Annotated in this window: 48 protein-coding genes and 2 tRNA genes (2 of these 50 running past the window's edge); 40 read left to right on the forward strand and 10 right to left on the reverse strand. The window is 31.7% G+C overall.

The window, feature by feature from the left end; all coding sequences use genetic code 11:
* The 6 genes from G9F71_RS07770 to G9F71_RS07795 all read left to right on the forward strand — a co-directional run.
* Positions 1 to 515 carry the end of a hypothetical protein gene (locus tag G9F71_RS07770; RefSeq protein WP_164951401.1) on the forward strand. The gene continues 577 nt to the left of window position 1, outside the view, so only the last 515 of its 1,092 coding nucleotides appear in the window; the start codon falls outside the window, past its left edge; it ends in the stop codon at positions 513 to 515.
* A 1-nt stretch (position 516) separates the two neighbouring features.
* Positions 517 to 783: a hypothetical protein gene (locus G9F71_RS07775; RefSeq protein ID WP_164951402.1), complete on the forward strand. Its 267-nt coding sequence runs from the start codon at positions 517 to 519 to the stop codon at positions 781 to 783.
* Between the two features lie 392 nt (positions 784 to 1,175).
* The gene (locus G9F71_RS07780) at positions 1,176 to 3,263 is read left to right on the forward strand and encodes a methyl-accepting chemotaxis protein (RefSeq protein ID WP_164951403.1); all 2,088 of its coding nucleotides are present in this window, start codon (positions 1,176 to 1,178) and stop codon (positions 3,261 to 3,263) included.
* 200 nt (positions 3,264 to 3,463) lie between these two features.
* Entirely contained in the window at positions 3,464 to 3,847 is a 384-nt protein-coding gene (locus G9F71_RS07785; protein ID WP_164951404.1) for a hypothetical protein, read from the forward strand.
* Positions 3,840 to 4,454, forward strand: coding sequence for a DedA family protein (locus G9F71_RS07790; protein WP_164951405.1), 615 nt, complete (start codon positions 3,840 to 3,842; stop codon positions 4,452 to 4,454). The genes G9F71_RS07785 and G9F71_RS07790 overlap by 8 nt, the downstream gene beginning before the upstream one ends.
* A 106-nt stretch (positions 4,455 to 4,560) precedes the next feature.
* Positions 4,561 to 4,652: transfer RNA gene (locus G9F71_RS07795), tRNA-Ser, on the forward strand.
* Between the two features lie 241 nt (positions 4,653 to 4,893).
* On the opposite strand, the gene G9F71_RS07800 is transcribed toward G9F71_RS07795, so the two are convergent.
* Positions 4,894 to 6,171, reverse strand: coding sequence for a sensor histidine kinase (locus G9F71_RS07800; RefSeq protein ID WP_164951406.1), 1,278 nt, complete (start codon positions 6,169 to 6,171; stop codon positions 4,894 to 4,896).
* An 8-nt stretch (positions 6,172 to 6,179) separates the two neighbouring features.
* The gene (locus tag G9F71_RS07805; RefSeq protein ID WP_164951407.1) at positions 6,180 to 6,893 is read right to left on the reverse strand and encodes a LytR/AlgR family response regulator transcription factor; all 714 of its coding nucleotides are present in this window, start codon (positions 6,891 to 6,893) and stop codon (positions 6,180 to 6,182) included.
* A gap of 336 nt (positions 6,894 to 7,229) precedes the next feature.
* Here G9F71_RS07805 and G9F71_RS07810 point away from each other — a divergent pair, with 336 nt between their 5' ends.
* On the forward strand, positions 7,230 to 7,982 hold the full coding sequence (locus G9F71_RS07810) for an ABC transporter ATP-binding protein (protein WP_164951408.1): 753 nt from the start codon (positions 7,230 to 7,232) through the stop codon (positions 7,980 to 7,982).
* Positions 7,972 to 10,020, forward strand: a complete 2,049-nt coding sequence (locus tag G9F71_RS07815; RefSeq protein WP_164951409.1) for an FtsX-like permease family protein — start codon at positions 7,972 to 7,974, stop codon at positions 10,018 to 10,020. Before G9F71_RS07810 ends, G9F71_RS07815 begins: the two co-directional genes overlap by 11 nt.
* A 544-nt stretch (positions 10,021 to 10,564) precedes the next feature.
* Here the strand turns inward: G9F71_RS07815 and G9F71_RS07820 are convergent.
* Positions 10,565 to 12,058: a hypothetical protein gene (locus G9F71_RS07820; protein WP_164952553.1), complete on the reverse strand. Its 1,494-nt coding sequence runs from the start codon at positions 12,056 to 12,058 to the stop codon at positions 10,565 to 10,567.
* Between the two features lie 178 nt (positions 12,059 to 12,236).
* Between G9F71_RS07820 and G9F71_RS07825 the strand changes: the two genes are divergently transcribed.
* The 4 genes from G9F71_RS07825 to G9F71_RS07840 all read left to right on the forward strand — a co-directional run bounded on the left by G9F71_RS07825 (position 12,237) and on the right by G9F71_RS07840 (position 17,263).
* A complete protein-coding gene (locus G9F71_RS07825; RefSeq protein WP_164948707.1) occupies positions 12,237 to 13,751 on the forward strand; it encodes an alanine/glycine:cation symporter family protein in 1,515 nt (504 codons plus the stop codon).
* A 205-nt stretch (positions 13,752 to 13,956) separates the two neighbouring features.
* Positions 13,957 to 14,730: an MBL fold metallo-hydrolase gene (locus G9F71_RS07830; protein WP_164948708.1), complete on the forward strand. Its 774-nt coding sequence runs from the start codon at positions 13,957 to 13,959 to the stop codon at positions 14,728 to 14,730.
* 86 nt (positions 14,731 to 14,816) lie between these two features.
* Positions 14,817 to 15,707, forward strand: a complete 891-nt coding sequence (locus G9F71_RS07835) for an AraC family transcriptional regulator (RefSeq protein ID WP_164948709.1) — start codon at positions 14,817 to 14,819, stop codon at positions 15,705 to 15,707.
* A 257-nt stretch (positions 15,708 to 15,964) separates the two neighbouring features.
* Positions 15,965 to 17,263, forward strand: a complete 1,299-nt coding sequence (locus tag G9F71_RS07840) for a hemolysin family protein (RefSeq protein WP_164944919.1) — start codon at positions 15,965 to 15,967, stop codon at positions 17,261 to 17,263.
* A 74-nt stretch (positions 17,264 to 17,337) separates the two neighbouring features.
* Here G9F71_RS07840 and G9F71_RS07845 read toward each other — a convergent pair whose 3' ends face one another.
* On the reverse strand, positions 17,338 to 17,757 hold the full coding sequence (locus G9F71_RS07845; RefSeq protein ID WP_164944918.1) for a lipopolysaccharide assembly LapA domain-containing protein: 420 nt from the start codon (positions 17,755 to 17,757) through the stop codon (positions 17,338 to 17,340).
* Between the two features lie 372 nt (positions 17,758 to 18,129).
* Here G9F71_RS07845 and zwf point away from each other — a divergent pair, with 372 nt between their 5' ends.
* The 5 genes from zwf to amrS all read left to right on the forward strand — a co-directional run bounded on the left by zwf (position 18,130) and on the right by amrS (position 24,777).
* Positions 18,130 to 19,635, forward strand: coding sequence for a glucose-6-phosphate dehydrogenase (gene zwf, locus G9F71_RS07850; RefSeq protein ID WP_202017913.1), 1,506 nt, complete (start codon positions 18,130 to 18,132; stop codon positions 19,633 to 19,635).
* A gap of 11 nt (positions 19,636 to 19,646) precedes the next feature.
* Positions 19,647 to 20,273: a cyclase family protein gene (locus G9F71_RS07855; RefSeq protein ID WP_164948710.1), complete on the forward strand. Its 627-nt coding sequence runs from the start codon at positions 19,647 to 19,649 to the stop codon at positions 20,271 to 20,273.
* A gap of 110 nt (positions 20,274 to 20,383) precedes the next feature.
* Complete coding sequence (locus tag G9F71_RS07860; RefSeq protein WP_164948711.1) at positions 20,384 to 22,156, forward strand: aminopeptidase P family protein; 1,773 nt, start codon at positions 20,384 to 20,386, stop codon at positions 22,154 to 22,156.
* A gap of 222 nt (positions 22,157 to 22,378) precedes the next feature.
* Positions 22,379 to 23,779, forward strand: coding sequence for an AmmeMemoRadiSam system protein A (gene amrA / locus G9F71_RS07865; protein WP_164949013.1), 1,401 nt, complete (start codon positions 22,379 to 22,381; stop codon positions 23,777 to 23,779).
* Between the two features lie 11 nt (positions 23,780 to 23,790).
* Complete coding sequence (amrS, locus tag G9F71_RS07870; RefSeq protein ID WP_164948712.1) at positions 23,791 to 24,777, forward strand: AmmeMemoRadiSam system radical SAM enzyme; 987 nt, start codon at positions 23,791 to 23,793, stop codon at positions 24,775 to 24,777.
* Between the two features lie 161 nt (positions 24,778 to 24,938).
* Here amrS and G9F71_RS07875 read toward each other — a convergent pair whose 3' ends face one another.
* A complete protein-coding gene (locus tag G9F71_RS07875) occupies positions 24,939 to 27,335 on the reverse strand; it encodes a YcdB/YcdC domain-containing protein (RefSeq protein WP_164948713.1) in 2,397 nt (798 codons plus the stop codon).
* Between the two features lie 201 nt (positions 27,336 to 27,536).
* Here G9F71_RS07875 and G9F71_RS07880 point away from each other — a divergent pair, with 201 nt between their 5' ends.
* The 9 genes from G9F71_RS07880 to nadE all read left to right on the forward strand — a co-directional run bounded on the left by G9F71_RS07880 (position 27,537) and on the right by nadE (position 36,159).
* On the forward strand, positions 27,537 to 29,231 hold the full coding sequence (locus G9F71_RS07880; RefSeq protein WP_164948714.1) for a M3 family oligoendopeptidase: 1,695 nt from the start codon (positions 27,537 to 27,539) through the stop codon (positions 29,229 to 29,231).
* Positions 29,232 to 29,805: 574 nt separating this feature from the next.
* On the forward strand, positions 29,806 to 30,225 hold the full coding sequence (locus G9F71_RS07885) for a SoxR reducing system RseC family protein (RefSeq protein ID WP_164948715.1): 420 nt from the start codon (positions 29,806 to 29,808) through the stop codon (positions 30,223 to 30,225).
* Positions 30,226 to 30,293: 68 nt separating this feature from the next.
* On the forward strand, positions 30,294 to 31,637 hold the full coding sequence (gene rsxC / locus G9F71_RS07890; protein ID WP_164944909.1) for an electron transport complex subunit RsxC: 1,344 nt from the start codon (positions 30,294 to 30,296) through the stop codon (positions 31,635 to 31,637).
* 13 nt (positions 31,638 to 31,650) lie between these two features.
* Positions 31,651 to 32,643: an RnfABCDGE type electron transport complex subunit D gene (locus tag G9F71_RS07895; RefSeq protein WP_164944908.1), complete on the forward strand. Its 993-nt coding sequence runs from the start codon at positions 31,651 to 31,653 to the stop codon at positions 32,641 to 32,643.
* Positions 32,644 to 32,649: 6 nt separating this feature from the next.
* Positions 32,650 to 33,234: an RnfABCDGE type electron transport complex subunit G gene (locus G9F71_RS07900; protein WP_164948716.1), complete on the forward strand. Its 585-nt coding sequence runs from the start codon at positions 32,650 to 32,652 to the stop codon at positions 33,232 to 33,234.
* A 1-nt stretch (position 33,235) separates the two neighbouring features.
* The gene (rsxE, locus tag G9F71_RS07905; RefSeq protein ID WP_164948717.1) at positions 33,236 to 33,859 is read left to right on the forward strand and encodes an electron transport complex subunit RsxE; all 624 of its coding nucleotides are present in this window, start codon (positions 33,236 to 33,238) and stop codon (positions 33,857 to 33,859) included.
* Positions 33,859 to 34,440, forward strand: a complete 582-nt coding sequence (locus G9F71_RS07910) for an electron transport complex protein RnfA (protein ID WP_164948718.1) — start codon at positions 33,859 to 33,861, stop codon at positions 34,438 to 34,440. The genes rsxE and G9F71_RS07910 overlap by 1 nt, the downstream gene beginning before the upstream one ends.
* A 29-nt stretch (positions 34,441 to 34,469) precedes the next feature.
* The gene (gene rnfB, locus G9F71_RS07915; RefSeq protein WP_164949014.1) at positions 34,470 to 35,279 is read left to right on the forward strand and encodes an RnfABCDGE type electron transport complex subunit B; all 810 of its coding nucleotides are present in this window, start codon (positions 34,470 to 34,472) and stop codon (positions 35,277 to 35,279) included.
* A gap of 76 nt (positions 35,280 to 35,355) precedes the next feature.
* Complete coding sequence (gene nadE / locus G9F71_RS07920) at positions 35,356 to 36,159, forward strand: NAD(+) synthase (RefSeq protein ID WP_164948719.1); 804 nt, start codon at positions 35,356 to 35,358, stop codon at positions 36,157 to 36,159.
* A 70-nt stretch (positions 36,160 to 36,229) separates the two neighbouring features.
* Here nadE and G9F71_RS07925 read toward each other — a convergent pair whose 3' ends face one another.
* The gene (locus tag G9F71_RS07925) at positions 36,230 to 37,864 is read right to left on the reverse strand and encodes a HEAT repeat domain-containing protein (protein ID WP_164948720.1); all 1,635 of its coding nucleotides are present in this window, start codon (positions 37,862 to 37,864) and stop codon (positions 36,230 to 36,232) included.
* A 499-nt stretch (positions 37,865 to 38,363) separates the two neighbouring features.
* Here G9F71_RS07925 and G9F71_RS07930 point away from each other — a divergent pair, with 499 nt between their 5' ends.
* The 8 genes from G9F71_RS07930 to G9F71_RS07965 all read left to right on the forward strand — a co-directional run bounded on the left by G9F71_RS07930 (position 38,364) and on the right by G9F71_RS07965 (position 46,575).
* Complete coding sequence (locus G9F71_RS07930; protein ID WP_164948721.1) at positions 38,364 to 38,924, forward strand: nitroreductase family protein; 561 nt, start codon at positions 38,364 to 38,366, stop codon at positions 38,922 to 38,924.
* Between the two features lie 188 nt (positions 38,925 to 39,112).
* Positions 39,113 to 39,189, forward strand: a tRNA-Lys gene (locus G9F71_RS07935).
* A gap of 348 nt (positions 39,190 to 39,537) precedes the next feature.
* Positions 39,538 to 39,726 (forward strand): hypothetical protein, encoded by a 189-nt coding sequence (locus G9F71_RS07940; protein ID WP_164948722.1) that lies wholly within the window; start codon positions 39,538 to 39,540, stop codon positions 39,724 to 39,726.
* A gap of 119 nt (positions 39,727 to 39,845) precedes the next feature.
* Positions 39,846 to 42,077: a flotillin family protein gene (locus G9F71_RS07945; protein ID WP_164948723.1), complete on the forward strand. Its 2,232-nt coding sequence runs from the start codon at positions 39,846 to 39,848 to the stop codon at positions 42,075 to 42,077.
* Between the two features lie 189 nt (positions 42,078 to 42,266).
* The gene (locus tag G9F71_RS07950; protein ID WP_164948724.1) at positions 42,267 to 42,743 is read left to right on the forward strand and encodes a complex I 24 kDa subunit family protein; all 477 of its coding nucleotides are present in this window, start codon (positions 42,267 to 42,269) and stop codon (positions 42,741 to 42,743) included.
* A gap of 1 nt (position 42,744) precedes the next feature.
* Positions 42,745 to 44,619, forward strand: a complete 1,875-nt coding sequence (gene nuoF / locus G9F71_RS07955; RefSeq protein ID WP_164948725.1) for an NADH-quinone oxidoreductase subunit NuoF — start codon at positions 42,745 to 42,747, stop codon at positions 44,617 to 44,619.
* Between the two features lie 4 nt (positions 44,620 to 44,623).
* A complete protein-coding gene (locus G9F71_RS07960) occupies positions 44,624 to 46,312 on the forward strand; it encodes a [FeFe] hydrogenase, group A (RefSeq protein WP_164948726.1) in 1,689 nt (562 codons plus the stop codon).
* Between the two features lie 5 nt (positions 46,313 to 46,317).
* Positions 46,318 to 46,575 carry a (2Fe-2S) ferredoxin domain-containing protein gene (locus G9F71_RS07965; protein ID WP_187353453.1) on the forward strand — a complete coding sequence of 86 codons (258 nt, stop codon included), beginning with the start codon at positions 46,318 to 46,320 and terminating at the stop codon, positions 46,573 to 46,575.
* A gap of 108 nt (positions 46,576 to 46,683) precedes the next feature.
* Here G9F71_RS07965 and G9F71_RS07970 read toward each other — a convergent pair whose 3' ends face one another.
* Together G9F71_RS07970 and G9F71_RS07975 are read right to left on the reverse strand one after the other, a co-directional pair.
* Entirely contained in the window at positions 46,684 to 47,298 is a 615-nt protein-coding gene (locus G9F71_RS07970) for an NUDIX hydrolase (protein ID WP_164948727.1), read from the reverse strand.
* Positions 47,299 to 47,332: 34 nt separating this feature from the next.
* A complete protein-coding gene (locus tag G9F71_RS07975) occupies positions 47,333 to 47,617 on the reverse strand; it encodes a hypothetical protein (protein WP_124997774.1) in 285 nt (94 codons plus the stop codon).
* Positions 47,618 to 47,821: 204 nt separating this feature from the next.
* Here G9F71_RS07975 and G9F71_RS07980 point away from each other — a divergent pair, with 204 nt between their 5' ends.
* The gene (locus G9F71_RS07980) at positions 47,822 to 48,214 is read left to right on the forward strand and encodes a hypothetical protein (RefSeq protein WP_164948728.1); all 393 of its coding nucleotides are present in this window, start codon (positions 47,822 to 47,824) and stop codon (positions 48,212 to 48,214) included.
* A gap of 183 nt (positions 48,215 to 48,397) precedes the next feature.
* On the opposite strand, the gene G9F71_RS07985 is transcribed toward G9F71_RS07980, so the two are convergent.
* Positions 48,398 to 48,631 carry a Spo0E family sporulation regulatory protein-aspartic acid phosphatase gene (locus tag G9F71_RS07985; protein WP_164948729.1) on the reverse strand — a complete coding sequence of 78 codons (234 nt, stop codon included), beginning with the start codon at positions 48,629 to 48,631 and terminating at the stop codon, positions 48,398 to 48,400.
* A 152-nt stretch (positions 48,632 to 48,783) separates the two neighbouring features.
* On the reverse strand, positions 48,784 to 49,116 hold the full coding sequence (locus G9F71_RS07990) for a helix-turn-helix domain-containing protein (protein WP_224626258.1): 333 nt from the start codon (positions 49,114 to 49,116) through the stop codon (positions 48,784 to 48,786).
* A 317-nt stretch (positions 49,117 to 49,433) separates the two neighbouring features.
* On the opposite strand from G9F71_RS07990, the gene G9F71_RS07995 reads away from it, so the two are divergent.
* The 5 genes from G9F71_RS07995 to G9F71_RS08015 form a co-directional block, all read left to right on the forward strand.
* Complete coding sequence (locus G9F71_RS07995) at positions 49,434 to 50,378, forward strand: chitosanase (RefSeq protein ID WP_164948730.1); 945 nt, start codon at positions 49,434 to 49,436, stop codon at positions 50,376 to 50,378.
* Between the two features lie 256 nt (positions 50,379 to 50,634).
* Positions 50,635 to 52,647: a methyl-accepting chemotaxis protein gene (locus tag G9F71_RS08000; RefSeq protein WP_164948731.1), complete on the forward strand. Its 2,013-nt coding sequence runs from the start codon at positions 50,635 to 50,637 to the stop codon at positions 52,645 to 52,647.
* 77 nt (positions 52,648 to 52,724) lie between these two features.
* A complete protein-coding gene (locus tag G9F71_RS08005) occupies positions 52,725 to 53,351 on the forward strand; it encodes an HD domain-containing protein (protein WP_164948732.1) in 627 nt (208 codons plus the stop codon).
* A gap of 212 nt (positions 53,352 to 53,563) precedes the next feature.
* The gene (locus tag G9F71_RS08010) at positions 53,564 to 56,608 is read left to right on the forward strand and encodes an insulinase family protein (protein WP_164948733.1); all 3,045 of its coding nucleotides are present in this window, start codon (positions 53,564 to 53,566) and stop codon (positions 56,606 to 56,608) included.
* A gap of 256 nt (positions 56,609 to 56,864) precedes the next feature.
* Positions 56,865 to 57,671, forward strand: partial view of a diguanylate cyclase gene (locus G9F71_RS08015; protein WP_164948734.1) — the 5' end (the start) only. It continues 4,635 nt past the right edge of the window; only the first 807 of its 5,442 coding nucleotides appear in the window; the start codon lies at positions 56,865 to 56,867; its stop codon lies beyond the right edge, outside the window.

Consider the following 57,671-nt stretch of genomic DNA (forward strand, 5'->3'; position numbering starts at 1 on the left):
AAGGTAGGTTCTTGGGTGTTTGTATTGCTTTCATCGCTGCTCTTGGTTGGGGCTTTGAGGGTTGCGTAGCTGGTTACGGTACATCTATGATTGACTCTGAGATTGGTATTACTATCCGTCAGACAATATCAGGTCTTTCAAACTTAATTATTTTAATTCCTATTTTTGGTATAATGGCAGGTGGCGTTAAGATTTCAAATGGACTTGTTGTTCAGGCGTTTACAAGTGGTCCTGCTATGATTTGGTTTGCTGTAAGTGGTCTTTGCGCATTCGTTTCGTATATGAGTTGGTATAGGGGTAACAGTATGTGTGGTGCCGCTCTCGGTATGGCGTGTAATGGTACATACTCATTCTGGGGACCGTTCTGTTGTTGGATTATACTTGGCGTATTTAGCGGTATGAAAGGTTGGTCATTACCTCCTATCGCTTGGATGGCTGCTGTATTAATGATGGTTGGTATCTTAGTAATTTCTATGAATCCAATGGACTTGTTTAGAAAAAAGGAGGTAAATTAGTATGAAAGCTCTTAACTATGCTATTTTAAAACATTTCACAAAAGTTAAAGAAGCTTGCGCTGAAGACGTTATTGAAGCTCTAAAAGGCGAATATGCTAATTTCAAAGCGTTTAAAAGAAATGATGTAATCGCAGCTTTAATGACAGCTGAAGCTAATGGCCTTCTTGAAGAAACAAGATTTAATATGGATAAGGCAGGTGCCTTAAGAGTTTACTATCATGCAAACGAAGAAGGTGCAGCTACAATTAATAAATACATTAAAGATTAATAATCAGGTAAAGAGCTAGGGGTAAATTGGATATAAAACCAATTTGCCCCTAGCTCTTTTTAGTTCAACGTATGTAAATTCTAATGCTAGATTTTCAACCTCTATTACTAGCTTAACTTATGATTCGCTAATTTTACCTATAGATTCCTTTTTTTCTATTGACTTTGCTAAAATTTTTATTCCATTTTTATCCTCCGATGTAGTATAATTTTACATGACATAGAATCATTCCCTCTCCGTATATTTTTATCCATAGAACTATATCGGCGAAATGGTTCTATTCTTTTACATTATTTTGTAAGGGTAGTTTGAAACACGTAATATAATCAAGCATTGTATTTTGTCGAACTATATTCAAAGGATAATTTAATTATTTTAAGGAGGGGATTTTAGTGAAAAATAAAATTAGCACTAAAATAGTTATTGCAATAGTGAGTTGTTCAATTTTAGTATCAGCAATTGTGGGAATTACAAGTATTTTTAAATCCACAAGCATAATTAAACATGAAGCCACAGAGAAACTATTAGACATAGCTTCTAGTAAAGGGAATGAATACACAATACAAACTACAAAGGTAGAAAACACTGTAAAGGAGTTATCTGGACTAGTTTTAGGCACAATAGAAGTTTCTAAGGTTAAAGACCCAAGCTACATGAATACATACGAAAAACAGTTAAGTCGTTTAATGAAGAGTTTAGGGGCCAGCAATAATGGGCTTGTAGGGATGTATATGACTTTTGATTCTAAATTTACAGATGGAAGTAAAATTTACGAGGTATTTTATGAATACGACGAGCAGAAAAAACAAAGCGAGATGGCTATTGATGATGAGAGTTTAGATGACTTTAAGGAAAGCAATGTGGATATGAATTGGTATTACAGCCCAATTAAGGCTAAACTAGGAGTATGGTCAAAACCTTATATAGACTCAATAAGTAAGATAAATATGATATCCTATACCATGCCTGTATATGCTAATAATGAATTAGTTGGAGTTGTAGGTATTGATATTTCTTTTGAAAGTTTGAGAAAGATGATTTTAAATACAAAGATATATGACACTGGTTCTGCATTTTTGCTAGATAAGGATTATAGTTTTATAGTTGATGTAAGCAAAAAAGCTACTGAAAAATTAGATACCTTAGAAAATGGAAAATATAAATTTATAACTGCTGAATTAAGTAATAAGAAATCAATGGCGTTAGAGACAACCTTTGAAGGACGTAAACAGATGATGGGTTATTACACTTTGAATAATGGCCAAATTATGGGAGTGAAGGTTCCTAGCTCAGAGGTGTTCAAGAATTTAAAAAATTTAATAGGTCTTATTATTTTAATTATAGCTCTAGGAATTATAATTTCAATAATTATTGCATTAGTTATCGGAAGAAGAATATCTAGACCAATAGAAGTTGCAACAAGTTTTATAGGTAAACTAGCTAAGCTAGACTTAACCTATAATGACAAGAATCTTAATCAAATGCTATCAAGCAAAGATGAAATAGGCGTTATGGCAAATAGCTTAATGAAACTAAGGGAAGAATTAATAAAGGTTATTGATGAACTAAAGAAGGATTCTGCTGATGTATTACAATATTCAAATACTATTTCTGTAAGCGCGGAGGAAACAACATCTTCTATTACTGTTGTGGCGCAAACTGTTGAAGCGTTAGCTAGGGGAGCTGTTAACCAAGCAAGAGAGGCTCAGGATGGTTCATATAAATTAAATGTACTTGCCGGTGAGATAGACGAAGTTGTGTTTAGTATTACTAGTCTTAAAGAATATTCAATAGAAATGGAAAAAATGCAAGAGAAGGGTAGTAAAGCAATTAAAGAACTTAATGTAAAGCTCGGATTAAATGTACAAGCTACTGAAAAGGTTGCGAGTAATATAGATGGATTATCAAACAAATCAAGCTTGATAGGGGAAATTATAAGTACCATTCAAGCTATTGCAAGGCAGACAAATCTATTAGCTTTAAATGCGGCAATTGAATCAGCAAGGGCAGGTGAGAGCGGGAAAGGTTTTGCAGTGGTAGCAGAGGAAATTAGAAAGCTTGCAGAAAAAACAGCCACATCTACACATGAAATAGATAACATAGTAAAACAAATTCAAGATGAAATAAGTTTAGGCAAATGCAATATGGATGAAGCTAAAAATACTGTTAAAGAAGCAAATTTTGTAATGGTAACATCTACAGATGCCTTTGAGGTCATCGGGGAGGCAATATATAATACAAAGTCAAAAATACAAAGCATAGCAGCAAGCATCAATACCGTAGATAGTGGAAAAGAGGATATAGTTCGCGCTATTAAAGGAATAACTGCAATAACCGAACAAGCTGCAGCGTCAACGCAGGAAGTAGCCGCAAGTATGGAACAAGAAGAAGTTGCAATTAAAACTGTATCAGAAACCGTAGAACAATTAAAAGAATTAGTAGTTGTATTAGATAAAATTGTAGGTAAATTTACTTTGTAAATTATGTTAGTAAGTTTGCTACGTTCACAAAGCCACCCGGCATACCGATATACTTATTTGTAATTTATGGTTATTGTAACCTTAAGGTTAAAGCGTCACCTGCGGTGTTGCAATATTAACGATTTAGTTATCATTTATTGAATCTAATGGTATATTCTATTATAATATATAATACAGTATTATTAGAGTGAGGGGATTTAATGGGAAAAGATGCAAAAACGGCTATATTATCAGTTTTGATTATTATAACTACATTTATAATAATAAGACGTTTTACGGTACTATATTTTGAATTTAAAAATATTGACTTACCTACCAAAGCAAGTAGACAAATTGGAGATATGAGTACTCATAAATGGATAACAGTAAAAAAAATGTCTAAAAAATATAATATAAGTGAAGAAGAAATCTTTAAAACTCTTGAGATTGTTCCGCAGCAGGGTGATGAAAATTTATATATCAAAGACCTGGGAAAAAAATATAATAAGCCTTTAAAAGATATGAAGGATAATTTAAAGAAGATAATAGAAAGCGATAAAAACATACAAGGTAATAGAGATATAGAAGGTAAAAAACATGAGTGAATTTGGTAATTTACTAATAGAATGTTTTCGAAACTATAACATTTGGTTTTTAAGTATTATCATTGTACTTCAGTGTATAGGAATTCCAACAGGAGCATCCTTACTTGTAATGGCATCTGGAGCGTTCGCTTATGCTGGTGAATTTAATGTGGTGAGTCTCTTACTAGAAATTTGGTTTTTTTCATGGGTTGGGGATAATATTGCTTATATTATATGGAGATTTATTGGGGATAAAGTTTTAAATAGGCATTCCAGAATAAAATTTTACATTCAACCCAAAATATTTAAAGCTAAAAATTATTTAAGTAAACACGGAAGAAGCTCAGTTTTTTTTAGCAGATTTATAATATCAGCTATGGGACCGTTTATAAATGCTACAGCAGGTCTTTCGCGATATAAATTCTGGACATTTAGTTTGTTTGTCGCTTTAGGCGAATTGTTTTGGACTTGTATATACTTGGGACTAGGATATTGGTTTGGGGATTCATTTGAAACTATAATTCCTATAGTAACAGGATTTGGGCAATTCATAACTTACATAGCAATTTTAATTATTGCTCTATACTTTTTTATTAAAGTGATTAGAAACAAGAATAGTAAACACTAGTCATTATGGTTCTTGTCTTCAAAATGAATATCCTTAGCTATAATTTGAAAAATATACTTTAAATAAAATTTAAATATGTTATACTGTAAAAGGTAACTTATTATATGGAGAGATGTCCGAGTGGTCGAAGGTACCTGCCTCGAAAACAGGCGAACGGGTTATTCCGTTCCGAGAGTTCAAATCTCTCTCTCTCCGCCAAAATCAAGGGCTCCACAGATATTCTGTGGAGTTTTTTTGTGGCAAATGATGCGAATATTTAAGAAATGATAACATTCTAACTTTTATACCTTATAAAAGATAAGGATATATATATATGTAAATTATTTAGAGAGTAGCGAAAATAAAACTTGGCACATTGCACGCTATAGTTCTTGGCAAAGGCATTTTGTGCAAGAATTCACACAAGAGCAGATGGTTATTTAAATATTAGTAAAAATTCTTACAACTTTATAAAAAGTGTTATTTTAAAAGTATTATCTGTATATTCTAAATCTATATCCCCAGTATATTTGGCGACTATAGTCCTAATGATATCTATTCCATATCCATGTATTAGGTTGTTTTTTTTATTAGTGATAAATCTTAGGCCATTTACTTTTATCTGATTTATCTTTGAGTTTTCAACCTCATAAACAAAATAGCCTTTATCTGTATTTGACTTAATATTTATAAACCTAGAGTTTTTATCTTGTATTTTTGAACATGCATCTATTGCGTTATCAATAGTATTAGAGAATATGCTACATAAATCCGGTTGAGAAATATTTAATTGCTCAGGAACGCAAATATTTATGTTAACATTTATACCTAAATTAATAAACTTTTTGTGTTTGTTGTTCAAAATTGAATTTACTACTTTATTCTCACAAAATGTATGAAGTGACATAGAGCTTATACTTTCTGTCACATTGCCTAGGTAATGCCTTGCCTCTTCAATGTTCCCCTCATATAAAAATGAATTTATAACTCCTAAGTGATTTCTCATATCATGCAATATTTTCTTTGTGATATTCTGATTTTCTTCTATATCAGTATAATGTTCCATCTGCATTACTAATTGTTTATTTAATGAGTCAGCTTTGGCACCTAAAGCAATTTCCTTAATAACATAAAACGTAGCAATAATACCTAAAATATATAAAGTCATTATCAAAATGACAATGAGGTTGTAAAAGGTGGTTATCTTAAATATAAAAGGAATAATGCTAAGAACAATGGATGTAAAGGTAGCTAAAGACATAATACATATGAGTGCCCATATTTTGCTAGATAAAATTTCTTTAGCCCATAATACAACCTTATAAAGTGCAAAATATATTAAAATAAAAATCAGAACTCTTAAAGAAGTTTCAATTATGTCATTAAATTTATATTCGTAGATGGGGAAAAGAAAAGCTATTCTAGCAGCCAACATTTTCACACTTACAGATATGGTGGAAACCATGGACACGGCACAAATCTTTTTTATTTTTACGTCTTTATAAAAGATTAATCCTATAATCAAGTAGATAACAAATGCATATATAATATTTTCAATATCTCCTGACTGAAGAGGTATCATACACATAATAAATAAGCCCCAAAAGTTTAATGCAGAAAATATTTTCGAGTCTCTTTTTGTTAAAAATGCATTAAGTAATTTAAATAAAATTATTGTTTCTATAAACGAAATAATAATTAAAATAATGATTGGAATAATAACTGTAATTATCTCCATAAAGCACCCTACCTCAGTATTTGTTTTGCAAACGTTATTAAAGTCTTTTTATATCTATTTCTACTTATTGGAACGTTGTATCCAAGTGTAGTAATAGCATGATTTTGTTCAATGCTATTTATATTAGTTAGGTTTATTAAATATCTTTGGTGACAGCGTATAAAATTTCTATTAATAAGCTCTTTTTCTACATCATCAAGCTTTGAATAAAATTCATATTCCCCCTGCTTACATATTAGTCTAATAATCCTCTTATCACTAAAAAAATACACTATATCCAAAAAGTTAATTTTATAAGTTTTATCTTTAAAATTTATTATATACACATCACTCTTTATCATATCCAAACTATCAAGAGCTTCTTTAAATACCTTAGCTATTTTGTCAATTTTAAAAGGTTTTAGTATATAATTGAAGGCTCTTACGTTATAGCCTTCGAATACATATTCCATAAGTCCTGTTACAAAAATAATTATAGCAATTTTATTTGTTTTTCTGATTATTTTGGCAGTATCTATTCCAGATATCTTTTTCATTTGAATATCTAAAAATATTATATCAAATCTATATGAATTGTTGTTTATGCTATTTATAAGCTGTTCTCCGCTTTCATAATCGTTTATTTTAGCATCAAGGTTGTTTTCTTTAATCTGGCCTGTGAGAATATTTTTCAGCATATTTCTTTGTTTAAATTCGTCTTCACATATAGCAATTTGTAACATAAATGTTGTTCCTCCAATCTTTTAAGAAAAATTTTTTAAATTTCTTATATTTTCAAAAAAGCTCTTGATAAAGCTTATAAAATTTCAAAACTTCCTAATATGATGTTGATTACCAAATGACTTGTAAGGTGTTTCCAAATTTACTCTAATAATATTATAACATGATTTAACAGTAGTATTTTACAATTTATACAGTGTTGATTATGAAATTTGCACAAACATTACCAAACGTTACAAAATAACTACCAAGCGTTACAACACCTAAATTTATGAAATTGAACTTCGCATTTAAGCATGCTAATATTTCCTTATAATATAGAATGAGGAGGAGAAAAAATGTTAGAAGTAAAGAGTTTAAAGAAGACTTATGTATCAAAGGGTGGTGAATATATTGCTCTTAGGGATATTGATTTGAATGTTAATGAAGGCGAATTTGTGGCTGTTATGGGGCCGTCTGGTAGTGGTAAAACCACACTACTTAATTGTATATCAGGATTTATACATGCAGAATCGGGTCAAATTCTTTTGGATGGAGTAAATATTTTAAATATTAATGAGGATAGGCTTGCAGATGTGAGACAGAATAAATTAGGATTTGTATTTCAGGATTATATGCTGGTTAATGGACTTACAGTAATTGAAAACATATTTCTGCCACAAATTATTGCTAGTAAGGATATGAAGGAAATGATGAAAAGAACAGAAGAGCTTATGGAAAATTTCGGAATAGAAACGATAAAAACCAAATATCCTAATGAAATATCTGGTGGAGAGAAACAACGAGTAGCAATAGCGAGAGCACTTTCAAACAATCCATCCATTCTATTAGCAGATGAACCAACAGGAAACTTGGATTCTAAGTCGAGTTCATCAGTAATAGAAGCTTTTATAGATGCAAACAAAAATCTAGGAGCAACAATATTTATGGTTACTCATGATGCTTTTGCAGCATCCCGTTCAGATAGAGTAGTGGCACTAAAGGATGGACAAATTGTCAAAGAACTAGTTAGAAACACACCTCCTAGAGAGTTTTTAAATGATATTTTAAATTTCATGAAAGGAATAAATGGTGAGACTTATGACGCTTAACACTATTGTTAAAAAATTATTTAAAAATAACATAAAGGAATATGCTTTGTTTATTTCATCAATCATATTTGCAGTTGCAATGATTGGAGGATATGGAATTCTCCAATTTAGTCCAACAGTTACCAAAGTACTCATGGATGGTGGCGCAACGCAACAAATTACATTAAGCATGTTTGCCTTTACATTAATAGGAACATTTGTATTTGTAATATATGCTTATTCGCTATTTATAAGATATAGGTCAAGGGAAATAGGTGTTTTCATTTCTCTTGGAATCAGACGTAAAAATGTATGCAAAATTGTTATGAAAGAGCTGAATATAATTTTCTTAATAGCTACATTATTGGGATTACTCTTTTCAATATTAATTTCGTGGCTAAGCTGGACTATTTTAACCGTTTTTCTAAAAACAGAAGAAACAGCGTTTTCTATTGGATGGACTGGAATGGCTATTGCAATTTTATTTTCAGCCTTATGCATGATTATTACTAGAGTACTGGCTTCAAGGTATATCAAAAAGATAGATATAATAAAGATACTTAAGGCTGAAGAACAGGTTGAAAATGTTAAAGGGGATAGTTTCGTTTTGGGTTTAATTGGCGCAGTAATGATACCTGTAGGAATCATTCTATTTACTTCAAGCACTAAGCTATATTTTTTAATAACATCTTTAGTGGGGTTGTATTTATTAATAGTACAGATTACATCCATAGGTGCATTGTTTAAAAAAATTAGTCCTAGCTATTATTATAAAAACATTGTGTTTTTTAATTTGATAAAGTCAAAGGGAAAACAATATACTTTACCATTACTTGTCTCGACTATTCTAATTGGAGTTGGAATTTTCGGTGTTGCCTTTACTTCTGTTCCAATGATATCGGGTATTTTAAGTACAATTTATGTTGATCCTTATGATTATATGGTTAAAGTAGGATTTCAACAAGGAGGTTTTAATGAAAGTGATATAAAAAAATTAGCAATAGATAATAATGTTAAAATTAAGGACTTCAAGAAGTTTGATACGGTCATTTTGGGTGAGTTCTTTAAAAAATATAATGAATGGGGTCCTATTAATTTTGTAAGTGAAGAAACTGTATATAAACTTACTGGCAAAAAAATCGATATTGAGCCAGGTTCTTATATTAATATTATATCTGGTGACGAAAATAGTGATTCAAGTAAATATAGGTTACAATCTAAAGGGCCTATAACTCTACTAAATCCTACTACCAAGAAAGAATTCACTCTTAATAATAAAGGAATAAAATTTATTGATAAAATTATGAATCAAGATACACTATTTGAACGAAAAAGTTTTTACGTTATAGATACAGCTTTGTTTAATAAGTTGCGAAGCGAAATGAAAAAGGAATACATATTTACAACTTATGTATTCAATACACCAAATTGGAGGGAAACAGGTGTTTTTAGTAATGCATTATTTAATTCAATAGTTAAATCTAGCGGGGGGAAATGGTGCCCAAACTATAGTACTGGGGTTATATTTGATAGAATAAGAAAACAAATGCCAAACGAACCAGTAAATTATGAATATAAGGAGTATAAAGAAAATAACTTTAAGGCAAATAGATTGTGGGGATTTACACCATATTCAAGATATCACATACTTAATAGTGACATTTCTGATTTTGCTGTTTATTTATTGCTTACTATATATATTTCTACAATTGCCTTTGTTTCAGGAGTTATGACAATCGGCCTTAAAATATTAAATACAATGTGGCAGGATAAGTTAGTATATAAAAATATTACATTCCTCGGAGTAAGAAAAGCTAAGATAAAGTCAATCATATCAATGCAAGTTGCTTTAATATACTTTGTTCCAGTAACACTAGGAACTATTATCACTTTATTTTTATTTAAGTCAATAATGACTACTAATGCTTGGGCGTTTTCAAATGTATCATTTTTACTTGCTTGTGGATTATCATTAGTAGTAGTTTTAATCCAAGTTGGATTATTTTTTGTAATTAGAAAGCAGGCTATTAAAGAGTGTATTAATTTCATAGATGTGTAAATTAGAAAAAATGTAACAAAAATAGCTTAAACAAACAAAACACAACTAAGAAGAGGGAGAATGAGCTAGGAGATTAAAAAAATAGAATATTGCACGGTGGAGCGTATTATAGACTATTATTCGCAATATTCACAATAATTAATACAATGAATGGGTTTTGAATATTTTATTCATACCATTCTTTTTTTAATTTATTATAAAAACACTCTAAAATGTTGAGTTTATTGATGAAGTAAAACTTTAATTAGATTTAAATATAATGACATATTTAATGGAAAATTGTAATAATAGAATTAAACAAAGAATAATGTTGCAAAAAAACATTGAAATATGACGAAAAAGGTGATAATATTGGTTTATGTTATTTTAACCTGAAAATATTTAGAGTAGTCACGGAAACTAATATGTAAAACTTGAATTTGTATAGAGCCATATAGGACTATAAGTTTTATGCTAAGAGAGCAGTTAGTGATAAAAATAGTCATAGCAAACAAGCCTGCACGATGCAGGAATTTTCAGAAAAAAGCATTTGATTGTTAAACAGCTACACTAATAAATTTAAAATACTAAAACCTGAAATTTTAAGTCTTGCATCTAGATGAATATTAATTCCAGCAATCATAGTCATAAATGAATAACGTTTTTTACCATATATTCGTAAAGAATGAATCCTATAATCATTTAGAATACGATTATTTATACGTTCTGAGCAGGTTCTAGTTTTATAAATAGTTGTCCATTGTTTTGAGCCGCGAGGCACAGGAGTAAACAACCGCAAATCCCATGATGGTTTAGTGTAGATTACTCGCCCATAAGGTGAAGGTGAGCATTGTTCACGGCAAGAGCAACTAGCAACCTTTTTTAAAACTAAAGGGCAACGCCATTTAAGGCGTGAACGACTTTTTTCATAACCGTTATAGACCATTTCATGGACACCAATGCAGATAGGAAATCCTTTTTCATTAATATCTAGAGCAACTGGATATTTAGAATTTCCTTTGTTTTTGGAGTTCATGTCAATAAAAGGATTAATGTTCCATTTAGAGCATAATTCATATGTAGCATAGTTATCGTTAGCTGAGTCAAGAACATAATTTGATATAGAGAACTGCGGTAACAGTTCTCTAAATTCAGCTAATGCGACTATTCCAGTGACACTGTCGTGTCTGCTTGCTTCTACAAATCGTAGATAAATAGGTAGATCAATCTTGTATTTCTTGTTATAAGCAGATAAAGCATAGAGCGTGTAGCCGTAAAACCAACGATTTTCATGACTGTCCCAACCCCAGGTAGCATTTATGTCAGAAAGTCTACGAGGGCATTTGCAATCGTAAATTCCATTTTGACGGCAGTCACAAACTTTAGAACCATAGTAAGAAGATTTACAGTGAACGCAAGTACCATCACCAGCAACTGTGAGTTTATCTTTTTCTATTAGGTTAAGATTAAAAGATGGCTCTACAGCAACTAATGAGAATATTTTTTGAAGCAGCCTTTCGGCTCTTAGTGAAAATGAGCGACCAGCTTCAAAAAAATCTGAAATTCTTTTAACAACACCTGGTTTTTTATTAGGAAGCTTTTTATTTTTACCGGGTTCTTTGGTTTTAGCGGGTTTCTTCTTATACGGATATGTATTTTTTAGTTTTATTCTGTCGATAGACAGACTTGAGAGCCATAATCTAGAGATAAAATCATAATGAGCACCAATTGATGGGACATTATTTTCAGTGCAGCCAATACAGGTTGCAAGTAACTCACTTGCATGAAGCTTTTTAACCCAGTTGGTAATGCTTGTTTCCTTTTGAAAAAGCATTAAAGAAAATGAACGAAATATTTCAGGTTGAAGAGAAGCGGGTCTACCAATATTAGAATAATAAGGTTTTAATATCTCTCTAAGAATATCTAAGTCTAAGCAATACAACTTAGATATAGAAGGTTCAAGTTGTATAATTTTTTTAGGAAAAACTTTGTAGAAACATGAGAGATTTGAAATAATAAATTGCTGATAATCAGCATGAGAGCTCCAATTTTTAAGCATAAAATAATCCTCCTATTAAAACATGTCTTTAAGAGGAGGACCGCAAAATTTTACAGACTTGTCAAGTGTTTTATGCAAAAAAAGTGGGGGAATCAACAAAAATTAATGATACTAAAAATGAGTAATCACAGGAGCTAAGGAGTTTCCGTGAAAGCTCATTTATACAAAGGGGGACATTATGGATTTATTAAAACTATCAAGTAGTTTAGACAACTTCTTCTGGGGAAAAGTAATTATTTTCCTATGTATTGGTGCTGGTATTTTCTTTTCGGTTATTATGAAATTCCCACAAGTAAGACTAATAAAAGACATGGTTCGTCAGTTAATCGGTGGTAAAAGCTCAGAAACTGGAGTATCTTCTTTCCAAGGTTTTGCAATGGCTTTGGGCGGACGTGTTGGTACTGGTAACATTACTGGTGTTGCTAGTGCAATTTACTTTGGCGGCCCTGGTGCGGTTTTCTGGATGTGGGCAATCGCATTCTTAGGTGCAGGTTCAGCTTTCATCGAATCATCTTTAGCTCAGGTATGGAAGGAAGAGGTTCACGGTGAGTATCGTGGTGGTCCTGCATACTATATCGAAAAAGGATTACACAGCAAATTCTTCGGTAGGGCATTTGCTATACTTGCAATTCTTGCTTGTGGAGTATTGCTTCCAGGTATACAATCCAACTCATTCGTTGTAGCTGCTGGTACAGCATTTCCTGTATCGCCCTTGGTTTGGGGTATAGTTTATACAGTAATAACTGTAGCGGTAATTTTTGGCGGTGGTAAGAGAATTGCAAAAACTGCTGAATTTGTAGTTCCATTTATGGCTATAGCGTACATTATATTAGCACTAGTAATTCTTGGTGTTAATTTCTCGAAAATAGGTGATGTATTCGGTTTGATATTTAGCTCAGCATTCGGTGCTAATGCTATGTTTGGTGGTGTTTTTGGTAGCGCAGTAGCATGGGGTGTTAAAAGAGGAATATTCTCAAACGAAGCAGGGCAAGGTACTGGAGCTCAAGCTGCAGGTGCTGCTGAGGTTTCACACCCAGCTAAGCAAGGACTTGTTCAAGCCTTCTCAGTATATGTTGACACATTATTCGTATGTACTGCAACAGCTATAATGATCCTTGTAACAGGTTCATATAACGTTATATCTGCTAGCGGTGGATTTATAACTGAACTAGTTCCTGGAATAAACAAGGGTAACTTTACACAAACAGCTGTAAGTTCATTTATTCCTGGATTCGGTGGCGCTTTCGTTGCAATAGCGTTATTCTTCTTCACTCTTACAACTGTTTTTGCATATGCATTCTATACAGACTCCAACGTAGGTTATCTATTTAAGGACAGCAAAAATGTTAAGGCTTATAAGATAACTCTTAACTGCTTTAGAGCTATACTAGCTGCTGGTGTATTTGTTGGTGCTATAGCACAAGCAGATATTATGTGGAACTTCGGTTCGGCAGGTGTTGGTGCCATGGCTTGGTTCAATGTAATTGCAATATTATTACTATATAAGCCAGGGATTGCTACACTTAAGGACTATGAAGCTCAAAAGAAGCTTGGCATTGACCCTGTATTTATACCATCAAATTTAGGTATTAAGGGTGCTGAGTTATGGGAGACCATAATTCCAAAGACTTACGCAAAAGAGCTTGAGGCTTATAAGGCAGCAACAGAAGGTAAGAAAAAAACTGATAGTTAATAATTAAATATCAAATAGAAGCAGGGGACTCTAAATTATTAGGGCTTCCTGCTTCTATTTCTATGTATCCATTGTGTTGCAACTTATTATATTTATTGACAATACGCAGATAATCATTGTAGATACTCTATGTTTTAAATGGCAAATCATTGATAAAATAAAATTATAAAGTAAAGCCAAGGGCTTAAGTAAAGGAGGAGTTAAAATGAAAAAAAATTATAAGAGAGGTTATGTATACGTTTTAAGCTTTATATTAACTATTTGCATGATGAGTGGGGTTGCATTTGCGAGAGACATAAATAGTCCTTTAGAAAAAAAATCTTCTTCTATTAAATGGAATGGGCATGCTTCTTTTACAATTACTAATGGGAAAGGAACTAGAATTGTAACAGATCCTTTTGGAGATGGTATTGGATATAAGGTTCCAGAATTATATGCTGAAATAGCTACTGTTAGTCATGATCATTTTGATCATAATAATTTAGGCGCGATTAAAAGCAATTTTACAGCTATAAGAGAAAGAGGCAAATTTAAAATTAATGGTATAAAAATTAAAGGGACAAAAACATATCATGATACTGAAGGTGGAGCTCAAAGAGGTGAGAATACAGTATATAACTATAATATTGATGGTGTAAACCTATGTCATTTAGGTGATTTAGGACATGAATTATCAAAGGAGCAAATTGAAAGTATTGGCAAAGTAGATATATTAATGATTCCAGTAGGAGGATTATATACAATAGATGGGGAAGTAGCTGCTAAAGTTGTTAGTCAATTAAATCCTAAGGTTGTTATACCAATGCATTATCAAACAGAAGTGCTTGTTCCTGAATTTGGAAAATTATCAAAGGTAGATAACTTTATAGAGAAAATGAATAATTGGCAAGTAGTTAAAGCAGACACCTTTACTTTTAATAAATCAGAAATAACAAAATCAAAGGATAAAAAAATAATTATATTAAACTTCAATAAGTAAAATATTTATAAAATTAAAGGTTAATTTCCAATCACCTAGAATATAGTAATTAGTAATTGAGTTCTAGATGATTGGAGTTTTTAATTATGGAATTGTTTACTATTGATGAGAGCAGGGAGATAAAGCTACCAGTATATATTGAAACTAAGGAGCCATTTTCTTCAGAAAATTATTTGATGTTTAGATTAATCCTTGTTGAAAAAGGGGGAGGAATTGTAAGTCTTAATAAGAACACTATTATTTTTACAGCACCTACAATTTTTTGCTTCAATGCTAATGATAGGATTAATCTTGATAAGTGCAGTAAATTAAGTGCAAGAGCAATTTATTTTAGTCCTACTTTGGTAAATAATGTTTTAACCTTAGAAAAAATGAATAATTTAGAAGCAGATATATCTGAATCAGAATATCGTGATTATTGTTCCTTACTACCATTTGTTTATAGGGAAGAGTTGAGTTTTGGACAATTTGAAGTTGGGCCTGCAACTGCTAATCGAATAGCGAAATTATTTGATTCTTTAGAAGAGGAATTAACATTATTAAATAATAATTTTTGGAGATGTCGCAGTAGATCTTTCTTTTTAGAGATTCTATTTTTGATTCAGTATATATATACTGATATGGAAAATGCTACTAAGTTTGAAGTGATAAAGTGTTCAGATGAAATTAATGAAATTATTTTATATTTGCATACACATTATGAAAGAAAAATTTTCATTGAAGAGTTAACAGAAGAATTTCATATTAACAGAACAACACTTACAGATAAATTTGCTAGGTCTACTGGGATGTCTGTTATGGGATATTTAATTAGATTAAGAGTTAAGATGGCTGCTATAATGTTAAGAGATACTATGTTATCTGTATCAGAAATAGCCTATAGAGTGGGTTTTAACGATATAACTCATTTTGGTAGAATGTTTCGAAAGCACATGGGATATTCAGCATCTGAATATAGAAAAAAGAAAATGGAATAAAAACTGTATGATAACAGTAAGACTCATTTATATTCAAATAACTCAGGTACTGGTAGCAAGTGTTTCTTTTCGAGGGTAAACACTTCTGCTGGTATCTTTTTGTTATTTCATGTTTTTTTACCATTACCTTTCCTAGCAAGGCCCTTGAACGAGTCCTCATTAAATGAATCAATATTAAATCTGATATTATATAAATTAGAAAAGTATGTTATGATAATAAAAAAACATATGTACTGTCTTGGAAGGGGCTATTAAAATTGATTATTTTTATAAATATTCTTATTGTATTTTTGCTTGTATTTATGAATGGTTTTTTCGTTGCTACGGAATTTGCTATGGTAAAAGTTAGAAAATCTAGAATAGAAACTTTAGTACTTGAAGGAGCTAGAAATGCAAAATATACTTCAAAGGTTGTTAATAATTTAAATTCATACTTATCTGCATGTCAGCTAGGAATAACTTTAGCATCACTCGGACTCGGATGGATAGGAGAACCTGCTGTTGCAGATATGCTAACTCCGATATTTAATTTGTTTCATTTGCAAGAAAGTGCTGTACACTCAATTTCATTTATCTTGGGGTTTTCAATTATAACGGGCTTTCATATTGTACTAGGAGAGTTAGTTCCTAAATCATTGGCAATTATAAGTGCAGAAAAGATAGCGATGTACACCGCACTGCCACTCATAATGTTTTTTAACGTAACTTATCCTATAATGTGGGCTTTTAATCATAGTACTAGTATAGTTTTAAAGGCTTTTGGTGTGACCCTTATAGATGAACATGAAGCAGCGCATACTGATGAGGAAATAAAATTATTGGTTGAAGAGAGCTATAATCATGGATTAATAGATAAAACTGAATTAACCTTTATAGATAATATATTTGATTTTACTGAGAAAACCGTAAAAGAAATAATGATACCTCGTACTGATATGGCATGTATTTACATTGAGGATTCTTTTGAGGATATTATAGCATCTGCTTTAGATGAACAGCATACTAGATATCCAATCTGCAGGGATAATAAGGATAATATTATTGGTTTTGTACACATCAAGGATCTATATAAGCAGAAAATTCAGGGTAATAATCAAAATATAGAAGACATTATTCGTGAGATTAAATTTGTTCCAGAATCATTGTCAATAAGTGAATTATTAAAAGTATTTAAGAAACAAAAGGTACAAATGGCTATAATTATTGATGAATACGGGGGAACATTTGGATTAGTAACTATCCAGGATATTTTAGAAGAAATTGTTGGGGAAATTCAAGATGAGTTTGATGAAGAAGGTAACGAGATTATTAAAACTGAAGATGGTAATTATCTTGTAGATGGAAAAGTTCTTATTGAAGATATCATTGAACTGTTAGATAAAGACTTTGAAGTTGAAAACATTGATACCATAGGAGGTTGGATTTATTCACAGTTAAAGTCATACCCACAAGTTAATGATAAAATTTTATATGAGGATTATGATTTTATCATATTGGAATGTGACAGTAAAAGAATAAGCAAGGTGCTAATTAAAAAATCATCTGTAGAAGAGTAGTATTGTTTGGAAGAATTTAAATGAGCATTAGTGGCTACAAAAATAGCTACTAATGCTCATTATGTTTAATTACCTTACATAAAAGTATCAGTTTTATTTGAAGAAATAGTATTAAGATGTTTAATTTCAATGTTTTGCGTATTTATTTCATCATTGAGTATGTTGCTTTTAGCGTTTAAAGCTATTGTAGTTTCTAAAGTTACTATTTGAGTTTCTAGGACTTCTATTCTATTTTTAAAAGTTTCATTTTCAATTTTAAAATTTTTAGCTTTTTTTGTTAGTCTTTTATTACCACGCCTTAGTGTGATTTCTTTTTGTAGCCCTAATAAAGTAACCATTATAGCACCTGTAATTGCAGAGATAAAAATTATAAGAGCCAAGGAAATATTGAATTTTGTGAAAAAGAAATTAATAGATATTACTGAAGAATTTTGGATTCCGAATAAGGCTACTAAAATAGCAAAAAGCAAAGAAATTATAAAACCGAATCTCATAGGAAATGACCTCCTTTATTTACTAAATTCATTAAATTATAGCATATTACTTTGTTTGTGAATAGGATATCCTAATATCTTCCTTATTATAGCTAAAAACAGCAAAATATCTGTAGAAAATTGCAATAATGATAAAAATGGAATATTATTAATTTACTAAGATAAAGTTCTCAATTGGAGATGCTAATATTATATTTTTAATAATCCTATGAATTTTATTACGGTAGAATATAAATTAAATAAAATTGAAATTAATAAGATAATGGACAATTTGTATTTGCTAATATTCATTAGTTTATGTTATATTAATCATATGATTAAAGCTTACTAAATACGGCGTTAAGAAAAGAATATTAGGAAGGGGCACTTTTAATGGAAACAAATATGGATAAAGAACTTTCTAGTATATTTGTAATTTTTGGTGGAACTGGTGATTTGACAAAAAGAAAACTTATTCCAGCTATTTTTAGTTTGATGTACGAAGAAAAACTGCCCGAAAATTTTACAATTGTAGCTATAGGAAGACGTGAAAAGACAAATGAGGAATATAGAGAAGAAATGCGTTCATCTGTAGAAAAATTCTCTAGATTTTCACTAAATGATGAGTTATGGCTTAAATTTAGTAAGAGAATATTTTATAAAAACTTTGATTTTACTTCTGATAATCAAGGCTATGCGGATTTGGATTTGTTTTTGGAAAAAATGGAGATAAGATATTTAACAGGTGGCAAAAGGTTATATTATTTAGCTGTTGCGCCAGAATTTTTTGAAGGTATAATTAGAAATTTAAAAAATAATGGTATGGTGTCAAAAGCCATTGGCTGGCAGCGAATAATGATTGAAAAGCCTTTTGGATCAAGTCTTAAAACAGCTAGGATATTAAATCATAATATATCAAAACTTGTACCAGAAGAAGATTTATTTAGAATAGATCATTATTTGGGAAAAGAAATGATTCAAAATATATTGGCCATTAGATTTGGAAACTCATTATTTGAACCATTATGGAATGCAAATCATATAGATAATATTCAAATTACCTCCAATGAACTTTTAGGCGTAGAGAGTAGAGGCGCATATTATGAGAATGCTGGTATATTAAAAGATATGCTTCAAAATCATATATTACAAATGCTAACTATGATTGCAATGGAACCTCCAATAGACTTTGAACCTGAATCCATAAGGGATGAAAAAGTGAAGGTATTACGCTCACTCAGACCTTTCACTGCTGAGACTTTTAAAGAAAACATTGTTCGTGGCCAATACGGTGCGGGAGAAGTTGAAAATGCGAAAGTGATTGCTTATAGAGAAGAAAATAGAGTATCCAAAGCGTCAAATACGGATACTTTTATAGCACTTAAGACGTATATTGATAATTTTAGATGGGGTGGAGTACCCATATATATAAGAGCAGGAAAAAGGATGAATAATAAAAGTACTGAGATCGTAATTCAGTTTAAAAAACTTCCTGGAATTAATTATTATAAGGAGTTTGATAATATTTCTCATAATCTTTTAGTTTTAAAAATTCAGCCAGAAGAGGGTTTTTTCTTTCAGATAAATGCGAAACAGCCTGGTAGTGAATTTAAAATGGAAAAGGTTCAACTAGATTATTGTCAAAGTTGTAGGGCTTTAAATGATTCACCTGAGGCTTACGAAAGATTAATACTTGAAGCAATTAGGAATAACTCATCATTATTTACTAGATGGGATGAACTCCAATATTCTTGGCAATTTGTTGAAAGTATTGAAAAGCAATATGAGAATAATATACCTACATGTCCTAATTATTCAGCAGGGACATCGGGTCCTAAGGAAGCAATAGATTTAATTGAAAATGATGGCAGACAGTGGTGGAATACTGCGTCTGATTAAGGAGGGTAAATATGGTTATATATGATATTTCTATGACTATTGAAAAAAACATGGGAGTGTACAAGAATATAGAGGAAAAAAGGCCTATAATTAAATTCGAAAGAAAAATTCCAAAGGATAGCATTAATGAATCCAGCATGTATATGAACTTGCATACTGGAACTCATATTGATGCCCCATATCATGTAGATGATATGGGTGAAACCATTGAATCTATTGATTTAAATAAATTAATTACAAAGTGTAGAGTAATTGACTTAACAAAGATAGTAGATGGTATAACAAAAGAGGATCTTATGGATAAAAATATTCAACAGGGAGAATTTTTATTGCTAAAAACTAGAAATTCATTCACTGAAGAATTTGAACCCAATTTTGTCTTTGTTGAAAAAAGTGGAGCGGAGTATCTAGCAGAAAAAGGTATAATTGGAATAGCAATAGATTCCTTTGGTATAGAGAGAGCTCAACCAGAACATGAAACTCATAAGATTCTTTTTAATAGGGGAATAACTATAATAGAGGGTGTTAGACTAAAAGAAATAAAAGAGGATGAATATTTTATGTGTGCCTTGCCACTTAAAATTAAAGGTGTAGATGGTGCTCCAGCTAGGGTAGTTTTAATAAAAAACTTAATGTAATAACCATATCTTTCATGTTATAATAATATCTGTAATATAAAACATTGTAAGTAAACGCTTGCGACATAAAACATTGCAAGTAAAGCTTGCAATTTAATGGGGTGAATGTAATGAACGTAAAAGAAAGAATTGAAGAGTTAAGGCATGAGATGAGAGAAAGAGGCATAGAGGCATATATAGTACCTAGTTCAGATCCACATCAAAGTGAATATGTAGCAGAGCACTATACTGCTAGGACATTTATAACAGGATTCACAGGTTCTGCTGGAACTGCAATTATAACTTTAGCAGATGCAGGTTTATGGACAGATGGAAGATATTTCATACAAGCAGAAAGTCAATTGAAAGATACAGGTGTAACCTTATTTAGAATGGGAGAGACTGGAGTTCCAACTGTTGAGGAATTTTTAAAGCAAAACCTTAATAAGGGAGCGAAAGTTGCTTTTGATGGCAAGGTTATTTCAGTAGAGTATTTTAGAGGACTCAAAAAATCTCTAGAAAGTAATGAATTTTCCTATGAAGTTAGTGAAGATTTAATAGATAAAATATGGAAAGATAGACCTCAGAGACCTTGTAGTCAGGTAGTTTTGCATGATGTAGCCTATGCAGGAGAGTCAAGAGAATCAAAACTTGCGAAGGTAGTTCTTGAAATGAGAACTATGGGAGCGGACTACTATGTTATATCGGGTCTTGATGACATAGCATGGCTATTAAACATTAGAGCAAGAGATGTAAAATGTAATCCACTAACTATAGCTTATGCTGTGGTTTCAGAGAAAAAATATTATCTATTTATAGATGATAGAAAAATTGATTCTGTTGTTCGTGCTGAACTTGAAAAGGCTAATGTAGAAATAATGTCTTATGATAGTATAGGGGAATTTTTAGAGAAAATTAAAGTGGGAACAATATTATTTGACGCAGCAAGAACTAGTACTTGGATATATAGCGCCATAAAGATTAAAGTTATAGAGGCCATGGATATAACTACAAGATTTAAGGCTATAAAGAATGATATTCAAATTGAGAACACTAGAAATGCAATGGTACGCGATGGTGTGGCTATGGTTAAATTTATTAGCTGGCTAAAGAAAACCATAAAGACGCGTAATATTACAGAAATAGAAGCATCAGATAAAATTGAAGCAATAAGAAGTTTAGGAGAAAATTATTATGACTTAAGCTTTGCATCTATTTCAGCTTATAGAGCAAATGCATCTATGCCTCACTACTCTGCTACGCAAAAAGATCAGGCCACTATTGTGCAAGAGAGTCTTTACTTATTGGATTCAGGCGCTCAATACTTGGATGGAACAACAGATATTACAAGAACACTAGCTGTAGGCCCCTTAACTATCGAAGAAAAAACAGATTTCACCTTAGTATTAAGAGGGATGATTAACTTAACTATGCAAAGATTTTTATATGGAACTACAGGTTCAAATTTAGATATTATAGCTAGAATTCCACTTTGGAATGCAGGTATGGATTATAAACATGGAACAGGACATGGAGTAGGTTTCTTCTTAAATGTTCATGAAGGTCCACATAGAATATCCGTGGCTGCAAATACTGTTAAACTTGAAAAAGGAATGGTAGTATCCAACGAACCAGGAGTTTATAAGGCAGGAAAGCATGGTATAAGAATAGAAAATTTAGTTGTTGTGGAGGAAATTGAAAACACTTTATATGGTGGACAATTTATGAAGTTTGAGACTTTAACACTATGCCCTATAGACTTAGAAGCTATAGATGTTTCACTATTAACAGTTGAAGAAAAGACGTGGCTAAATAATTATCATAAAACTGTATTTGAAAAACTTTCTACCTATTTAAAGGGAGAAGAATTAGAATACTTAAAGCAAGCAACGGTAGCAATATAAATACAAGAACAATAAATTAACAAAGGTTAAAGAGATGCAATTGCATCTCTTTTTTATTTTTTCATTATAAAGTGACTTACTTAAAGCTAATATTACACAAGTCTTATGGATATGAAGTATAGGTAGTGGGTAAAATATTTAGGTATATTAAAATAGATTATCATAGGGAATTGTTATTTGTTTAACTGAGATTTAAAGTAATTAATAGGAGAGGTGATTATGATGGGTAAAATAATAGCTTTTTATACAATGCCACATCCACCTATAATAATTCCAGAGGTGGGACGTGGAGAGGGAAAAAAGATAAAAAACACATACGATGCTTGCGCGCGCATTGGAGGGGAAATAGCAGAGTTAAAACCAGAGGTAATAATAGTAGTCACGCCACATGGAACTATGTTTTCAGATGCAATAGCTCTTTCTTTTGAAAGTTCTATTTCAGGAAATTTAAAGCAATTTGGAGCTTCAAAAGTTTCTATGAATTTTGAAATAGACATGGATTTGACAGGAAAGATTATGATTAAGGCACGCGAAAATAATATTCCAACAGTAGAAGTAAGCACAAGTTTTCTTAAAAAATACGGTAGAGAATATGAATTGGATCATGGTAGCATAGTTCCTCTGTATTTTGTTGTTGATAAATATAATTCTTTTAAGCTTGTTCATATTACCTATGGGGGACTTAGTCCTATACAGTTATATAAATTTGGTAAACTCATTAAAGAGGCAATAGAGGAGAGCGATGAAAATGCTGTGTTTATTGGAAGTGGTGATCTTTCTCATCACCTTAAAGATGAAGGACCTTATGATTATAATCCCTATGGAGAAGTGTTTGATGCCGAAATAATAAGTCTATTAAAAAAGGGTGATGTAGCAGGAGTATTTAATATAAATCCAGAAATGGTTGAAAACGCTGGAGAATGTGGCTTAAGGTCTTATTATATAATGCTTGGAGCAATGGAAGGTAATGAAATAAAGGGAGAACTTCTTTCCTATGAAGGCACCTTCGGAGTGGGTTATGCGGTAATGAAATTTGACCTTAAAAACAGTAATAGAGATATATTATCAGAAATTACTAATGAAAAAAGAAAAAAATATGAGGAAAGAGTAAATAAGGAAGATGTTTATGTTAGGCTTGCAAGAGAAAGTCTTACTCATTATTTAATAGAGGGTAATTTTATGGATAAACCAAACTATGTAACAGAGGAAATGATAAATAATAAAAGAGGGGTATTTGTGTCTCTTAAAAAATTTGGGCAGCTAAGAGGCTGTATAGGTACAATTTTTCCCGTAACAGAAAGTGTAGCAAGTGAAATAATGCGAAATGCCATTGAAGCAGGAGAAGGGGACCCAAGGTTTAGTCACGTATCGGAAGGAGAGCTTGAGGATATTGTGTTTTCCGTAGATGTTTTAACGGAGCCTACACCGGCTTTAAAAGAACAACTAGATCCTAAAAAATACGGAATTATTGTAAGAAGCGATAGAAAGAGTGGACTACTATTACCAGATCTTGCCGGTGTTAATACTATAGCGGAGCAGATAAGTATAGTATTAAATAAAGCATCGATTTCTCCAAATGAAAAATATTCTATAGAAAAGTTTGAGGTTATAAGGCATAAATAGGAGTGGTAATTATGGAAAAAGAAGCTTTGTTTTATGAAAAACAAGGAGAGGTAGTTAATTGCAAACTTTGCCCTCATAATTGCCATATTCCATCAGGCGATCATGGCATATGTAATGTACGGGTAAATAGCAAGGGAAAACTTTATACGATGAATTATGGAGAAATAACTTCTATGGCCCAAGATCCCATAGAAAAAAAACCACTATATCATTTTAAACCAGGAAGCAATATACTTTCTGTAGGAAGTTTTGGATGCAATTTTAGCTGTGGGTTTTGCCAAAATTACTCCATTTCCCAAGGGAGAGCAAAAAGCGAGTATGTAGCACCAGAAAAATTAGTGGAAATATGCAAAAGCCTGGAAGGTAATATTGGGATAGCATTTACATATAATGAACCTTCTATTTGGTATGAATATGTATACAATTCATCAAAACTATTAAAAGAAAGGATTAAAGATATAAATATAGTGGTGGTTACAAATGGCTATATCAAAGAAGAGCCTCTAAAGATACTTCTTCCCTATGTGGATGCTATGAATATTGATTTAAAAGCTTTGAATAACAAGTATTATAAGGATATATGTGGAGGCAGTGTCACACCTGTTACGGATACTATTAAAATAGCATCCAAACAGTGTCATGTAGAGGTAACTACTCTACTGGTAAATGGAGAAAATGATTCTGCTGAAGAAATTGAGGCAGTTGCAGGATTTATTGCCTCGTTAAATAAAGATATTCCACTTCATTTATCAAGATATTTTCCAAACTATAAGATGAATAACCCTGCTACAAAGGTTGAGGTAATGTTTAAAGATAGGGATATAGCAAAAAAATATCTTAACTACGTATATTTAGGTAATATAGCGGATAGTGATAACTCCACATATTGTCCAAAGTGCGACTATAAGATTATTGAAAGAGATGGAAAGCATATTAATGTTAATACTAGCGATAGTGTATGTCCGAAATGTGGTTATAAAATAAATATTATACTTTAAATATATTCTTCCCTCACTATGATATGGGAATTTTAAAAATTAAAAGCCATTTAAATATTGGTATAAATAACAAAGAGCCAGTAGAATAATATTCTGCTGGCTCTTTGTGTTTACGGAAAGGATATAGGAATTGGGTTGTACCTAGTTTAGTTATTCTTATATTAACGATATATAGGATAATTATTAAATCTGATTTTGTTAAGTGATTTGTATATACCAAGTGTTAATTCTTCCATAGTTGAAATGTTTTTAGGGTTAAAATTGCCATTGTCTAGTTGTACTAAGCCAAAACCTTCGGCAAGGGCAACGTAACCTAAATAGCCTTTAGACAATTTGTCTGTATCTTTAAAATTAGCTTTAAATATATCACCACATTCCACTACTTTGTGGTAGTTTATAAATCTTACAAGGATTTTTGCCATTTCTTCTCTTGTAACCTTTGTATCTCCCTTAAATTCAACTTCTTCATTATCTATTATTCCATAAGAAACTGCCATTTGAAGATATTTATAGTCCTCCGTGCCTTTAGTGACTCCTTTTATTTTTAATTCTTCAACTGGTGCTGAATTATTAGCTTTAACATTCGAATCCTTTGATGATTCACTCACCATTACATAAGGTCTAAAACCTTTAGCATCTACTAGTGATTTAATTAGGTCTATTTGAGTTACTTGTTTATTTAACTTAAAATCTTTTGTGTTTAACAGTCCTTTATATGCTAATATACTTAATTCTTTTTCGTATTTACTATTTTTTATATCATTCATAAAGGTTTGAATATTTTCATTAACTTCTTCACCATCATAGCTTACGAAATTACCAGTAAAAGCATCCACATCTAATACTTGCCTAGCTTTATAATAATCTATAGCATATATAAGCTTTGCTTCAAGTTTTGGGTTCTTAAGGTCACTACTTGTATTTACTAAATTATAGGCTAGTTTTGTCTTATATTTCTGTGAAAACTTACTTAAAGCATCCTTCTCCGAGATTTTCTTATCTAAGGATGGAAAATTTAATCCATCTTCCCATCTGTAATTTATAGTGTTTATTTCCCCAGTTTTTAAATCTACTACTAAATTTATATTATTTTCATAATAAGCTATGCCATTTTCAGTTCTCGCAAAATTAAAATAAATCTGTCTTTCTTTATTGTTATTTTCTTTAGGTTCATTTGACTTATCAAAATGAGTTTGCTGAGTTTTAATATTTTTTATTTGAGAAGGATAATATTTAGATAGAGTATTAATTGCTTTATTATAAGCTTCATCCCAAGTTAAATTTGCTTTAAAATCTTTTTCTTCTTCGTATTTATTATTTTTGGAGCAGGATATTACACCTTGGGTTAAAGCATCTATTCTTATTGAACCGCCTTCTTCATATTTTTTATTTTCATCTTTATAAAATTGTACTGACCAAGTTTTTTCGTTTTTACCATTTAAGTTAGAACTTTCATCGTAAGCAAGTGGATCTAATTTATAGCCATCACCATAAAGATCTTTAATGATTTCTTTAATTGTAGATTTGGCTTTTTCCTCGCTTATAGGTTCCTTAGCCACATTAACTTCACTATATTTTTTATAGAAATCAATTTTTTCTTTTTCATTTAAATCTTTAAGGATTAAATTAGAAGAATTATTTGAATTATCCTCCATAAAAATACCGCTGCTAGCATCTATACTATTTCCTTTTTTAAATGATGGTGAATATACAACTTTAATTTCTTTTTTCTTGTGAGTATCGTCATATCTATCATAATAATTTACATATTTTAAGTCCATGCTTATATTATTTTTCAAAATATCCTGTGCTTTTTCATTGCTAATAACACTCTTCGCATCTTGAAATGTGTATTTATCATCCCAATTTATATCATAATAAGTTACGTTTCCACGAGTTCCATCTACATTTACTTCTATTTTATTGTCAGTAAATTCAACGCCATTAACTTTCCTTATATAAGAAAAAGAATAAGAACCTGAACCATTTCTGTAATATTGAGAAAAGTCATTATTTATTCTAGTTACTTCAGAAAACTTGTCTGCATCAATCTTTTTAACAAAATTATCTGCAACTTCGCTGGCCTCTTTTAAGGAAATAGTTGGTATAGAATTATTGTCATCACTATTATATTCTGAATTGTCAATGGATTTTATTTTTCCAGTATTTGCAATTACAGAAACGCTATAATTTACATTTTTTAAAACATTATTTTTGCTCCAAGATATATTCCAAATGTAATCTTCGGCTCCACCATTGTTATAATTATCAAGACTTATTCTAACTGAAAACTTAGAGTCATCAATATTAGTATTAAAATATTTTTTGAAGGTAGCTCTCCCTATATCTAGCGCTTCCTGCTTAGAAATTTTAACTTTTTTCTCGATTTCTGGCGATACATTAGTAACATAGGTTAAATCTTGCTTTTGAGGATTAACCTCAGTTTTATACATGATTTTTTCAAGTTTAGGCTGTACTTGTACTGCTAATGCGGTTGAAAATGATGTAAATATAAATACTGAACATAGTAGTAATGAAAATATTTTTTTTCTGTTCATAATTTAATACTCCCCCTTTAAACGGAAATAGTTTCTCGTTACAATATAGACGACTCAGCTTTTATTAATGTTACAATAATATTGGTAAATTTTTATGTTCCATATTTATTTTTTTTGTTTTTGAAGGAAATAACTAGTTTTTAGAGAATATAATATAAATACTATAAAAATATACCATTTTAACTCAGGAAGGGGAATATTATGAAATTTACAGAAATGCAGTATAAAAGACCGGATATGAAAGAGCTGGTCGTAGGGTTCACGCAGTTATTAACTGAATTTAATACTTGTGCTAGTTTTGATGATGCAAATTCAATTATGGTTAAAATCAATGACTTAAGAGGTGATTTAGAGTCAATGGAAGAGCTTGTGGGAATACGTCATACTATTGACACAACTGATGCTTTTTATGAAGGAGAACAGGATTTCATTGACGAAAACATGCCTATATACCAAGGCCTAGTTGCCAAGTATTATGGAGCTCTTATTAATTCGAAATTTAGACCTGAACTCGAAGAAAAATGGGGCAAGCAACTTTTTAATATGGCTACTTTAAATATTAAAACTTTTTCCCCAGAGATAATTGAAGATTTACAGATGGAAAATAAGTTATCTAGTGAATATACTAAATTAATTGCTTCTGCCAAAATAATGTTTGAAGGTGAAGAAAGAACACTATCTCAATTAACACCCTTCAGATTATCTACTGATAGGGATATGAGAAAAAGAGCAAATGAAGCTAAATATGATTTCTTTTCTGAAAATGAAACAAAATTAGATGAAATTTATGATGGTCTAGTAAAAGTAAGAACTAAAATTGCTAAAAAATTAGGATATGAAAATTTCGTACAACTTGGATACGATCGCATGCTTCGTTCAGATTATAATGCTGAAATGGTTGCAAATTACAGAAAACAAGTTGAAGAAGTTATTGTTCCTATGGCTACTAAATTAAGAGAAAGACAATGTAAACGTCTAGACCTTGCTCATTTATATTATTATGATGAGGGAATAAGTTTTAAAAGTGGAAATGCAAAACCACACGGTAATCCTGGGTGGATAGTTAACAATGGTAAAAAAATGTATGAAGAATTGTCTAAGGAAACTGGAGAATTTTTTAATTTCATGATTAATAATGAGCTTATGAATCTCGAGAGTAAAAAAGGTAAAGCTGGCGGTGGTTATTGTACATTTATAGGGAAGTACAAATCACCATTTATATTCTCAAACTTCAATGGTACGTCTGGTGATGTAGATGTGTTAACCCATGAAGCAGGACACGCTTTCCAAGCTTATTGCAGTAGAAATTATGCAGTGCCTGAGTATAATTTTCCAACTAATGAAGCTGCTGAAATTCACTCTATGAGCATGGAGTTCTTAACTTGGCCATGGATGAATTTGTTTTTTGAAGAAGAAGAATTAAAATATAAATTTAATCATTTAAGTGAAGCTCTCCTATTCTTACCTTATGGAGTAACTGTTGATGAGTTCCAACACTTTGTTTATAATAATCCTGAAGCATCGCCAACTGAAAGAAAATTAGCTTGGAGAGAAATTGAAAAGAAATATTTACCACATAGAGATTACGCTGGAAATGATTATTTAGAAAGAGGGGGCTTCTGGTATCAACAAGGACATATTTTTGGTTCACCTTTCTATTATATAGATTATACACTAGCTCAAGTTTGTGCATTTCAATTCTTTAAAAAAGCTAATGATAATAGAGAAAATGCTATGGCAGATTATATGAACCTTTGCGCGGCTGGTGGCAGCAAATCATTTTTAGGATTAGTAGAACTTGCTAATTTAAAGTCACCATTTGATGATGGTTGTATTAAATCAGTTATAAATGATATTAAAATTTGGCTTGATAGTGTTGATGATATAAAACTATAAACAAAAAAATCCAGTAGAATGATATTCTATTGGATTTTTTTTTGATTTCATATTACATATTTAAATGAGGTTTTTAAGGGTGGATTACATGATAACCGATAGCCTTTACATGGCTAAAACACAAGCTTAACACCATAAACATAGGCAGTTGTCGAATAGTTATTATTTTAACAATTATATCAATAATATTTAAAAAACATGAAATATTTTTTTTGTTTTTGGTACAAACTGTTATAGTACTGATAAAAAGGAATACTACAGAATGCACTAACGCATAAAAGTATTAATAGATTAATATTTTCAAATACTGTTGAAAACATTAGTAAGTTGAATAGAAAATATAAATATAAAATATGCTGTATACATTTTCAAAGACATATTTTTTTGTTTCAAATATTTATAACATTATAGAAGTATATGTTAAAAATATAATTATTATTGACTTTCATTCCATTTAAAACTATCTTAAGTAATGGAAGTTCAACAAATGCATAATTCGACAGAAGGTAGGCACGAGAATTGAGTAGCATTATAAACATAATTAATATTGCAGTAATAGGGGGTAAATGTATCTGTGGTAAAAGAAGAAGAAGGAATTATAATTGAAATATTGGAAGGCAATATGGCTAAAGTCAAAGTAGGTAGGCATGGTGAATGTAAAAATTGTGGTGCATGCCCGGGTGATAGTGCACTTATCATAGAAGCTCAAAACCTAATTGGAGCCAAAGCTGGACAAAGAGTTGCCTTTGAAATGAAAGAGACAAATATGCTAATGGCGGCTTTTGTTGTATATATAGTACCTCTTATTGCTATTTTATTAGGTGTTATTGCTGGACAGGCAATAGCAATGAAATTTGGTTATTCTGTGAGAGGTTTTCAAATTGTAGGCGGAACACTAACATTTATATTGTCAATATTAAATATAAAAATTTTCGACAAATTTGCTCATAATAATAAGAAAATGCAACCTGTTATTACTCGGAGCTTATCTTAATTTTTTTTAGAGTTAGTATGTATATATAACTAAATATATTTTAAATATGTTAAAAGAGGTGTAAAAAATTGATAAAAAGTTTTCGTGGAGGAATACATCCAAATGGTAATAAAAGTTATACCGCCGATAAGCTTATAGAAATAGCAGCACTTCCAAGTGTGGTTATTATTCCGGTGAGGCAGCATATAGGGGCTCCTTGCTTACCAATTGTAGCTAAAGGCGAATTTGTAAAGAAGGGACAAGTTATAGCAAGTAGTGATGCTTTTGTTTCTAGTCCTGTCCATGCATCAATATCAGGAATGGTTAAAGATGTGGCAGAATACCCTCATGTAGTATTTGGTAAGTGTCTTTCTATTGTAATTGAAAATGATGGCAAAGACGAGTGGGTAGAAGGAATTCCCTGTGAAAGAGATTGGGAGAAGTTAAATGGCAATGAAATAGGAAATATCATTAAAGATGCAGGTATCGTCGGAATGGGAGGCGCCACTTTTCCTACTCATGTAAAATTATCCCCACCAAAAGAAAAGAAAATTGATACTTTTATTTTGAATGCAGCAGAATGTGAGCCTTATTTAACAGCAGATCATAGAATGATGCTAGAATATTCGCAGCAAATTTGCACTGGTGTAAAAATAGTGATGAAGGTTCTTGGGGTTCAAAAAGCATATGTGGGAATTGAAGATAATAAACCTGATGCAGTAATTGCAATGAAAAGAGCATTTGAAGGAACTGCAGTGCAGGTGAAGGAAATCCCAACTAAATATCCACAAGGTTCGGAAAAAATGCTTATTAAAGTGCTGGCAGACCGCGAGGTTCCTTCTGGTAATTTGCCAATGGATGTAGGGGTAGTAGTTCAAAATGTAGGCACGATTATTGCAATTTATGATGCAGTGGTAAGAGGAATTCCACTTATCCAAAGAGTAACAACTATAAGTGGAAGTGCTGTAAAAGAACCTAAAAATCTTTTGCTTAGAATTGGAACAACATTCGAAGAGGCTATTGATAATTGTGGTGGATTTATAGAAAAGCCAGCTAAGGTTATTATGGGTGGTCCTATGATGGGATTTGCTCAATCAAATTTAAAGGTTTCTATTATTAAAGGAGTTTCTGGAATTTTAGGTTTAACTAAAAAAGATGTGAATAACGGCACGGAATCGCCTTGCATTCGTTGTGGAAAATGTGTAAGTGTTTGTCCTTGTGGACTTAATCCAGGTATGCTCAGTATTTTGGGGCAGAAAAACCTTTATCAAGAAGCAAAGGAAGAACAAAATCTTTTAGACTGTGCGGAATGTGGGAGCTGTGTTTATGTATGCCCTGCTAAACGAAATATCGTACAATACATTAGATATTGTAAGATGCAAAATGCAGCGCAGACTGCAAAATTAAATGCAGCGTATGCAGCAAAAAAATAGGGGTGCAATTTATATGAATAGTGAAGTAAAATTAGAAGATAATCTCTTTACAATTTCAACATCTCCACATATACGTGGAAAAGAATCTATTTCTAAAATAATGTGGACTGTGAATTTGGCTCTAGCGCCAGCTGCGCTTTTTGCAATTTATAATTTTGGGATTCCTGCACTAATTACATTGCTTGTGGGAAGTTTATCAGCAGTAGGACTAGAGTATCTAGTACAAAAACTTAGAAAAAAGCCAATAACTATTTCTGATGGAAGTGCTTTTTTAACAGGACTATTGCTTGCAATGTGTTTACCGCCTACCATTCCACCGTATATGGCGATAGTTGGTTCATTTATTGCTATAGTTATAGCAAAGCATTCTATGGGAGGACTTGGGTATAATATTTTTAACCCAGCTCATATTGGTAGGGCTGCTATTATGGTGTCATGGCCTGTGGCAATGACAACCTGGTCAAAACTTAGTACAAGTGTAGATGTAGTAACTACTGCAACACCTTTAAATATTTTAAAACAACAAGGATATGGAAAGCTTATCGATACATTTGGAAGCGTACCTCAAATGTATAAGGCAATGTTCATTGGTACTCGGAATGGGAGTATTGGTGAAACCTCTACGGTTTTATTACTTCTTGGAGGCATCTATTTAATTTATAAAGGGTATGTAAATTGGCATGTTCCTGTATTTATGATTGGAACAGTAGGTATTTTAACTTGGGTATTTGGACCAGTAGGTCTATTTACTGGAGATCCGGTTTTCCATATGATGGCTGGAGGCTTGATTATTGGAGCATTCTTTATGGCAACAGATATGGTTACCATTCCAATTACAAAAAAAGGACAGGTGATTTTTGCTATAGGAGCTGGTGCGCTTACTGTCTTAATTAGGCTTAAAGGTGGATATCCAGAAGGGGTTTGTTACTCTATTTTATTAATGAATGCAGTTACGCCGCTTATTGATCGATTAGTAAGGCCAGTTAAATTTGGAGCAAGGAGGTAGTGAAAAATGTCGGATGAGAATAATGTTGAACATAAGGTTTTGCATAATAAAGAATATAGTATTTTTCAAATTGCTATAAATTTAACAGTTGCTTGTTTCATATCAGGTGCGATTATTGCTGGAACCTATTTTATAACAGCACCAGTTGCAGCAAAAAATGCGATTACTATGAAGAATGATGCAATGAAAGCGTTGGTTAAAGATGCAGAAACTTTTAAGCCCTTGAATGGAAAAAAAGATTGGTTTACTGCAGAAAAGAATGGGAAAGTAATTGCTTATGTAGTTCCAGCAGAGAGTAAAGGATATGGTGGAGCTATAAAAATGCTTGTGTCCGTTACACCTCAAGGTAAAATTATTGACTTTGCTATATTATCCAGTAATGAGACACCAGGGCTTGGAGATAATGCAGGTAAAGACGCTTTTAGAAGTGAATTTAAGGGTAAAAAAAGTGAGGATTTAGAAGTGGTAAAGGATAAATCAAAAGAAAATAATATTCAAGCTATGACTGGAGCTACCATTTCTTCAAAAGCTGTAACCAAAGGTATCAAAGAAGCTGTGCAACAAGTTACACAGCTTGTAGGGGGAAAATAATATGAGAGAGTTATGGAATATATTCAAAAAAGGGATTATTGAAGAAAATCCGATTTTTGTTCTTGCACTTAGTCTTTGCCCAGCACTCGCGGTAACCAGTAACTCCATAAATTCATTAACTATGGGTCTTGCAGTAATGTTTGTTATTACTGTAAATAATACTATTGTATCTATTTCTAGAAAAGTAGTAAATCCTAAGGTTCGTGTACCGGTGTATATTACATCTGTAGCAACAATTGTTACAGTAGTACAGCTGGTATTACAGGCATATGCGCCACTGCTCTATAAGGCATTAGGTATATATTTAGCATTGATTGTTGTTTTTGCAATTATTTTAGCTAGAGCAGAGGTTTTTGCTTCGAAAAATTCAGTGCTACCATCATTTTTCGATGGACTGGGAATGGGGTGTGGTTTTGCACTTGCACTCTTATCTATTGGAATAATTCGTGAACTTTTAGGTACAGGAGCTATATTTGGCATACAAGTGCTTGGTTCTTGGTATAACCCTGCACTTATAATGATTTTACCACCAGGTGCATTTATATTAATTGGTTATATGGTGGCTGGTTTCAAGATGCTGACTCAGCATCTTGAAAAAGTTAAACTTGAGAGAGGTGAAGTATAATGGGTGAATATTTAACTCTGTTTGTCTCTGCGGTAGTTGTAAATAACTTCGTTTTAACAAGGTTTCTAGGACTTTGTATTTTCTTCGGAGTTTCTAATAGTTTAAATGCCTCTATTGGTATGGGCATGGCTGTAACTTCTGTTATGACTCTTAGTTCAATGCTGGCATGGGCGGTATTCCATTTTGTGCTAGCTCCACTTCATTTAACATTTTTAACAACAGCGGTATTTGTACTTTTGATTGCTAGCTTTGTTCAGCTTTTAGAGATGATTATTAAAAAATACGCTCCTACACTATATAATATGTGGGGTATTTATTTATTACTAATTGCTACAAATTGTGTTGTGCTTGGGGTTCCACTATTAAATGCAGAGTCTAATTTTTCATTTATTAAAAGTGCGGTTTCTGCCATTGGTTCTGGATTAGGATTTGCGTTGGCAATTATCCTCATGGCAAGTTTAAGAGAAAAATTAAGATTAGCAGATGTACCTAAACCACTAGAGGGGCTCGGTATTGCATTTATTTTAGCTGGAATGCTCGCTTTAGCCTTCCTGGGGTTTTCTGGTATGATACCAGTATAGAAAGGAGCTGAGAAATTAATATGAGTAATATGAGTATTGCAATTGCGGTTTTAGTTGTAATGACATCAGTTGGACTAGTGTTTGGTTTGATTTTGGCGGTTGCCAATAAAAAATTCGCCATTGAGGTAAATCCCTTGATTCATATTGTTGAAGATATATTACCAAAAGGTCAATGCGGAGCCTGTGGATATGCTGGTTGTATGGCCTATGCAGAAGCTGTGGTTATAAATCCAGATGTGCAGCCAAATCTTTGCATTCCAGGTAAATCGGCTGTTGCAAAAATGGTAGGGGAATTAACTGGTAAAGCAGCATTAGAAATGGAACCAAGAGTGGCTTTTGTAAAATGTGCTGGTAATCAAGATAAAGCTATTAAAGCTTATAAATACGAGGGCGTACAAGAGTGTGTTGCTGCAACGCTACTACAGGGAGGACATAAGGGATGTCAATATGGTTGCCTTGGTTTTGGAACCTGTGTTAGAAGTTGTCCATTTGATGCAATGACAATGAGTGAAGATGGACTACCAATTATTAACAGTAAAAAATGTACAGGTTGTGGAAAATGTGAAATAGTTTGCCCGAAAAAAGTTATTGAATTGGTTCCCATTGGAGTTCCTATAGCTGTGAATTGTAATTCAAAAGACAAAGGTGCTATAGTACGTAAAGTCTGCAGCGTAGGCTGTATTGGGTGTGGAATTTGTGTTAAGAATTGTCAACATGGTGCAATAAAAATTGAGAATAATATAGCTATAGTAGATAGTAAGATTTGTGTTTCAGAGTGTAGTGAATCAACTTGCTTACATAAATGCCCAACGGGAGCAATTTCAAAATTTAGTCAGTGACCTATGTTAAATTTATGGGAGAAATAGCATATTGTGTGTTACAATATACTTACAAACAAATTTAAGGAGGCACGATATGAACAAAATTAAACAACAACAAATAATGAATGAAATTGGTATACCCTGTCCTCTTGAAAATGAATCAGATCAGAAGTATGCAATTAGAATGATAGAAGAAGCTTGCACTTTCTTAAAAAACTATGCAAAGCATACTGGCAAAAAGGGTTATGTTTGTCATCTTTCAGGGGGGGTAGATACCTTTGTTACAAGTATGCTTATTAAAAAAGCAGGACTATATTTAATAAATTTATCTCTTCCTTTTGGGATTAAACCAGATATGGCTGATGTACAACTTGCAAAAAATATTATAAAACCAGATGTATTTAAAACTTACGATATAATGGGTCCTGTAATTGAATCTATTGAGCTACTTCGTGATTTACCACCTTCGAAGGTAGATATAGGAAATACAAAAGCTAGAATAAGAATGACTGTAGTATATAGAGTAGCTGAAGTATATGATGTTTTAGTTGCTGGAGCAACAAATGTATCTGAGCTAACCCTCGGAATGGTAACTAAATATGGTGACGATGCATCAGATATACAACCAATTGCTGGATTGTCAAAAGGCATAATTTACGAAATGGCGAAAATATTTGGTGCGCCTCAATCTATAATTGATAAAATGTCTACCACTGGTACCTGGGATAATGAAGCCAATCAAAAAGAAGTAACAGAAATAAATCACCAGGTTTGCATGTATTTAAGGGGAGATGACATTTCAGAACAATACGAGAATGAAATAGTGGATTTGTATACAAGGTCTGAACATAAAAGACATTCACCAGTGACACCAAAAGATGCCTGGTGGTTTGAATAAATTTATAAAAGAAATAGGTCACCTAATAGCTAGGTGACCTATTTCTTTTATGTTTTTTTTGAACTGTTATTTATTTGACTTTTAATACGAATATATGTGGCGTAAGTCTACCACTTTCAATTTTTATCTCTTGAAGAAGTTCAAGCTCTTCATTATCTACTAGAACTTCCCTAAATAATTGTTTTTCTATTGTATAAACGAAGGCCATTCCACCTGAGACTACAAGGCTAGGAATTTTTTTTACAAATTCACTATAAAGCTCCGCATATTTGTTATGGGTGGCGGACTTATTGTCAAAAGGCATATTTGTTATAAGCTCATCAAAAAGGTAGGTAGTAGAAAAATCTAATATATCTTCATCTATTAAATCTATATTCACATTAGCTAATTTAGAATTTACTGTTGCAGCTGAAATAGCTGTTCTATATATATCCACGCCTGTTAAAGATTCTACCTCAGCGAGTTTAGCTCTTTCAATAAGCATTGTGCCAGTGCCACAAAAAGGGTCTATAACTCTCGCACTAGGTTTTAACCATTTTTCTAAAGATTTCACTACAATAGCTGCAGTTACTGGATTTATAGAGGTAGCTATTTCATTTTTTCTATAGTCAAATCTATTATCTGCAAAGGAATATAGTTTTATAAATACACTGCAGAGATTATTTCTTTCAACTATTCGAATTTCGACTTCATAGGAGGAGGGGCTATTTTTTAAACCTCCACAGGAAATTTCATCTAGTTCTCTTGATAAGTTTTTTACAAACTCTGAACGTTCGCGACTGGCATCCATAGTTTTAAATTCAACTCTGTACCAAAAAGGAGAATTAGAATCACATTCATGACACTGATTTAAGAAATCAACAACATTTGCATCTATAATTGCAGCCGCTATTACCTTATAATCAAATTGCAGCTCTTCACACTCATCTAGTGGAAATAAAAGTTCATAAAAGGTTCTGCAGGTGTAAACCTGATCTATATCATTCTCATAAATAAGAATACCATCATCTACAAGTCTACCGTCTATAGATTTTTCTTCAAGTTCCTTTAAAGTATTTTGATACTGATAATTCATAACTGTGAGTATCATAGGTACTGCATTTTCAAATTCTTTAAATCCTTTAAATTCATGGCGTACAGGAGGGGATAATTTATCTATGGCCCTTGTAAGTGCAAGTTTTTCCTCATTAATATGTTTATTAGTTGTTATTAGTGAGTTATCCTCTCTGCAAGCTTTTTCATTCATTACTACATCTTCAAACATTTTTTTTAATTTTTCTGCATCAAGAATGCTACCGCAGTTTCCTATGGCAAGTACATAAGAATATCTTACAAATAGTTTATCCTCGGAGTTATAGGCATTATATAGTGCTTCTAAATATGCAGGATCTCCTAGTTCTCCAATAACACCACATACATTCTTTCTAACTTTCGGATCTGAATGTGAAAGAAGATCGCTAAGTTTTTCTTTGGAATTACCAATGGTTCTTTTGAACATGCCCTTTGGTTTTTCTTTTTTTAAAATATCCCTCATAACAGAAAGAATTGCCCTTGGGTCCTCTTCAGTTATTATTTTTGACCATAACATTGGAATTGCATTATTATAATCTAAGGAAAGTTTATTTACTATTGCAGATCTCTGTTTATCATCTGCGGTTTTTAGACTCTCTAAGAGAGCTGTAACTGTATCATTTATTTCTATCATTTGTTTTCCCTCCTGTAGTTCTCTGAGGTACAAAACAATTATTAATTGTTTTGCCTCCTGTAGTTCGCTGGGGCACAAAACAATTATTAGTTGTTTTGCCTCTTATGTTTTAATTTAATAACTTTAATTATACCTTATATTTTGTGGTAATGGGGGGATATTAGTGTTTTATCTGTTTTTATTATAAGCATAAAAATTATCATTAATAATAGATGAAAATCTCTACCACTATTTTCATCTATTATATAAGTATTATTATATATAAGTCATACCTATTTTATTATATATTTTGATTTCTTAGCAAAACAAAGTTCTCACTATATTTTTAAATAATTAACTATAGCTTTTTAAATAGGTTGAAATTACTACATTATAATATATATATTATAAGCTTAGTATTATATTGGTGACTATGAGTTTTAAAAGTGCGTACTTACATTAAAGCAATATAGTAGTATAATCATAGATATTCAAAAATAAGAAGACGGAGGAGTTTAATATGAATGAAACTTTAAAAAATATAAGAAATAGAAGAAGTACTAGGGCTTTTTTACCAGAGCAGCTTAATGATACAGATGTGCAAGATATAGTAGAGGCAGGCATTTATTCACCAAGTGCTACAAATAAGCAACCATGGCATTTTACAGTAATACAAAGAAAAGATATTATAGACAGATTAAATGACGCTTTTAAAGATATTGCAAGTAAATCGGATAATGAATATATTAGAAGGTTTGCTGATAATGAAAAATTCCATGTGTTTTACAATGCACCAACAGTTGTATTGGTATCTGGAGACAAAAACAATGCGGCCGCTTCAGTTGATTGTGCAGCAGCAACAGAAAACATGTTTATAGCAGCAGAATCCTTAGAAATTGGTGGCTGTTGGATTGGCCTTATTGCACATTTACTAAATAGTGAAGAAGGCGCAGAATGGGTTAAGGAACTTGAAATACCAGAGGGTTTTAGACAAATACATGCATTGTGCCTGGGATATAAAAAAATTCAGGTAACTAATGCACCAAAAAGGAAAGAAAACACAGTAAATTACATAAAATAACAATAAATCCAGCAGAATTAAATAATTTTGCTGGATTTTTGTAAATGGGTAATTAAAATTATTGAAGGCCTGGTTTACTCTATATGAAACATAAGTTAAGCTAATAGATAAGTGGGTATCTATTCCTAATTTCTATAGGTATTTACAAATACGGAAAAGTGGTATATACTAAAGAAGTTGATTAACATGCTTCATTAGCTCAGTTGGCTAGAGTACCTGACTCTTAATCAGGGTGCCCAGGGTTCGAATCCCTGATGTAGCACCATCATAAATACAGATATCTCAATTATTTGAGGTATCTGTTATTTTTTTAATTTTTATTAAATAGAGTTTCAAGTTTGTCCGCTGATACTTTATCTGACCGCTGGTGGTAACTCTTCTAAATAAGCAATTAGACAACTATTAATATGTGCTTAGAGCATATTGACATAAAACTTCATAAATGTATAATATGTGCTGAGAGCATGCTACAACTTGTTTTTACGTATATAGCATAATAATAAATTTATAATGTGCATTAAATAGTTTTAGTTTAATAAAGAAGCTTTTCACAAGGAAGTTTACAATACTGCTAATTGCTTTTATTTAAAAAGATAATAATAGGAGCTGACTTTTGTGGACAATCATGATACCTAACCTAGATAGTCCATTATATATTGGCTTACTTGTTATAGATAAAGCCATTATAGGAAGTGATGTTATCATAAGATGTAACTCATATATTGATAATGGTGATGATATTATTGTTATAGAAAATGGAAGTGAAATTAAAGCTGACCTAAAGGCAGTCAATAAATTATAATAAGATTTCTGAACTAAATATAAATGCATATGAGTTATAATAGTGCAATATTTGTGATATAATCAATTCGTGACAGTATTTATAAAACAAAACATAAATTGTAAGGGGGAGAAAAAATCATGGATTCGTACACATTTTTAATTATACCAGGCATAGTGTTAGTATCAATATTCTTAATTGCTTATGGCATAGGGTTTACAAGCATAGGAACGGATGAAGTAGGTATTGTGGAGAAGTGGTGGAGTATGAGTGGTTCAGTGCCTTCAGACGGGTTAATAGCACTTAAAGGAGAAGCGGGTTATCAACCAGAAGTACTAAGGGCTGGTGTTCACTTTAAAACGCCATTTAAGTACAAGGTTAAAAAGGTAAGACTGGTAACTATACCACAAGGTCAAATAGCTTATGTATTTTCAAGGTCAGGAGAAAGCTTAGGAGATGGTCAAACACTAGGTAAGGTCATACCAGAATGTAAATCATTCCAAGATGTTGTAGCATTTTTAGACAATGATGGGCAAAAGGGACCACAGAGACAGATTCTTCGTGAGGGTACGTATGCATTTAACTTAGCACAATTTATTATAATCACGAAAGACAAGGTACATTCAATATTTACTTCAAAGGATGAGACAGCACAAATAGAAACAATGCGAAGTGATTTATCTAGAGTAGCTGGATTTAGTCCTGTACTTATATCAAGTTCAAAGGCCTCTGAGCAAATTACCCAGCAGGACGATGGTAGTGAAATGCCAGTTGCTTATAACAAAATAGGTAGCAATTCAGGTAGTCGCGATACTATAGGTATTGTAACTATTAACGAGGGACCAACACCTGACAATGGAGCGATTATAGCACCTATTGTTGGTGATGGTATAAATAATGAGTTCTATCATAATAATTTTCAAGAACCAGAAAAATTCTTAGCTGCAAATGGTAGAAAAGGTAAGCAGATGCAAGTACTTACGGATGGAGTTTACTTCATTAATAGAATGTTTGCAAGTGTGGATATAGTACCTAAAAGTATAATAGATATCGGTTATGTAGGAGTTGTAGTAAGTTATTTTGGTGATAAAGGTGAAGATGTTTCAGGTACAGGGTACTCTCATGGAGAACTTGTAGAACAAGGTAAAAAGGGTATTTGGAGAGATTCCATGATGCCAGGAAAGTATGCATTTAATACTTATGCTGGTAAAGTTATGCCAGTTCCTACTACTAATGTAATATTAAAATGGATTACTGGTCAAAGTGGGGTACACAAGTTAGATGACAATTTAAAAGAAATTAGTTTAATAACTAAAGATGCCTTTGAGCCAAATCTACCTTTAACAGTAGTATTTAATATTGATTATAGAAAAGCTTCATCAGTTATACAAAGGTTTGGGGATATTAAAATGCTAATTGAGCAATCCCTTGACCCAATGATAGCTGGTTACTTTAAGAATATTGGGCAAACGAAAACTCTTATTGAACTAGTTCAAGACAGAAGTCAGATTCAACAACAAGCGGCAGATGAAATGAAAGAGAAGTTTAAACTTTATGATTTGGAGCTACAAGAAGTACTAATTGGAACACCAGCTGCTTCATCTAGTGATACAAGAATTGATAAAATTCTTGCTCAGCTTAGAGATAGGCAAGTGGCTATGGAAGAGATTAAGACTAATGAAGCTAAGCAAAAATCTGCTGAAAAGCAAAGAGAATTAAATGAAGCCCAAGCAAAAGCAATGGCGCAATCAGCACTTACTCAATCAAGTATTGATATAGAGGTAGCTGATAATAAAGGTAAATCAGAATTAAGACTTGCAGAACAGTTAGCCTTCAAAACTCAGAAACTTGCTGAAGCAGACAAGTATAAGAGAACTCAAGAAGCGGATGCTGAAAGATACACTAGAGAAGCGCAAGCTGCAGCACAAGCGAAAACTATAGAATTAACAGCTACGGCAAATGCTAAGCAAGTAGAATTACAAGCAAGTGCAGAAGCATTCAAACTTGAAAAAGTAGGTAATGCAACAGCGCTTAATATTAAAGCAGTTGCAGATGCTACAGCTGAGCAAGAAACAAAGGTAGGTATTGCAAAGGGAGCAGCAGCAAGGGCTTTAGTTGATGCATATGGTGGCCCAGAGTTACAAGTACAACAAAGTGTCATGATAGCATTTGCAGAGGCATTAAAGATAAGCAAGTCTCCACTTGTACCACAAACTGTAATAATGGGTGGTACTGATGGAAAAACACCTAACGCAATGGAAGGAATAATGAGTATGGTGCTAGCAAATATGGCAAGTGAAAAAAATTCAATAGTATCAAAGCCTATAGAAAATATAATTGTTAAAGAGGTAATAAAACCAGAAAGTGATTAAAATAAAAAAAACCAGTAGAATAATATTCTGCTGGTTTTTTTATGTCACTTGCAACCTGGGTGGTACAACTTCCTACAAGTTTTTATTCAAAAGTTACATAAGTGTGAATTTTATTATTGCAATATTCCAAAGATTATTATAATATATAATTATCGGAATAAATTAACAATATTTACAGGGGGAATTATAATGAATAAAACCTTTGATTATAGTAAGTTGGATAGCATATTAACCAATCATGAATTTAAATCCTGCAATATTATTGCAATATTACAGGATACGCAAGAAATCTATAGGTATTTACCTAAGGAAATATTTGCATATCTGTCAGAAAAACTTGGAATGAGCAGAGCTAAAATATATAGTGTAGCAACTTTTTATGACAATTTTTCTTTAGAACCTAAAGGTAAGTATGTTATAAAAATATGTGACGGGACAGCCTGTCATGTAAGGAAGTCCATTCCTATATTAAATAAGCTAAGGGATGAATTAGGGCTTTCCGAGTCTAAGATTACAACGGATGATTTAGTGTTTACTGTAGAAACAGTATCATGTCTAGGTGCCTGTGGGCTTGCACCGGTTATAACAGTTAATGAAAAGGTACATGGTGCTATGACTCCAGAAAAAGCAAAATTGCTTTTAAACACACTTAAGGAGGAGAAATAATATGCTTCTTAACAGAAATGATTTAATTGATATTAGAAATGAGTATAAAGATAGTCTTGATATGCAAAAGAAAAAAATCCTTATATGTGCTGGTACTGGATGCATTGCAGGTGGTGCCTTGGAGATTTATGATGAACTTGTTAGGCTAATGGAAGAGAAGGGAGTAAATTGTGCAATAAGTCTTGAAAAAGAACCACATGATGAATCAGTTGGGATCAAAAAAAGTGGATGTCATGGATTTTGCGAAATGGGTCCTCTTGTAAGAATTGAGCCTTGGGGATATTTATATATAAAAGTAAAACCTGAAGATTGCGCGGATATCATAGAAAAAACTATACTTAATAATGAATGTGTGGAGAGGCTTGCATATACGAAAGACGGAAAAATACATAAAAAACAAGAGGAAATACCTTTTTATAAAAAACAAACTAGAATTGCTCTTGAACATTGTGGACATATTGATGCTACTTCCATAGAAGAATATTTTGCACTAGGTGGATATAGCGCAGTGGAAAAAGCATTATTCGATATGAATTCTGAGGATATTATTAAACAAATCGAAGAGTCAAATTTAAGAGGGCGTGGAGGCGGTGGTTTTCCTGCAGGGCGTAAGTGGTCTCAGGTAAAACTTCAAAAGGAACCTACAAAATATATTGTGTGCAATGGTGACGAAGGTGATCCAGGGGCATTCATGGACAGAAGTGTAATGGAGGGAGACCCTCATAGAGTACTTGAAGGAATGATTATTGCAGCAGTTGCCTGTGGTGCGCAGGAAGGATATATATATGTGAGAGCCGAGTATCCTCTGGCTGTAAATAGGCTTAAAAATGCTATTAGCCAGGCGAGAAATTATGGAATTTTAGGTGATAATATTCTTGGAACAAGCTTTAGCTTTGATATTAAAATCAACAGAGGAGCAGGTGCCTTTGTATGTGGTGAGGGAAGTGCTCTTACAGCTTCGATTGAAGGCAAAAGAGGTATGCCAAGAGTAAAACCACCAAGAACAGTTGAACAAGGACTTTTTGGCAAGCCAACAGTACTTAATAATGTTGAAACCTTTGCTAATGTGCCTTCTATAATTACTAGAGGGGCTCAGTGGTATAAAACTATTGGAACGGAGAAAAGTCCAGGAACAAAAGCCTTTGCATTAACAGGTAATATTGAAAACACGGGACTTATTGAGGTACCAATGGGTACAACTTTAAGAGAAATAATATTCGATATAGGTGGAGGAATCAAAAATGGCAAAAAGTTTAAGGCGGTACAAATAGGAGGTCCATCTGGTGGCTGTCTTATTAGCACAAATCTTGATTTGCCACTAGATTTTGATTCGTTAAAAAAAGTAGGAGCAATGATAGGCTCAGGTGGTCTTGTGGTTATGGATGAAGATACCTGTATGGTTGAGGTTGCAAAGTTTTTTATGAATTTTACACAAAATGAATCTTGTGGTAAGTGTGTTCCCTGTCGTGAGGGTACTAAAAGAATGCTAGAAATTCTTGAAAGAATCGTCTCAGGTAAGGGAGTGCTCTCCGATATAGACTTGTTACTAGAACTTGCGGATACTATAACAGCAACAGCGCTATGTGGCCTTGGAAAAACAGCTGCATTACCAGTTGTTAGTACTATTAAAAATTTCCGTGAGGAGTATGAAATGCATATAATTCAAAAGAAATGTCCTTCAAAAACCTGTGTTAAGCTTAAAACAATATTTATTGAGGCTGAACTTTGCAAAGGTTGCTCAAAGTGTGCAAGAATTTGCCCAGTTAACGCAATTTCAGGCAAGATAAAAGAGCCTTTTAAAATTGATCAAAATAAGTGTATTAAGTGTGGTGCTTGTATTGAAGCCTGTTCATTTAAAGCTATAAAGGAGGATTAAGACAATGAATGGAGAGTTTATGATTATAGATGATATACCTGTAGAGATAAATGGAGAAAAAAATATTCTTGAATTAGTTAGAAAAGCTGGTATAGATTTACCCACTTTTTGTTATTATTCTGAGCTTTCAGTCTATGGTGCTTGCCGTATGTGTATGGTAGAAAACAAATGGGGAGATATGGAAGCATCATGCTCTACTCCTCCAAGAGCGGGTATGGAAATACACACTAATACTCCAAGACTTAGAAAATATAGAAAAATGAATCTTGAACTATTACTTTCAAATCATTGTAGAGATTGTACTACCTGTGAAAAAAATGGTCATTGTAAGCTTCAAGATTTATCACAACGCTTTGGAATTAAGCAAGTAAGATTTAATAATACTTCTGAAGAAAGACAAATAGACAATTCATCTGCATGTATTGTACGGGATAAAAGTAAGTGTATCTTATGTGGTGATTGTGTTAGAGTTTGTGAAGAAGTACAAAATATCGGAGCTATTGATTTTGTTAAAAGAGGTTCGAAAATGACTGTAACTACTGCTTTTGATGAGCCTATAGCAGATTCCAATTGTGTTGGCTGCGGCCAGTGTGCGGCGGTCTGTCCTACAGGGGCCATTGTAGTGAAAAATGATACAGCGAGACTTTGGGAAGACATTAGTGATAAGGATACAAAGGTTGTAGTTCAGATTGCTCCTGCAGTACGAGTGGGAATTAGCCAGGAACTGGGACAAAAAGATGGCGAAAATGTAATGGGTAAAATAGTAAGTTCTCTTAGGAAAATGGGCTTTGATGAAGTGTTTGATACTTCCACAGGAGCGGATCTTACAGTACTCGAGGAAACCACAGAGTTTCTTTCAAGACTTGAAAAAAATGAGAAATTACCACTATTTACATCTTGCTGCCCTGCTTGGGTAAGTTATGTAGAAAATACTTATCCAAGTTTAATGAAGAATGTTTCTACCTGTCGTTCACCTATGCAAATGTTTTCTTCAGTACTAAAGGAACACTACAAACATTCTAATAAAAGAGTTGTATCTGTGGCAATTATGCCTTGTACAGCAAAAAAATCCGAAGCAAAAAGAGATGAGTTTACAGAGAATGGAGTTTCCAGTGTAGATTATGTAATAACTACACGAGAGCTTATCCAAATGATAAAAGAATCAGGAATTGTATTCTCAGAGGTAGAGCCTGAGGCAGTTGATATGCCATTTGGTGTTAGTAGTGGAGCTGGAGTTATATTTGGGGTAACAGGTGGAGTTACTGAGGCTGTAATACGTAGAGTCTTAGATGATAAATCAACTTCCACATTACGCGCTCTTGCTTTTAATGGCGTACGTGGTATGGCGGGAGTTAAAGAAACTAGTATCACTGTGGATAACCGTGTAATAAATATAGCAGTAGTAAGTGGACTTAAAAATGCTGATGAGCTTATAAAAAGAATCCAATCAGGTGCTGCTCATTATGATTTCATTGAGGTTATGGCATGTCCAGGTGGATGTATTTCTGGCGCAGGACAACCATTTGCAAAAGCTGAGGGCAAATTAAAACGTGGTGCTGGACTATATGAAGCAGACAGAATGAGTAGCATAAAGCGTTCAGAGGAAAACCCAGTAATGATGTCATTGTATCAAGGACTTCTAAAAGGTAAGGTTCACAAGCTGTTACATGTAGATTACAAAGGGAAGGAGTGATTTTTGTGATAGATTTAAGTGTTTGTGTAGGTAGTGCATGCCATATCAAAGGATCCTACAATGTTATTAATAACTTTCAGCAAATTATTGAAGAATATAACCTGGCAGACAAGGTACAACTAAAAGCAATTTTCTGCTTAGGCCATTGTACAAAGGGAGTATCTGTAAAAATAGATGACGGTGAAGTTTATAGTGTTTCAGGAGCTACTTCTAGAAAGTTTTTTGAAACAGAGATATTACCAAAATTAGTAATAAAAAAATGATTTAATAGAAGAAAAAAAGACTATCAGAATAAATTAATATTCTGATAGTCTTTTTAGTATTATTTAGGAATGTGAAGTTATAAATAATTTAAAACCAGGGTATAACATCTAACCTATAAAGTTTTGTATGGCAAGAAGTGCTTTAATATCTATTTTTTCCTTGGAAGTAATCAGATTTTTAGCTTCTTGCTTTGATAATAGCATAATCTCAATATCCTCATCTGGTTCTAAATAAGCTTTTGATATTTCGCCAAGGCAAGTGCAATAAACTAATGCTGCAGATTCATCTGTCATACCAGTTGATATGTATGCCTTAGATTTGGTCTTATTATAATCAATTTGAATTAAATCAAGTCCTGTTTCTTCTTTTAGTTCACGCTTAACTGTAGTTTCAAAGTCCTCACCTGGATCTATAAGGCCAGCAGGGATTTCATAAACATAATCATTAAGAGGAATTCTAAATTGCTTTATAACCACTAATTTATCTTCAGTGGCATGAGTAGCTTTATCTACATAAGTAGCTTTATCTACGTATGTAGCTACTATTATAACAGCATCAATATTGTCTTCTGCTGCATTAAAATAATTGTTTTTTAAGGTATTTAAATCTTTTCTAGAAGCAATGGTCCAATTTCTAGGTTTGCCGTTTTTATTGATATACTCTGCATTATAAAGTTTTAAATACTTTGTATCTGCTAGTGTTGTAATATTTGTTATTGCCATTACATCATCTCCAACCCTACTTCAGTTTATTTAGTTATTCAAAATCTTCTGGTTTTAAATTATTTACATAACCTAAAACTACATCTAGTGAATTAGAGGAGTACATTGCGTCTGTACCACCTTTATGATAATAAACTGCAAAACGATCATTTTTAAAATAGAAGATGTGATAACTTCTAGTGCCTACCTGTCTATGACCTAAGCAACTTTCATCATCTAAAATAAGCTCATTGAGTATTTTGTTTCCAACATTTATGTCTTTTATGACAGCTAAACTGAGAAAACGAGGTTCAAAAGTAAATTCTTTCATCGTGTTCATTTTAATTCCTCCTTTATACAATATATATATAATAATATCACTTTGCAAGAGTAAAAACAAATGGATACTAGCAATATTTGCAACAAATGGGTTTAAGTATTAATAGAAAATAGAATGAGAATTTGTTATAATAGTTATGAAATTTGAAATTGTGAAAAAAACATATATAAATTAATATGGATACAGTTTTTGGAGGCGAAAAAAATGTTTTATTTTGTGAGAGACATAGAAGAAAATGTGATGAACATAAATCATTTACAAGAAATTCCATTTCTAGAAGAAGCTATATATAATATGTCCTTAGAGAAATTGATAAAAGAGTATGAAAATATAAAAAAATGGTTCATGATTAATAAAATGGCTGGCCATTTTCAGCTTAAAGGTGTTGCTGGAGAAGAGTTGGATTTTTTTCTTATAGACAATATTCCTTATGATGATATGGACTATACTCATGATGTTCTGCATAATAGAATTAAACAAAAAATGGGATGCCAATTTGAAGAATATGAATTAAATTTGAAATTAAGATTAAGTAGGACATGCTCAAGAATTTTATTCAATATTAAGATTAGTTCTATTTTAAAAGATTGGACATAGAGTGCATTCCACATGGCAAGTAAAAAACACCTAAGTAAAATTAGTTTATTTATAAACTAAAACAAACCACATATAAATATAATTTAAATCATTTATAAAAAAATGATTTAAAGCGCATAAATGTAGTAATTTACTTTGAAATCATATAAACTTAATAAGGACTAAGACAAAAAAGCATAATTACTATATAGAAAAAGGCATATGTGTTAAAACTTCTATTTCATCTGTATATTTATTTTTTTTAAGTACCATATATTCAACTATAAGCATATCCAGCTTTCTGCTGACAATTAATTTCTCTATACTCATGTCATGTTCATCAAGGGTAGCGCACATTTCATTTAAAACGTCTCTCAATGTATCGATGCAGGTTTTAAGTTTATCTTCAGCTAAAATTCTCATTATGTTTTCATCCATAAACAGCCTCCTAATATATACTAAAAAATTAGTGTATAGTATTATCCATAATTTATTATATATTAAAAAAAGCAAATACATAATATGCTAGCAGCCTATAAATGGAGTTAGCATACTCTGTATTTGCCTTTAAAAAGGGTTATTTATACTTATTACCTTGCAAGGTGTGGTAATAATAACTTTATAAGACTTTCAATTATATTGACTTCCTTTTCTGAACATTTATTAATTAATGAATGCAATACATTATTATTAGTATTTATGTGCGCCTGTTCAAAAAACAAATAGTCAATTGAAATGTGTAAACATTCTGAAATATTTATCAATGTACTAACACTCATTTTTCTTTCCCCTCTTTCAATTTGTCCCAAGAAATAGGGGGAAAGGTTTAAAAGCTCTGCTAATTTTTCTCTGGTCATATCAAATCTTTCTCGTTCCAGCCTTATTCGGTTTCCAATTTCTACGTAATTAATTTCATTATTCATATTACCCACCCTCTATAACCTTATATATTAATAACCCTATACAATTCTACATAAAAACCTGCAATATATAAATAAGCCCACTGCCTACAATTTTTATTTTGCATCAGTAATATTTTCAAATAAATCCCAATTCAGACAAGGTAGATTGACCATTTTATTATGTTATGTGTAATTTTTGTTTTCTTATTCTTGTAGTTTACTCAATTCTTGCTTATGTAATACATTTGATTTTAAAAAAATAAAGTATGTAAAGTTTCTTTTAGTATATACGATATAGATAATGTAGGGAAATAATTTATAAAAAATGGGTGATAGTCATGGCATTATCTACAAATATAATTAACAATGCATTATTAAATCAATATGGAGTGCAAATAAAAAATAATAATAAGATTTCTGATAAAAGTACAAAGAGTTTTGAGGATGAAAAAGCAATGCAAGAATTAGCCTTTCAAACAATGCTTATACAAATAATGGGTAGCTCTGGTAATTCAATGATGGCAGAGGTTATGTCTAGTGCACTATCAAAGCAAGATTCTTTTAATTTAGATGATTCATTAGGTACTATGAGTAATTTTAATTCAATTATGAGAGGTGCCACGCAGTCATTATTAAATTCTGATAACAAAGGTGAAGAAAGTAAATTCAGCGGTTTAGGTAATATATCTGCTAAATATGAATCTAATGGTAATCCGGGGACAATAAGTAATACACCAGGAGATTATGGTGGAAAGTCTTATGGAGCCTTTCAGTTTTCTTCTAAAACAGGGTCTTTAGATTCTTTTGTAAACTCATTGAGTGAAAAAGATAATAAAATTTATTTGAAATTAGCAGGAGCAAAAGCTAAGGATGGTAACAGCTATGGTAAAAACTTCGATACTGCATGGATTAGTATTGCTTTGTCTGATAAAGACAAATTTCTAAAGTTGCAGCAAAATTGTGTGAAAGGAGATTATTATAATACAGCAGCACAAGCTTTAAAGTCAAAATATGGTTTTGATATAAATAAAAAAAGTGATGCATTAAAGGAAAGTTTATTCTCTACAGTAGTTCAGCATGGTGTAGGAGGAACTTTATCTGTGTTCTCAAAATTGAATTTAAATAATAGTGATGGTAATATCATAAATGATTTGTATAATGAACGCAAAAAGGTTGATGTTTATTTTAGAAGTAGTTCGGCGCAGGTAAGACAAAGTGTATACAATAGGTTTACGCAAGAAAAGCAAGATATGCTTAATATGTTAAATGGAAAATCCGTTTAGCAACATTTCAAAAGGTAAGTTAATGTCTAAGTAATAAATGTTATTAATGACCTAAAAATCATATAATTGAAGTTTATAACATTAGGAAAACCAGTAGATTAAATATTCTACTGGTTTTTTAAAATTAATAAGAAATTATACAATATAAGAAAATGCAAAATTATATTCCGAATAATCGTATAATATGTTAATATATACATATTATGTTTCAGATTCGTATTTGATTGAATTGACAGTATATAGGGAGGCTTATAAAATGAAAAGTATTAAAACTAGGATTACCACATTTATATGTTTAATAGTTGTAGGTGTACTCTGCTTTTCTACATTTACAGGGTATTTAATTTCTAATAAATTGATATTAAAGGAAGCTACAAGGAATCTAATAGTAACTAGTGAGAAGTATTCAAGTATAATTGATGGATGGTTAGCACTTCAAGGGAATTTGATGGCAGATACTGTAGGTTCTATAGAATTTAATAGTAATTACAATAACAAACAAATAGTAAATTATTTAAAAACTAGACAAGCAGTAAATTTAGAAAATAGTATAGATGTATATATAGGATATAAAAATAAAGCAGTATTATCTGCTAGTGAATGGGTTCCTGAAGAAGGTTACGATTGTACACAAGCGGATTGGTACAAGGCAGCTTCAGCTAGTGACAAGGTAATATACACCACACCCTATGTTGATAAAGACTCGAAGAAGATGGTTATAACTATTGCCAAAAGCATAAAAAAAGATGGAAAAGTTGTAGGAGTAGCCGCATCAGATATAAGTGTAGCGTATCTTGCAGATATAGTTGGAAATGCAAAACCTATTGATAATAGTTATGCTTTTCTTTTAGATACTGAAAATAATATTATTGTTCATCGTAATAAGGATTTTATAGCAACTGAGAATAAAATTCAAAATTTAGGTGTAATTATGAATGGAAGCTTTAGCAAAATTGTTGCTAATAAAAATGACAAAATTACTGAAGTTAATACTTTGAAGGATTACGATGGAGAAAATAAATATTTTGCTATTACGAGTATTCCATCAACTAAATGGAAAATAGGATTTGCTATTCCTGTTAGTGAATTTAGAAAACCTTTGAGAGTGTTAATAATATCTTTTGGAATTGTAATTTTAATTTCATTGATAATATCTTTTGGGCTAGCATATTTAACAGCTAAAAAACTATCTGACCCCATACTTGATATTTCAGAGATTGTTAAAAAAACTACAAAACTTGATTTAGCCTATGATGAAAAAAACGAAAGACTATTAAAACACAAGGATGAAATAGGCATCATGGCAAAAGCTGTAACAGAGCTAAGAAACTCTCTAAGGCAAATAAGTTCAGCCATTAAAGAGAGTTCGGGAGAAGTTATTGAGGCTTCTAATAATTTATCAAAGGCTACAAATAAAAGCACTCAAACCATAAATGAAATTTCACAAACTGTAGATAATTTGGCAGAGGGAACTTCGCAGCAGGCTAGCAATGCAATGATTGCAACTGAAAAGCTTGAAAGTTTTGCACTAGAAATTGATAATGCTGTCCACAGTGCTAATTTAGTTAAAGAATATTGGGATAAAACAGATGATATAAATAGTAAGGGCATAAAATCCATGGAATTACTTGCGCATAAGTTTAAGGAAAGTGATGAAGCCATAGGTGAACTGGAAACCAATATAAATCTTCTTTCTAATAAATCAAGCTTTATTGGGAAAATTATAAATACTATACAAGCTATAGCAGAACAGACTAATTTACTTGCACTAAATGCAGCTATAGAAGCTGCAAGGGCTGGAGAAAGTGGAAAAGGATTTTCAGTAGTAGCTGATGAAGTTAGAAAATTAGCTGAGCAAACAGCTAATTCAACTAATGAAATAAGTGGGTTAGTAGAAGAAATTCAAAATGAAATAAGGGATACTAAAGCTAATATGGATAATGCTACAAACATAAACATTGAAGCCAATAAAGCTATGGAGGGAGCAGAAAATGCATTTACCTATATTAAGTCATCTATTAAGGATACCGTAATACAAATAAATGAACTTAACAATAATATTAGAACAGTAAATGAAAATAAAAATATAGTTTTAGAAGCTGTACAAGATATTTCTGCTGGTTCAGAAGAATCAGCTAGTGCCACAGAGCAGGTTAGTTCTAGTGTCCAAGAGCAAGCTATGGAAATGGAAAATGTAGCACAAGCATCAGAGCAATTAAAGGTTGTTTCAGAAATACTTGATTTAATGGTAGGAGAATTTAAGTTATAGAGGTGTAAAAACAATAAGTAACGGTATAGTTTTAAGTATAAATATCTACTAATTTTACTATTGGGAGGAGCTTATAAATGAAAGTACCTACTTTAAAACAAGCAACTGAATTTATAAAATATGCTGAGGAAAAGAATCCTGGAGAATGGATAGCACATTCATATAATGTAGCAAAAGCAGCTAAATCTATTGCAAGAGAGTGCCCTGATTTAGATGGGGAGATTGCCTATGTCTTAGGATTACTACATGATATAGGTAGACACGAAGGACGCGTGCAAATGCATCATTCTGTAAGTGGATATGACTTCTTGATGAGCAAAGGCTATGATGATGCTGCTCGCATAGCCCTGACGCATTCATTTACACTACCAGATATTAGAGGGTATGCCGGACAAGTTGATTGCACTGAGGCTGAATTAACTTTTATTAAGGACTATATAAAAAGTACAATTTATAATGATTATGATAAGCTTATTCAGTTATGTGATGCAATTGCTTTGCCAGAGGGCATATGTTTGATGGAAAAAAGATTATTAAACGTAGTTATGAGATATGGTATAAATGATTTGACTTTAATAAAATGGAAAACTCAATTGGGTTTAAGTGACTACTTTAGCAAGAAAATAGGCAAGTCAATTTATAAAGTTTTAGATGGTGTTGTTGAAACTACGTTTGGGTTAAACGCCATAATTACCGATAAGTAACAATACTAAATTTAATTAAGTCTTGTTTCCCATGGTTTCTCAAACATAAAGTAGGTATAATTATGGGATTTTAATATAAGTAAAAAAACGGTATACTAGAACACCAATGGATATATACTAGTTAATGTATTGAATATTAAAAATGAAACATACTAATTATAAGAGAAAAACAATAGTGTTATGAAAAATTTTATATTAGAGGGGGGAACAAAATGAAAAAGTTCACCAAAATAACTTCTATATTATTGACAGCTGGATTACTGATCAATAGCTTCAGTGGTGTTGCACGAGGTGCACAAGTTAAATCCGTAACTGATATATGTGTTAAGCAAGGCTTAGAAATAGGCAAAAGCACATCAGGATTTAAGCTGGAATCTAAAAAATGGATTGAAGATATACAATCTACTGCCATGATATTCAAGCATGTTAAAAGCGGAGCAAAGCTCATTTATTTGCAGAATGAGGATGAAAATAAGGTGTTTTCAATAAATTTCCGCACACCAGTGAATGATAATACTGGTGTTAATCACATTATTGAACACTCAGTTTTATGTGGCTCAGAGAAATATCCTGTTAAAGATCCATTTTTAACTATGGCTAAGCAATCATTGAATACATATATAAATGCTCTTACGGGCACAGATTTTACAATGTATCCAGTGGCAAGTAAGAATGAAAAGGATTTCAATAATTTGATGAGTGTGTATTTGGATGCAGTTTTCTATCCCAATATAGCTAAAGATCCTAGAATACTTAAACAAGAAGGTTGGCATTATGAAGTTAATGGCAAAACAGATGAGCTAAATTATAATGGAATAGTATACAATGAAATGAAAGGTAATTATTCGTCGCCTCAGGTAATACTATCAAATGCTATTAATGGATCACTTTTTACTGATAATTCATATAGTTATGAATCAGGTGGTAACCCAGATAATATTCCTGATCTAACATACAATAAATTTATAGAAACTTATAAAAAATACTATGTTCCATCAAATAGTTCTATATATTTATATGGAAAATTAGATATTGAAAATACTTTAAAATTTATGGATGATAATTATTTAAGTAAACTCAAAAAAACAACTGTAGATAGTGTAATTAAATTACAGAAGCCTTATGAAAGAAAGGTTGAAAAAACAGAACTATATCCAGTAGCTAAAGATGCAGATATCAAAAATATGACTTACCTATCGTCTAATTATATGATGAATAAGGTAAAAGGTGTAGAAGAAGTTTTAGGGTTTCAGATTTTGCAAGGGATCCTTTTGAATGCTGAAGCTTCACCTTTAAAGAAGGCATTAGTAGATGGTGGCATTGGAACCAATGTTTATGGGAGTTTTAATCCATCAACGCAGCAACCAATATTTAGTATATTTGCAAGTAATGCAAATGAAACAGATAAATATAAATTTGAAAATATTATTGATGATACTTTAAAAAAGATAGTGAAAGACGGCTTTGATGAAGAATTAGTAAATTCGGTATTTACTGCTGTAGAATTTGGGTTGCATACTCAAAATTCAGATGCTAATAGAGGCATGAACTATATGGCTAATGCTATGAATTCCTGGAACTATGATATGAGTCCTACGGAATATTTGGAAATAACCCCAGCACTTAATTTAATAAAATCTAAAATGTCGCAGGGGTATTTTGAAAAATTAATTCAAAAATATTTATTAGACAACAAACATAAGTCATTAGTTGTATTAAAACCTTCTAATGGATTAAATGAAAAAAAAGAACAATCCCTAAAAAATAAACTTGCAGAATATAAATCATCATTATCAGAAATTGAGTTAACTAAGATTAAAAAAGACACCCAGGAATTGAAAAAGTGGCAGGACACAGAGGATTCAAAAGAAAATTCATCAAAGTTACCAACTCTTTCTCGAAATGACTTGAATTCAAAAGCAGAAGAAATCCCAACAATAGAAAAATTAGAGGGAGATATAAAAGTATTAAGTCATCCTATATTTACTGATGGCATTATTTATTCTAATATATATTTTGATAGTTCAAAGGTGCCTCAAGACCAAATATTATATTTGAAATTACTTGCTAATGTTTTAGGAAATGTAAGCACTGAAAAATATGACATTATGCAGCTTTCAAATAAAATGATGAAGGATACTGGAGGAATTAGTTTTAATTCAACAGCATTTAAAAATGATACTAATACCAATGGATATGCTCCTAAAATGATTGTTTCAGTAAATGCTATGAATAGTACATTGCCAAAAGCATACGAGCTTTTAGATGAAATAATGAATCATAGTAAATTTGATGATAAGAAGCGAATGAAGGATTTAATTAAAATGGTAAGAAGCAATTATGAATCTATGTTTGTTAATGGAGGTAATAGCCTTGCAATGGAACGTACATTATCTTATTTATCAGATAGTGGTAAGTATAGTGACTTGGGTTATTTACCTTACTATGATTTTATTTGTGATTTAGATGATAACTTTGATGCTAAATTCGAAAAAATGGTAAAAAATTTAAATAGTGTTTCCGATATTGTATTTAACAAAGAGGGGTTAGTGGTAAGTTATACTGGTGATGAAAAAAATTATGATAAATTTACTGATAGTCTTAATTCTTTGGGAAAAAAAATTGAGGATAAAAAATTTCCAAAGCAAGAATACAAATTTGATTTTTCAAAAAAGAATGAGGCTTTTGTAATTCCGTCTCAAGTACAATATGTGGTTAAGGGTGGAAGTCTTAAAAGTGCAGGATACAAATATAATGGAAAGATGAAGGTTATTGAAAATATTTTAAATAGTGATTATTTATGGAAGGAACTTAGAGTAAAAGGTGGTGCCTATGGTGGAGCTATGAATTTTACAAAGGAAGATGTATTATTCTATTCTTATCGTGATCCCAATTTAAAGGAAACTTTAAATACCTTCGATGAAGCTGTAAAATTTTTAAGAAACTTTAAAGCGGATGAAAAAGAAATGACTAATTATATTATAGGGACGATAGGAAGTATGGATGGGTTAACAGGGCCTCATGATAAAGGTGCAATAGGGGATAATATGTATTTTTCAGGCACTACTAAGGAAGAGGTTCAAAAGCTTCGTGATGAAGCATTATCTACTACCCAGGAGGACATAAAAAACTTTGCGAATGTATTAGAAGCTGTAATAAAACAGAATTTGTATTGTGTTGTTGGTAGCGAATCTAAAGTAAATGCAAATAGTGATTTATTTGATAGGATTATAGTTCCTATTAAGAATTCCAAATAACAATACTTGCCTAAATATTACTAGAATTGAATAGTGGTTAGTAAGTAAATAAAAAAATCTAGTTGAATTTTACTAGATTTTTTTATTTTTAGGTGGATTTAAAATGCTCTTTACATTAATTACTAAATCACTGCAAAGCGGCTGTAAAACTAAAGCGAGAATATATTGAGAAATTAATTATGCTACTATAGTATGTATTAATGATATGTTATAATGTAAATATATAGTATATTTGCAATTAAGGATGTGTTGGTTAATGAATTTAATAAACAACAGATATAGAATAATTACAAATTTAACGCAAGATAGGATTAAATCATCCTACCTTGTTTCTGATGTGATAAATAATCATGAAAAAATACAATTAAATATTATTAATTCTGAATTTGCATCAGAAAGTTTGATAAATTTTTATGTAAATGAATTTACAACACTATCAACTATAAATCATGCAAATATAAGTAAAGTATTTGACTTTGGTCTGGTTCATTCTATTGATAATAAAAAAGTAAGTAGTAGTGAATACTTTTATACAAATGATTACCTAGAAGATACGGTGAAACTGCATGAATTAATTACCAATATAAATGAAAATGAAATTTTGGGAATATTTATGCAGTTATGCAGTGCATTAAATTATCTGCATATTAGAGGTTTTATTTATGGAGAAATAAATATTAATAATATAATGATTTCACATAAAAACAATGAATATAAGGTTAGTTTTGTAGATTTACCAACAATAGAAGCCCAAAATCAAAACTATGATCAGCACAATATAGGACAACTCAACTTTAAATCACCTGAGTATCGTATAGATAATAAAAAAACAATAGCGGCAGATATATATTCATTGGGAGTAGTATTACTTGTCTTATGTAAAATTGACGTGCATCAAAATTTAAATATAAATCAAAGCATTTTAAAATTCGAGAATAAGGCTGAAGATAAGTGCCACGAAAGTAGTGAAGCCTCAGATTTTTATAGTGATTTAATGATAATTGTAAAAAAAATGACGCAGCAAGATTTAGAGCAGCGATATAGTAATATAAATAAAATTGTT

The sequence above is a fragment of the Clostridium sp. FP2 genome (assembly GCF_011065955.2).
In the GTDB taxonomy this organism is placed as follows: domain Bacteria; phylum Bacillota; class Clostridia; order Clostridiales; family Clostridiaceae; genus Clostridium_AD; species Clostridium_AD tagluense.

Bases quoted from the DNA above. Each gene is read 5' to 3' on its own strand.
- G9F71_RS07775 (WP_164951402.1), top strand. From the start codon at position 517: ATGAAAGCTCTTAACTATGCTATTTTAAAACATTTCACAAAAGTTAAA.
- G9F71_RS07785 (WP_164951404.1), top strand. From the start codon at position 3,464: ATGGGAAAAGATGCAAAAACGGCTATATTATCAGTTTTGATTATTATA.
- G9F71_RS07790 (WP_164951405.1), top strand. From the start codon at position 3,840: ATGAGTGAATTTGGTAATTTACTAATAGAATGTTTTCGAAACTATAAC.
- G9F71_RS07800 (WP_164951406.1), bottom strand. From the start codon at position 6,171: ATGGAGATAATTACAGTTATTATTCCAATCATTATTTTAATTATTATT.
- G9F71_RS07805 (WP_164951407.1), bottom strand. From the start codon at position 6,893: ATGTTACAAATTGCTATATGTGAAGACGAATTTAAACAAAGAAATATG.
- G9F71_RS07810 (WP_164951408.1), top strand. From the start codon at position 7,230: ATGTTAGAAGTAAAGAGTTTAAAGAAGACTTATGTATCAAAGGGTGGT.
- G9F71_RS07815 (WP_164951409.1), top strand. From the start codon at position 7,972: ATGACGCTTAACACTATTGTTAAAAAATTATTTAAAAATAACATAAAG.
- G9F71_RS07820 (WP_164952553.1), bottom strand. From the start codon at position 12,058: ATGCTTAAAAATTGGAGCTCTCATGCTGATTATCAGCAATTTATTATT.
- G9F71_RS07825 (WP_164948707.1), top strand. From the start codon at position 12,237: ATGGATTTATTAAAACTATCAAGTAGTTTAGACAACTTCTTCTGGGGA.
- G9F71_RS07830 (WP_164948708.1), top strand. From the start codon at position 13,957: ATGAAAAAAAATTATAAGAGAGGTTATGTATACGTTTTAAGCTTTATA.
- G9F71_RS07835 (WP_164948709.1), top strand. From the start codon at position 14,817: ATGGAATTGTTTACTATTGATGAGAGCAGGGAGATAAAGCTACCAGTA.
- G9F71_RS07845 (WP_164944918.1), bottom strand. From the start codon at position 17,757: ATGAGATTCGGTTTTATAATTTCTTTGCTTTTTGCTATTTTAGTAGCC.
- zwf (WP_202017913.1), top strand. From the start codon at position 18,130: ATGGAAACAAATATGGATAAAGAACTTTCTAGTATATTTGTAATTTTT.
- G9F71_RS07855 (WP_164948710.1), top strand. From the start codon at position 19,647: ATGGTTATATATGATATTTCTATGACTATTGAAAAAAACATGGGAGTG.
- G9F71_RS07860 (WP_164948711.1), top strand. From the start codon at position 20,384: ATGAACGTAAAAGAAAGAATTGAAGAGTTAAGGCATGAGATGAGAGAA.
- amrA (WP_164949013.1), top strand. From the start codon at position 22,379: ATGGGTAAAATAATAGCTTTTTATACAATGCCACATCCACCTATAATA.
- amrS (WP_164948712.1), top strand. From the start codon at position 23,791: ATGGAAAAAGAAGCTTTGTTTTATGAAAAACAAGGAGAGGTAGTTAAT.
- G9F71_RS07875 (WP_164948713.1), bottom strand. From the start codon at position 27,335: ATGAACAGAAAAAAAATATTTTCATTACTACTATGTTCAGTATTTATA.
- G9F71_RS07880 (WP_164948714.1), top strand. From the start codon at position 27,537: ATGAAATTTACAGAAATGCAGTATAAAAGACCGGATATGAAAGAGCTG.
- G9F71_RS07895 (WP_164944908.1), top strand. From the start codon at position 31,651: ATGAATAGTGAAGTAAAATTAGAAGATAATCTCTTTACAATTTCAACA.
- G9F71_RS07900 (WP_164948716.1), top strand. From the start codon at position 32,650: ATGTCGGATGAGAATAATGTTGAACATAAGGTTTTGCATAATAAAGAA.
- rsxE (WP_164948717.1), top strand. From the start codon at position 33,236: ATGAGAGAGTTATGGAATATATTCAAAAAAGGGATTATTGAAGAAAAT.
- G9F71_RS07910 (WP_164948718.1), top strand. From the start codon at position 33,859: ATGGGTGAATATTTAACTCTGTTTGTCTCTGCGGTAGTTGTAAATAAC.
- rnfB (WP_164949014.1), top strand. From the start codon at position 34,470: ATGAGTATTGCAATTGCGGTTTTAGTTGTAATGACATCAGTTGGACTA.
- nadE (WP_164948719.1), top strand. From the start codon at position 35,356: ATGAACAAAATTAAACAACAACAAATAATGAATGAAATTGGTATACCC.
- G9F71_RS07925 (WP_164948720.1), bottom strand. From the start codon at position 37,864: ATGATAGAAATAAATGATACAGTTACAGCTCTCTTAGAGAGTCTAAAA.
- G9F71_RS07930 (WP_164948721.1), top strand. From the start codon at position 38,364: ATGAATGAAACTTTAAAAAATATAAGAAATAGAAGAAGTACTAGGGCT.
- G9F71_RS07945 (WP_164948723.1), top strand. From the start codon at position 39,846: ATGGATTCGTACACATTTTTAATTATACCAGGCATAGTGTTAGTATCA.
- G9F71_RS07950 (WP_164948724.1), top strand. From the start codon at position 42,267: ATGAATAAAACCTTTGATTATAGTAAGTTGGATAGCATATTAACCAAT.
- nuoF (WP_164948725.1), top strand. From the start codon at position 42,745: ATGCTTCTTAACAGAAATGATTTAATTGATATTAGAAATGAGTATAAA.
- G9F71_RS07960 (WP_164948726.1), top strand. From the start codon at position 44,624: ATGAATGGAGAGTTTATGATTATAGATGATATACCTGTAGAGATAAAT.
- G9F71_RS07970 (WP_164948727.1), bottom strand. From the start codon at position 47,298: ATGGCAATAACAAATATTACAACACTAGCAGATACAAAGTATTTAAAA.
- G9F71_RS07975 (WP_124997774.1), bottom strand. From the start codon at position 47,617: ATGAACACGATGAAAGAATTTACTTTTGAACCTCGTTTTCTCAGTTTA.
- G9F71_RS07980 (WP_164948728.1), top strand. From the start codon at position 47,822: ATGTTTTATTTTGTGAGAGACATAGAAGAAAATGTGATGAACATAAAT.
- G9F71_RS07985 (WP_164948729.1), bottom strand. From the start codon at position 48,631: ATGGATGAAAACATAATGAGAATTTTAGCTGAAGATAAACTTAAAACC.
- G9F71_RS07990 (WP_224626258.1), bottom strand. From the start codon at position 49,116: ATGAATAATGAAATTAATTACGTAGAAATTGGAAACCGAATAAGGCTG.
- G9F71_RS07995 (WP_164948730.1), top strand. From the start codon at position 49,434: ATGGCATTATCTACAAATATAATTAACAATGCATTATTAAATCAATAT.
- G9F71_RS08000 (WP_164948731.1), top strand. From the start codon at position 50,635: ATGAAAAGTATTAAAACTAGGATTACCACATTTATATGTTTAATAGTT.
- G9F71_RS08005 (WP_164948732.1), top strand. From the start codon at position 52,725: ATGAAAGTACCTACTTTAAAACAAGCAACTGAATTTATAAAATATGCT.
- G9F71_RS08010 (WP_164948733.1), top strand. From the start codon at position 53,564: ATGAAAAAGTTCACCAAAATAACTTCTATATTATTGACAGCTGGATTA.